Origin of the sequence: Sphingobium indicum BiD32 (assembly GCF_000382885.1) — a bacterium.
GTDB classification, from domain to species: domain Bacteria; phylum Pseudomonadota; class Alphaproteobacteria; order Sphingomonadales; family Sphingomonadaceae; genus Sphingobium; species Sphingobium japonicum_C.
The window spans coordinates 1-49,971 of sequence record NZ_CAVK010000171.1 but is presented as its reverse complement, the minus strand read 5'-3'; the positions used below and the strand labels follow the sequence as shown (position 1 = coordinate 49,971).

48 protein-coding genes and 2 tRNA genes are annotated in these 49,971 nt (G+C 63.3%); 23 read left to right on the top strand and 27 right to left on the bottom strand.

What is annotated here, in order from left to right; genetic code table 11:
• Positions 1-110: 110 nt before the first annotated feature.
• Positions 111-1,250, bottom strand: a complete 1,140-nt coding sequence (gene cyoA, locus EBBID32_RS17105; RefSeq protein WP_006961784.1) for a ubiquinol oxidase subunit II — start codon at positions 1,248-1,250, stop codon at positions 111-113.
• A 164-nt stretch (positions 1,251-1,414) separates the two neighbouring features.
• Here cyoA and EBBID32_RS17100 point away from each other — a divergent pair, with 164 nt between their 5' ends.
• Positions 1,415-2,749 carry an MFS transporter gene (locus EBBID32_RS17100; protein ID WP_006961783.1) on the top strand — a complete coding sequence of 445 codons (1,335 nt, stop codon included), beginning with the start codon at positions 1,415-1,417 and terminating at the stop codon, positions 2,747-2,749.
• Positions 2,750-2,819: 70 nt separating this feature from the next.
• On the opposite strand, the gene EBBID32_RS17095 is transcribed toward EBBID32_RS17100, so the two are convergent.
• Together EBBID32_RS17095 and EBBID32_RS17090 are read right to left on the bottom strand one after the other, a co-directional pair.
• Positions 2,820-3,665 (bottom strand): glycosyltransferase, encoded by an 846-nt coding sequence (locus EBBID32_RS17095; RefSeq protein WP_006961782.1) that lies wholly within the window; start codon positions 3,663-3,665, stop codon positions 2,820-2,822.
• A 6-nt stretch (positions 3,666-3,671) separates the two neighbouring features.
• Complete coding sequence (locus EBBID32_RS17090; protein ID WP_037491453.1) at positions 3,672-4,943, bottom strand: ammonium transporter; 1,272 nt, start codon at positions 4,941-4,943, stop codon at positions 3,672-3,674.
• Positions 4,944-5,052: 109 nt separating this feature from the next.
• Here EBBID32_RS17090 and EBBID32_RS17085 point away from each other — a divergent pair, with 109 nt between their 5' ends.
• Entirely contained in the window at positions 5,053-5,754 is a 702-nt protein-coding gene (locus EBBID32_RS17085) for an NAD-dependent deacylase (protein WP_006961780.1), read from the top strand.
• A 183-nt stretch (positions 5,755-5,937) separates the two neighbouring features.
• Here the strand turns inward: EBBID32_RS17085 and EBBID32_RS17080 are convergent, their stop codons facing one another.
• The 3 genes from EBBID32_RS17080 to EBBID32_RS17070 form a co-directional block, all read right to left on the bottom strand.
• A complete protein-coding gene (locus tag EBBID32_RS17080) occupies positions 5,938-6,966 on the bottom strand; it encodes a FecR family protein (RefSeq protein ID WP_037491450.1) in 1,029 nt (342 codons plus the stop codon).
• Complete coding sequence (locus tag EBBID32_RS17075; RefSeq protein WP_006961778.1) at positions 6,884-7,489, bottom strand: RNA polymerase sigma factor; 606 nt, start codon at positions 7,487-7,489, stop codon at positions 6,884-6,886. The genes EBBID32_RS17080 and EBBID32_RS17075 overlap by 83 nt, the downstream gene beginning before the upstream one ends.
• A 177-nt stretch (positions 7,490-7,666) precedes the next feature.
• Positions 7,667-7,861 (bottom strand): hypothetical protein, encoded by a 195-nt coding sequence (locus EBBID32_RS17070; RefSeq protein ID WP_006961777.1) that lies wholly within the window; start codon positions 7,859-7,861, stop codon positions 7,667-7,669.
• Between the two features lie 126 nt (positions 7,862-7,987).
• Here EBBID32_RS17070 and EBBID32_RS17065 point away from each other — a divergent pair.
• From EBBID32_RS17065 to EBBID32_RS17040, 6 genes are all read left to right on the top strand, one after another.
• Positions 7,988-8,072 (top strand) — tRNA-Leu (locus tag EBBID32_RS17065).
• 59 nt (positions 8,073-8,131) lie between these two features.
• The gene (gene tig, locus EBBID32_RS17060) at positions 8,132-9,733 is read left to right on the top strand and encodes a trigger factor (RefSeq protein WP_006961776.1); all 1,602 of its coding nucleotides are present in this window, start codon (positions 8,132-8,134) and stop codon (positions 9,731-9,733) included.
• 143 nt (positions 9,734-9,876) lie between these two features.
• Positions 9,877-10,854: a glycosyltransferase family 2 protein gene (locus EBBID32_RS17055; protein ID WP_006961774.1), complete on the top strand. Its 978-nt coding sequence runs from the start codon at positions 9,877-9,879 to the stop codon at positions 10,852-10,854.
• 89 nt (positions 10,855-10,943) lie between these two features.
• Positions 10,944-11,579 (top strand): ATP-dependent Clp endopeptidase proteolytic subunit ClpP, encoded by a 636-nt coding sequence (gene clpP / locus EBBID32_RS17050; RefSeq protein WP_006961771.1) that lies wholly within the window; start codon positions 10,944-10,946, stop codon positions 11,577-11,579.
• A gap of 140 nt (positions 11,580-11,719) precedes the next feature.
• Positions 11,720-12,988: an ATP-dependent Clp protease ATP-binding subunit ClpX gene (gene clpX / locus EBBID32_RS17045; RefSeq protein ID WP_037491445.1), complete on the top strand. Its 1,269-nt coding sequence runs from the start codon at positions 11,720-11,722 to the stop codon at positions 12,986-12,988.
• Positions 12,989-13,353: 365 nt separating this feature from the next.
• Positions 13,354-15,909 carry a TonB-dependent receptor gene (locus EBBID32_RS17040; protein WP_006961767.1) on the top strand — a complete coding sequence of 852 codons (2,556 nt, stop codon included), beginning with the start codon at positions 13,354-13,356 and terminating at the stop codon, positions 15,907-15,909.
• A 53-nt stretch (positions 15,910-15,962) separates the two neighbouring features.
• Here EBBID32_RS17040 and mtgA read toward each other — a convergent pair whose 3' ends face one another.
• The 3 genes from mtgA to EBBID32_RS17025 all read right to left on the bottom strand — a co-directional run bounded on the left by mtgA (position 15,963) and on the right by EBBID32_RS17025 (position 18,709).
• Entirely contained in the window at positions 15,963-16,658 is a 696-nt protein-coding gene (gene mtgA / locus EBBID32_RS17035; protein WP_006961765.1) for a monofunctional biosynthetic peptidoglycan transglycosylase, read from the bottom strand.
• 102 nt (positions 16,659-16,760) lie between these two features.
• Positions 16,761-17,675, bottom strand: coding sequence for an RNA polymerase sigma factor RpoH (gene rpoH / locus EBBID32_RS17030; RefSeq protein ID WP_006961763.1), 915 nt, complete (start codon positions 17,673-17,675; stop codon positions 16,761-16,763).
• A 77-nt stretch (positions 17,676-17,752) separates the two neighbouring features.
• A complete protein-coding gene (locus EBBID32_RS17025; RefSeq protein WP_006961761.1) occupies positions 17,753-18,709 on the bottom strand; it encodes an RluA family pseudouridine synthase in 957 nt (318 codons plus the stop codon).
• A gap of 17 nt (positions 18,710-18,726) precedes the next feature.
• Here EBBID32_RS17025 and EBBID32_RS17020 point away from each other — a divergent pair, with 17 nt between their 5' ends.
• Both EBBID32_RS17020 and EBBID32_RS17015 read left to right on the top strand, forming a co-directional pair.
• On the top strand, positions 18,727-19,128 hold the full coding sequence (locus EBBID32_RS17020) for a M67 family metallopeptidase (RefSeq protein ID WP_006961760.1): 402 nt from the start codon (positions 18,727-18,729) through the stop codon (positions 19,126-19,128).
• Between the two features lie 101 nt (positions 19,129-19,229).
• Positions 19,230-19,877, top strand: a complete 648-nt coding sequence (locus EBBID32_RS17015; RefSeq protein WP_037491442.1) for a histidine phosphotransferase family protein — start codon at positions 19,230-19,232, stop codon at positions 19,875-19,877.
• Between the two features lie 253 nt (positions 19,878-20,130).
• Here the strand turns inward: EBBID32_RS17015 and EBBID32_RS17010 are convergent, their stop codons facing one another.
• The 10 genes from EBBID32_RS17010 to EBBID32_RS16965 all read right to left on the bottom strand — a co-directional run bounded on the left by EBBID32_RS17010 (position 20,131) and on the right by EBBID32_RS16965 (position 27,741).
• Positions 20,131-21,075: a hemolysin family protein gene (locus EBBID32_RS17010; RefSeq protein WP_006961758.1), complete on the bottom strand. Its 945-nt coding sequence runs from the start codon at positions 21,073-21,075 to the stop codon at positions 20,131-20,133.
• Between the two features lie 8 nt (positions 21,076-21,083).
• Entirely contained in the window at positions 21,084-21,599 is a 516-nt protein-coding gene (ybeY, locus tag EBBID32_RS17005; RefSeq protein WP_006961751.1) for an rRNA maturation RNase YbeY, read from the bottom strand.
• Positions 21,600-21,644: 45 nt separating this feature from the next.
• A complete protein-coding gene (locus EBBID32_RS17000; RefSeq protein WP_006961750.1) occupies positions 21,645-22,646 on the bottom strand; it encodes a PhoH family protein in 1,002 nt (333 codons plus the stop codon).
• Between the two features lie 101 nt (positions 22,647-22,747).
• A complete protein-coding gene (gene miaB, locus EBBID32_RS16995; RefSeq protein WP_037491438.1) occupies positions 22,748-24,097 on the bottom strand; it encodes a tRNA (N6-isopentenyl adenosine(37)-C2)-methylthiotransferase MiaB in 1,350 nt (449 codons plus the stop codon).
• A 7-nt stretch (positions 24,098-24,104) separates the two neighbouring features.
• Positions 24,105-24,887 carry a lysophospholipid acyltransferase family protein gene (locus tag EBBID32_RS16990; protein ID WP_037491467.1) on the bottom strand — a complete coding sequence of 261 codons (783 nt, stop codon included), beginning with the start codon at positions 24,885-24,887 and terminating at the stop codon, positions 24,105-24,107.
• 4 nt (positions 24,888-24,891) lie between these two features.
• Positions 24,892-25,314 (bottom strand): Fur family transcriptional regulator, encoded by a 423-nt coding sequence (locus tag EBBID32_RS16985; RefSeq protein ID WP_006961747.1) that lies wholly within the window; start codon positions 25,312-25,314, stop codon positions 24,892-24,894.
• Positions 25,315-25,437: 123 nt separating this feature from the next.
• Entirely contained in the window at positions 25,438-25,866 is a 429-nt protein-coding gene (locus tag EBBID32_RS16980) for a MucR family transcriptional regulator (RefSeq protein WP_006961746.1), read from the bottom strand.
• A gap of 111 nt (positions 25,867-25,977) precedes the next feature.
• Entirely contained in the window at positions 25,978-26,457 is a 480-nt protein-coding gene (gene rimI, locus EBBID32_RS16975; protein WP_006961745.1) for a ribosomal protein S18-alanine N-acetyltransferase, read from the bottom strand.
• Positions 26,454-27,083, bottom strand: a complete 630-nt coding sequence (gene tsaB, locus EBBID32_RS16970) for a tRNA (adenosine(37)-N6)-threonylcarbamoyltransferase complex dimerization subunit type 1 TsaB (RefSeq protein ID WP_006961744.1) — start codon at positions 27,081-27,083, stop codon at positions 26,454-26,456. Before tsaB ends, rimI begins: the two co-directional genes overlap by 4 nt.
• Positions 27,084-27,165: 82 nt before the next feature.
• The gene (locus EBBID32_RS16965; RefSeq protein ID WP_037491464.1) at positions 27,166-27,741 is read right to left on the bottom strand and encodes a NifU family protein; all 576 of its coding nucleotides are present in this window, start codon (positions 27,739-27,741) and stop codon (positions 27,166-27,168) included.
• 97 nt (positions 27,742-27,838) lie between these two features.
• On the opposite strand from EBBID32_RS16965, the gene EBBID32_RS16960 reads away from it, so the two are divergent.
• From EBBID32_RS16960 to EBBID32_RS16950, 3 genes are all read left to right on the top strand, one after another.
• Entirely contained in the window at positions 27,839-28,309 is a 471-nt protein-coding gene (locus tag EBBID32_RS16960; protein ID WP_006961742.1) for a pyridoxamine 5'-phosphate oxidase family protein, read from the top strand.
• Between the two features lie 297 nt (positions 28,310-28,606).
• Positions 28,607-29,989 (top strand): DEAD/DEAH box helicase, encoded by a 1,383-nt coding sequence (locus EBBID32_RS16955; protein ID WP_037491435.1) that lies wholly within the window; start codon positions 28,607-28,609, stop codon positions 29,987-29,989.
• Between the two features lie 135 nt (positions 29,990-30,124).
• Positions 30,125-33,013 (top strand): M16 family metallopeptidase, encoded by a 2,889-nt coding sequence (locus EBBID32_RS16950; RefSeq protein WP_006961740.1) that lies wholly within the window; start codon positions 30,125-30,127, stop codon positions 33,011-33,013.
• A 34-nt stretch (positions 33,014-33,047) separates the two neighbouring features.
• On the opposite strand, the gene EBBID32_RS16945 is transcribed toward EBBID32_RS16950, so the two are convergent.
• The gene (locus tag EBBID32_RS16945; RefSeq protein ID WP_006961739.1) at positions 33,048-33,593 is read right to left on the bottom strand and encodes a TetR/AcrR family transcriptional regulator; all 546 of its coding nucleotides are present in this window, start codon (positions 33,591-33,593) and stop codon (positions 33,048-33,050) included.
• Between the two features lie 173 nt (positions 33,594-33,766).
• On the opposite strand from EBBID32_RS16945, the gene EBBID32_RS16940 reads away from it, so the two are divergent.
• The 7 genes from EBBID32_RS16940 to modB all read left to right on the top strand — a co-directional run bounded on the left by EBBID32_RS16940 (position 33,767) and on the right by modB (position 42,486).
• The gene (locus EBBID32_RS16940; RefSeq protein ID WP_006961738.1) at positions 33,767-34,915 is read left to right on the top strand and encodes an efflux RND transporter periplasmic adaptor subunit; all 1,149 of its coding nucleotides are present in this window, start codon (positions 33,767-33,769) and stop codon (positions 34,913-34,915) included.
• 3 nt (positions 34,916-34,918) lie between these two features.
• Positions 34,919-38,071, top strand: coding sequence for an efflux RND transporter permease subunit (locus tag EBBID32_RS16935; protein ID WP_006961736.1), 3,153 nt, complete (start codon positions 34,919-34,921; stop codon positions 38,069-38,071).
• 3 nt (positions 38,072-38,074) lie between these two features.
• Positions 38,075-39,475 carry an efflux transporter outer membrane subunit gene (locus EBBID32_RS16930; protein ID WP_006961735.1) on the top strand — a complete coding sequence of 467 codons (1,401 nt, stop codon included), beginning with the start codon at positions 38,075-38,077 and terminating at the stop codon, positions 39,473-39,475.
• 81 nt (positions 39,476-39,556) lie between these two features.
• Complete coding sequence (locus EBBID32_RS16925) at positions 39,557-40,057, top strand: methylated-DNA--[protein]-cysteine S-methyltransferase (RefSeq protein ID WP_006961734.1); 501 nt, start codon at positions 39,557-39,559, stop codon at positions 40,055-40,057.
• Positions 40,058-40,193: 136 nt separating this feature from the next.
• Positions 40,194-40,973 carry an SDR family oxidoreductase gene (locus tag EBBID32_RS16920; protein WP_006961733.1) on the top strand — a complete coding sequence of 260 codons (780 nt, stop codon included), beginning with the start codon at positions 40,194-40,196 and terminating at the stop codon, positions 40,971-40,973.
• A 90-nt stretch (positions 40,974-41,063) separates the two neighbouring features.
• A complete protein-coding gene (locus EBBID32_RS16915) occupies positions 41,064-41,747 on the top strand; it encodes an ATP-binding cassette domain-containing protein (protein WP_006961732.1) in 684 nt (227 codons plus the stop codon).
• Positions 41,748-41,784: 37 nt separating this feature from the next.
• The gene (gene modB / locus EBBID32_RS16910) at positions 41,785-42,486 is read left to right on the top strand and encodes a molybdate ABC transporter permease subunit (protein ID WP_037491461.1); all 702 of its coding nucleotides are present in this window, start codon (positions 41,785-41,787) and stop codon (positions 42,484-42,486) included.
• Between the two features lie 39 nt (positions 42,487-42,525).
• Here the strand turns inward: modB and EBBID32_RS16905 are convergent.
• The 6 genes from EBBID32_RS16905 to EBBID32_RS16880 form a co-directional block, all read right to left on the bottom strand.
• Positions 42,526-42,602: transfer RNA gene (locus tag EBBID32_RS16905), tRNA-Arg, on the bottom strand.
• 87 nt (positions 42,603-42,689) lie between these two features.
• Positions 42,690-43,067: a hypothetical protein gene (locus EBBID32_RS16900; RefSeq protein WP_006961730.1), complete on the bottom strand. Its 378-nt coding sequence runs from the start codon at positions 43,065-43,067 to the stop codon at positions 42,690-42,692.
• A gap of 100 nt (positions 43,068-43,167) precedes the next feature.
• A complete protein-coding gene (gene nth, locus EBBID32_RS16895) occupies positions 43,168-43,809 on the bottom strand; it encodes an endonuclease III (RefSeq protein WP_006961729.1) in 642 nt (213 codons plus the stop codon).
• 5 nt (positions 43,810-43,814) lie between these two features.
• Entirely contained in the window at positions 43,815-44,579 is a 765-nt protein-coding gene (gene dapB / locus EBBID32_RS16890; protein WP_037491459.1) for a 4-hydroxy-tetrahydrodipicolinate reductase, read from the bottom strand.
• Positions 44,580-44,644: 65 nt separating this feature from the next.
• Entirely contained in the window at positions 44,645-45,367 is a 723-nt protein-coding gene (locus EBBID32_RS16885) for a GIN domain-containing protein (RefSeq protein ID WP_006961727.1), read from the bottom strand.
• Positions 45,319-46,068 carry a head GIN domain-containing protein gene (locus tag EBBID32_RS16880; RefSeq protein ID WP_231382233.1) on the bottom strand — a complete coding sequence of 250 codons (750 nt, stop codon included), beginning with the start codon at positions 46,066-46,068 and terminating at the stop codon, positions 45,319-45,321. Before EBBID32_RS16880 ends, EBBID32_RS16885 begins: the two co-directional genes overlap by 49 nt.
• Before the next feature lie 120 nt (positions 46,069-46,188).
• Between EBBID32_RS16880 and EBBID32_RS16875 the strand changes: the two genes are divergently transcribed.
• Positions 46,189-47,778, top strand: coding sequence for a M28 family metallopeptidase (locus EBBID32_RS16875; protein ID WP_037491456.1), 1,590 nt, complete (start codon positions 46,189-46,191; stop codon positions 47,776-47,778).
• A 6-nt stretch (positions 47,779-47,784) separates the two neighbouring features.
• Here the strand turns inward: EBBID32_RS16875 and gloA2 are convergent, their stop codons facing one another.
• Positions 47,785-48,171, bottom strand: a complete 387-nt coding sequence (gloA2, locus tag EBBID32_RS16870) for an SMU1112c/YaeR family gloxylase I-like metalloprotein (RefSeq protein ID WP_006961724.1) — start codon at positions 48,169-48,171, stop codon at positions 47,785-47,787.
• A gap of 141 nt (positions 48,172-48,312) precedes the next feature.
• Here gloA2 and hemB point away from each other — a divergent pair, with 141 nt between their 5' ends.
• Positions 48,313-49,308: a porphobilinogen synthase gene (hemB, locus tag EBBID32_RS16865; protein ID WP_037491431.1), complete on the top strand. Its 996-nt coding sequence runs from the start codon at positions 48,313-48,315 to the stop codon at positions 49,306-49,308.
• A gap of 1 nt (position 49,309) precedes the next feature.
• Positions 49,310-49,879, top strand: a complete 570-nt coding sequence (locus EBBID32_RS16860; RefSeq protein ID WP_006961722.1) for a gamma carbonic anhydrase family protein — start codon at positions 49,310-49,312, stop codon at positions 49,877-49,879.
• The last annotated feature ends 92 nt before the right edge of the window (positions 49,880-49,971 follow it).

Here is a 49,971-nt window from a genome sequence, read left to right as displayed (position 1 = left end):
CCAGACGGAGGGGTGTCCCGCTATCGATGGGGCGGCACCCCTCCGACAGGGCTACGCCCGGCCACCTCCCCTGCAAGGGGAGGATTGGGTGTCGGCGGGCGGAATGAACATCACATGCCATGACCACCCCCATGTCCCTCATGATCCTGCTGCCCCGGTGCCTGTTTGCCCCGCTCGGCGGGCGTGCGCTCTGCCGCTGGGGTCATGCCCGCAGGCTGGGCGATCTCGCCCTTCTTGCCGGGTTCGACCGGGTGATATCCGCCCACGTCGATGGTGCCGTCATGGCGCAGGCCAGCGGTGTCGCGGGCCGATTCCTTGCCCGCGCCGCCTTGGCTGTCGGTCATCATGATCGCGTCCATGCACCGCTTGCCCGGTTGCACGCACATGTTCAGCGCGGCGTGGAACAGGCGGGGTTCGACACTGGCATAATAGGTCGGCTTCACCTTTTCGCTCGGCTGTTCCAACTTCACATAGGTGGCGCGGTCGAGCGTCGTGCCGCTGGCCTTCACGCGGGCGACCCACTGGTCAAAGCCGCGCTGGTCCATCGCGTGGAATTTGAAGCGCATGTTGGAAAAGCCCGCGCCCGAATAGTTGGCGGAAAAGCCGTCGAACCTGCCCGGCTTGTTGGCGACCGCGTGCAGGCTGGTCTGCATCCCCGGCATGGCATAGATCTGCCCCGCCAGCGCCGGCACGAAAAAGCTGTTCATGATCGAGGCGGAGGTGATCTTGAATTCGATCGGCTGGTCGACCGGTGCGGCCAGCTCATTGACCGTGGCGATGCCAAGCTCCGGGTAGATGAACAGCCATTTCCAGTCGAGCGCCACCACCTCGACCTGCAAGCGTTTCGCCGCAGGATCGACCTTGCGCTGCGCGTCCAGTCGCTCGATCGGGCGATAGGGGTCGAGCAGATGGGTGCTGGTCCAGGTGACCGCGCCCAGCGCGATGATGATCAGCAGCGGCGCGGACCAGATCAGCAGTTCCAGGCTGGTCGAATGGTCCCAGTCGGGATCATAGTCCGCCGCCTGCGCCTTGGCCCGATATTTCCACGCGAACCAGGCGATGGTGGCCATCACCGGCAGCACGATCAGCAGCATCAGGACGGTGGCGATCAGGATGAGATCGCGCTGCTGCATCGCAACATCGCCGGACGGGGCCATCACCACCCAGTTGCACGCACCCAGCGGCAGTAGCAGCAGGGGCGTGAATCGGCGCAGAAATGCGCGGCTTTTGGCGGGCTGACGAGCGATCATGGCCTCCGTCTAGTCAGGAAGTTACCGGGGCGACATTGGACCTTTTGTCCTATCCCTGCGCGGCTGCGAAATAGGGCATGGCTCTATTTGACCAAGGGGTGATTCGCCGTGCAACGAAGTGCGGCGGACAATCGTTCCCGCAGCATGAAGGCCCGTTCCACGCCATGACATCCGCGACGACTACGCCCAACGAAACGCAGGCGGAACATGACGTGCGCAATCTTCATGCACATGGTGGCAAGAAGATCGCGCCCGGCGAGATTGCCATCGGCGTCATCATCGGGCGGACGTCGGAGTTTTTCGACTTTTTCGTCTATGCTATCGCATCCTGCATCGTCTTTCCCGCCCATGTCTTTCCCTATCTGTCGCCGCTCATGGGCACGCTCTGGTCCTTCGCCATTTTCGCGCTGGCCTTTGTCACCCGGCCGATCGGGTCGTTCATCTTCATGGCGGTGGACCGGGCCTATGGCCGGGGGGTGAAGCTCACCATCGCCTTGTTCCTGCTGGGCGGATCGACCGCGGCGATCGCCTTCCTGCCCGGCTATGCGACGATTGGTCACGGCTCGGCGCTGCTGCTGGCGCTGTTCCGCGCGGGGCAGGGGGTGGCGCTGGGCGGCACATGGGATGGGCTGGCGTCCCTGCTCTCGCTCAACGCGCCACAAGGCAAGCGCGGCTGGTATGCGATGATGCCGCAACTGGGCGCGCCGCTGGCGCTGATCGTGGCGGCGGGACTGTTCGCCTTCTTCCTGTCCACCCTGTCGTCCGCCGATTTCCTGAGCTGGGGCTGGCGCTATCCCTTCTTCGTGGCGTTCGCGATCAATGTGGTCGCGCTGTTCGCCCGGCTGCGGATCGTCGTGACGGAGGAATTTTCGCGGCTGTACGAGACGCGCGAACTCCAGCCTTCGCCGGTCATCCCGACCATCCGCAGCGAGGGGCGCAATATCGTTATCGGCGCTTTTGCCCCGCTCGCCAGCTTCGCGCTGTTCCACATGGTCACCGTGTTCCCGCTGTCATGGATCGCGCTTTACACCGACCAGCCGCTGGAGCGCTTTCTGGTGATCGAGGCGATCGGCGCCTGCGTCGGCCTGCTGGCGATCATCGTGTCGGGCTTCGTCGCCGACATGATCGGGCGCCGCCGGTTGCTGGGCTATTCGGCGGTCGGCATCGGCTTCTTTGCCGTCGCTGCGCCGCTGCTGCTCAATGGCGGCGATCTGGGCGAGGTTGCCTTCATGGTGCTGGGCTTCATCCTGCTGGGCCTCAGCTTTGGCCAGTCATCGGGCGTGGTTGCCTCCAACTTCCGCACCGCCACCCGCTATACCGGGTCGGCGCTGACGTCGGACCTCGCCTGGCTGGTGGGTGCGGGTTTCGCGCCGCTGGTCGCGCTGGCGATTTCGGCGGAGTTCGGACTGGCCGCGTCGGGCGCCTATCTGCTGTCGGGCGCGGTGGTCACCGGCTTCGCGCTGTTCGTGAACAAGGAATTGGCGGGCAAGGACCGCTAGATTCTGATGACTTCAGGGTAAAATCCCAACTTCGCTCGAAACGAACGGATCAGGGGTTAGTCATCGCGTTCTAAACCGCGTTCCGCATCCGGGCCAGTGCCTTGCGGTCGAACCAGGCGCTGATGCCGCCGCGCGGGCGGAAGCGGGGGAGCCAGTCGGGATAGAGGCTGGCGAGGCGCGGGGGCAGGCCGTTGGGTCCCTCCCGCGTCATGATGTCCGACACGATGCGGTTCTGGAAGAAGCGCACCGAATAGTTGATCAGCCTCTTATACTGCATCCGCCAGGTCGAGGGGCGGAAGAAACTGACCTGTTCGCAGACGAAACCCGCGCCTTCGCAGGCGACCACGCGGGAAACGTCCCAGCCGCTATCCTTCTGCAAATCATTATGCGCCCAGGCCGCGACCAGCCCGTCGTCGCCGATCAGATCGTCGGGCAGGCGCAGGTTTCGCGCGCGGATCGCGGCGACAAAGCCGCCCGACAGCGCATAGAGATCGCCGAACAATCCGCCCTGCGTGCGCAAATCGCGGCGATAGGTCTCCGCCATACGGCCATTGACCGGCATCCCGGCAGCGGCATTGGCATGGGGGTGGGCGGCAAGGTCCGCGACCAGCGCGTCGATCGACCCGGCCTGTATCTCCGCATCGCCATCCATGAAGATGACCGCCTGCTCATCGCCGGTCAGCAGGTCGTGGACCAGATGGTTCCACGTCCGCGACTTGCCGCCCGCTATGATGTCATGAACGATGACATTGGCGCGTCCGCCCGCCGCTGCGGTCGCGCGCGACACGGTGGCGTCGGTCGTGCCGTTGACCAGCACATGAAACATCGTGTCCGCCCGGTCGAGCGGCAGCGACCCAAGGCAGGCGGCGATGCGCTTTTCTTCCTGATGGGCGAAGATGGCGACTGCGACGGGCATGGCGTTTTAGCGGAAATCCCAGCCCTGCTGGCCATGCTGGGCGGTGTCGAGGCCATCGGCTTCCTCCTGCGCGCTGACGCGCAGCGGCACGACCATCGACACGATCAGCGCGGCGATGGCGGTGCCGATCATTGCCCACAGCGCGACCACGACAAGGCCGATGCCCTGGCTGAGCAGCGCGGCGCTGAGGCTGACCGGCGTTTCATAGCCGACCCCGCCGAGCAGCGGCAGGACAAAGACGGGGAGCAGCAGGATGCCGGTCAGCCCGCCCAGCCCATGGACGACGAATATGCCCGCCGGATCGTCGATCCAGCGACCGGCCAGCCCATTGCCAAGACGGCAGACCAGTGCCGCGATGACACCGATCATCATCGCGCCGCCGGTGCCGACCAGCGCGGCGCTGGCGGAGATGGCGGCGATGCCAGCCAGAGCGCCGCTCAGAACGCCGGTGGCGCTGGTGCGCGCGCCCAGCAGCCGGTCGAGCAAGGCCCAGACCAGGGCAGCGGCGCAGGCGGCGAAATGATGGTTCAGGATAGCGGTCGCGGCGTCATCGGTCGCGCCCAATGCCCAGCCGCCGACCACGCCCGACAGGCCGATCCACAGCAAGGCACCGCCTGCCAGACTCAGCACCGGCGAGTGACCGGGATCGGATGCTTCGCGCCGCCGCCCGGCGATCAGCGCCAGCGTCAGCGCGGAAAAACCGGCGACGCCATGCACCACCAGCCCGCCGGCAAAATCCAGCACACCCATGTCCGCCAGCCATCCACCGCCCCAGACCGCATGGGCCACAGGCGCAAAGACCAGCAACAGCCAGAGCGGCGCAAAGCCGATCAGCCAGCCCAGCCGCGCCCGTTCCGCCACCGCGCCGGTCAGCAGGCAGGCGGCGAGTAGCGCCAGCGCCATCTGGAACAGGACGAAGGCGGATTCAGGCACCGTCATCCCCTCCCGCAACTGCCCCAGATTGGCGAGCAACAGGTTCGCGCCGCCGCCCAGCCAGGCGCTGCCCGGTGCATAGGCGATGGAATAACCCGCAATCGCCCAGACCAGCGACACGACCGCCGCCACCGCCGCGCCCTGCGTCATCACCGACAAAGCGTTGCGGACATTGACCAGCCCCGCATGGCGCAGCATCAGCCCCGGCAGCGCGGCCAGCAACACCAGCAGCGCGCACAGGATCATCCAGCCGGTATCGCCACTATCGGCGACGGCCACTTGCGCCAAGGCGGGCTGCGGCAGCGCGATGGCGGCAAACAGGGGCAGGGTCAGGGCAAAACGCATGGGATCATGTTCCGGCTTTACTAGGACGCTGGGGTTTATCGCGGGCGGGGTAAAGACTTCGATAAGCAGGACCATGGCGTTGGCGGCGGGCTTTGGCTAGGCTGGCGACATGAAGCTGGACATAGACAATATCGTCATCCTGACTGGCGCTGGCATTTCCGCCGAAAGCGGGCTTGCCACCTTTCGCGGGCCGGACGGATTGTGGGAGGGGCATCGGGTCGAGGATGTCTGCACGCCAGAGGCGATCGCACGCAATCCGGCGCTGGTGCATCGCTTCTATGATGAGCGGCGGGCGAAGCTGGGCGAGGTCGCACCCAATGCCGCGCATGAGGCGCTGGCAGCGCTCGACCGGGCGTGGCCGGGAGAATTGCTGATCGTCACGCAAAATGTCGATGACCTGCATGAACGGGCCGGGGCGAAGCGGCTGATCCATATGCATGGCGCGCTGCGGTCCGCCCTGTGCGTGGGATGCGGCAAGGCGGTGGCGTGGAGCGGACCGCTACCGCCCGGATCGATCTGCGATGGCTGCGGGCGAGCCAAGCTGCGGCCCGACATCGTGTTTTTTGGCGAAATGCCCTATGAGATGGACGCGATCGATGCTGCGCTGCGCCGCGCGGACCTGTTCGTGTCGATCGGGACATCAGGCGCGGTCTATCCCGCGGCAGGATTCGTCCAGACCGCCCGCCATGTCGGCGCGCGGACGCTGGAGCTGAATCTCGATCCGTCGGCGGGCAGTTACTATTTCGAGGAAACGCGGCTTGGCCCGGCCAGTGTGCTGGTGCCGGACATGGTGCGGGATTTGCTGGGGTAGGGGCGATTGGCGCTCACCCACCACATCCTCCCTTTTAAGGGGAGGTGGCAGGGCGCAGCCCTGACGGAGGGGTGTCGCGCTATCGAGAGGGCGACACCCCTCCACCACCAGCTACGCTGGTTGAATGGAGTCACGTGCCTCCATTCAACCCCCTCCCCTTGCAGGGGAGGATTTTGCCAACCCTCACAACCCGACCTCATTCTCCACCATGTCCGGCTCATCGTCGCGATAGAGGAGCATGACCGATCCGTCCTCGCCAGTCACCGCGCGGATGGGGAGGCTCAGCTGCAGGGCGGAGAGGAACTCGCGGCTGTCGCTGATGCGGAAGCGGCCGCCGATGCGCAGCGCCGATACGCGGGTGTCGCCGATCAGGATCGGGGCGGTGCGGTAGCGGTTGAATTCGCCGGTCGCCTGCTCGATCGTTTCGCCGTCCAGCTCGACCATCTGTTCGCGCCAGGCGGTGCGCTGGCCGACCAGTCGGGGGTCCAGCCGGGTGAGGGCGATGGTGCGCGGCTGGATCACCGCGCCGCTGCCTGCGCTGACCCGCTTCTGGACATTATCGCCCGAATGGACGGTGACGGTGCCATGGGTAACGGTCAGTTCGACGATCGACGGGCGCATCCGCACGTTGAAGGCGGTGCCGACCGCGCGGATGACGGCCGACCGCGCTTCGACGTCGAACGGGCGTTCGGCGTCGCGGGCGACGTCGAAGGATGCCTCGCCTTTCAGGATGCGGACCTTGCGGCCATTGTCGGTGAAACGGACTTCGGCTTCGCTGTCGCTGTTGAGGTGGAGGGTCGATCCATCCTCCAGCGCGATGTCGCGAATCTGGCCGATGCCGGTCTGGAATCGTTCGACTCCGCTGAAAGTGCGGACGGTGACGATGGCGGCGACGATGAAGAGCATGACCGCGACGGCGGCGGCGACCATGATGTTGCGCGACAGGCGGCGCTGCTGTTCTTCGCTGACGATCTGCGCCATTGGGGGCAGGGTGACGTCGGCGGCGGCGCTTTTCAGCCGCTCTGCCGCTTCCCAGGCGGCTTCGGCGCGGGCGAAGGCAACGGCGTGGCTTGGGTCAGCCTCGACCCATTCGCAAATGTCGGCTTCGTCCTGCGGGCTGGGGTCGCTGTTAAGCCTGGCCAGCAGGCGCGCTGCTTCCGCTTCGATCGCGGCCCTGGTCCCGCAGCTTGATTCTGGCCCCGACCCCTGCACGCTCGAAATCCGTTTCCTCACGTTCTGCCCAGGCCCGCATAACTATCGCGATGGCTTTGGCCAGATGTTTTTCAACAGTAGAAACGGATAGCGACATCTCCTCCGCTATTTCCAGCATCGATTTTTCGTGGATGCGGCGAAGAATAAAGACCCGGCGACATTGGACGGGCAGCGACTCGACGATGACCTGCACCTGACGAAGGGCTTCGCGGGCGTGCAATTGTGCCTCGATCGTGTTTTCGCCGCCCAATAGTTCCAGGTCAGCCATGGTTTCAAAGCTGACCACCTTGTTACGGCGGGCCGTGTCGATGACGAGATTGCGGGCGATGGTGAAGAGATAGGCCCGGCCCGTCGTCACATTTTCCCAGTTTTCCGTGGCATAGGCGCGGGCCAGGACTTCAGCGACCATGTCGTCCAGTTCATGGGTGGACGGCAATATGCGTCGCAAGCGGCCACGCAGCGCGGCTTCCTGTGGCAGGATGACGGTTTTGAACCATTCCAGTTTCGCGCGAACCCGATGCACGTTGACCCCCTATTTTGTCAGCCGCGCCTCTCCATGTTTTCTATCTGTCACAATTCAATCATGCTTGCAGGGGTCTGTCCAGCGGCGGAGTGGCCATATTTTAACGATCAAACAAAAAGGTTCCGCCACCGGGCATATAAGTTGTGGATATATCGCGTCCGGCGACACATTCGTCGGTCAGTCCGGCGGCACTTCCGCAGGCGCGCTGTCGGGCTGGTCATAATCGGGGCCGACCGGCGTGATCTCGTCCGGTTCGCTTACCGGCAATTCCTGCGGAGTCGCGGGCGCGGGGGTTTCATCCGGCGACTGTGGGTCAATGATGTCGGGCGGGGGTACGCCGTCGGGGCTGTTGGGGTCGGGCTGGGTGGCCATGTCTGCCTCTCTCTGCTAGGGAATGAACAGGTTACGCATAGGCCATCGCGCCGGTTCCGTCGCCCGACTCACTATCCCTTGCCCTTGCTCACGCTTTTCTCTATGCCGCGCCGACCGGCGACCGATGCGGGCGTGGCGAAACTGGTAGACGCGCCAGATTTAGGTTCTGGTATCGCAAGATGTGGGGGTTCGAGTCCCTTCGCCCGCACCAGTATGCCGCCCGCGGCAGCGCCATCGAAATTCAGCTGAAGAAAGCGTTTGAGAGAAGAGATGCAGACTGTCGAGACGTTGAACGAGGGCCTTAAGCGCGCCTACACTGTCACCATCACGTCGAAGGATATCGACGCGCGAGTGGAAAAGGAAGTGAAGGCCATGGCCCCGCAGGTGCGGATGCCCGGCTTCCGCCCTGGCAAGGTGCCCGCCAATCTCGTCAAGAAAATGCATGGCGAAGCGCTCCAGCGCGACGCGCTCAACAACAGCATTCAGGAAAGCATCCAGAAACTGATCGCCGACCAGAAGCTGCGTCCCGCGATGCAGCCCTCGGTCGAGCTGGACGAAGGCTTTGAATTCGGCAAGGACGCCGAAATCAAGGTCGCGCTGGAAGTGCTGCCCGAAATCGCGGCACCCAGTGTCGATGGCATCAAGCTGGAACGGCTGACCGTCGAAGTCGCCGACGCACAGGTGGATGAGGCCGCTGGCCGCATCGCCACGCAGCAGGGCGCGCTGGAAGAAAAGGGCGACGATCATGTCGCGCAGGACGGTGACACGCTGGTCATCGATTTCCTGGGCAAGGTCGACGGCGAAGCCTTTGAGGGCGGCGCGGCCGAGGACGTTAAGCTCAAGCTCGGCGCAGGCCAGTTCATCCCCGGTTTCGAGGAGCAGCTGGGCGGCGTGAAGAAGGGCGAAGAGAAGATCATCGAAGTGACCTTCCCCGAAGATTATGGCGCGGAGCATCTGGCCGGCAAGCTCGCCACCTTCGACATCAAGGTGAAGTCGATTCTGGACGGCGACAAGCCCAAGCTGGACGATGACTTCGCTAAGTTGCTGGGCCTGGAAGGTCTCGACCAGCTCAAGGATCTGCTCAAGGGCCAGATCGAGCAGGAACATAACGGCCTGACCCGCACCCACATGAAGCGCAAGCTGCTCGACCAGCTGGCCGCCGCCCATGATTTCGACGTGCCGCCGAGCATGGTCGAAGCCGAGTTCGAGCAGATCTGGCAGCAGCTTCAGCATGAAGCGACGCATGAGGAAGATCCGGCTGCGGCGATCGCCGAAATGGAAGCCGAGAAGGAGGATTATCGCGCCATCGCGGTGCGTCGCGTTCGCCTGGGCCTGCTGCTCTCCGAAATCGGCCAGGCCAACGGCGTGACCGTCAGCGACCAGGAAATGAACCGCCTGATCATGCAGGCCGCGCAGCAATATGGTCCGCAGGACCGTGAACGCTTCGTGCAATATGTCCGTCAGGACCCGATGGCCGCAGCCCAGCTGCGCGCGCCGCTGTACGAGGACAAGGTCGTCGACTTCCTGTTCGACAAGGCCGAAGTCACCGACCGCGCCGTGACCAAGGAAGAGCTGGAAGCGGCGATCGAAGCCGAAGATGGCGACATCAAGCCCCATGTCCATGGTCCAGGCTGCGGCCATGACCATGACGAAAAGCCCAAGAAGAAGGCCGCAGCGAAGAAGGCGGCTGCTGAACCCGCCGCCGAAGCCGAAGCGGTAGCCGAGGAAGCCCCCGCCAAGCCGAAGAAGGCCGCCGCCAAGAAGGCTGCCCCTGCCGAGGCGGAAGCCGAAGCGCCCGCCGCCGAAGCCGCTGCCGAGGAAAAGCCCAAGAAGAAGGCCGCTCCCAAAAAGGCCGCTGCCAAGGCTGAATAAGTCCGGCTGACAAGCTATGAAAAGCGCCCGGCTTCCGACAGGAGGCACGGGCGCTTTTCATTTCACAGGCGGCATGGCAGAGGAAATATTAACCCTGTCGGTCCATGCCGTTCGGCACGGAAAGCAGCAGGATCGTAAGGCCGATGAAGGAATTTCCCGCCATGACCAGCGACAGCGGGCTGGCAGTCCCGCGGATTGCGGTGATCCTGCCCTGCTATAATGAAGCAGGCGCGATCGTGCAGACGGTGGAGGATTTCCGCCGCGCGCTGCCCCATGCCGACATTTATGTGTTCGACAATAACAGCAGCGACGGCAGCCGGGATCTGGCGCGGGGGGCTGGCGCGATCGTCCGCCGCGTGACCCAGCAGGGCAAGGGCCATGTCGTGCGCCGCATGTTCGCCGATGTCGACGCCGACATCTATATCATGGCCGATGGCGACGCGACCTATGAGGCCGCCGCCGCCCCTGCGATGGTTGCCGCCATGCTGGAGGATAATCTGGACATGGTGGTGGGGTGCCGCAAGTCGCAGGCCGAGGAAGCCTATCGCCCCGGCCATCGCCTGGGCAACTGGGCGCTGACCAGCCTGCTCAAGCAATTGTTCGGGCGCAGTTTCACCGACATATTGTCGGGCTATCGCGTCTTTTCCCGCCGCTTCGTCAAAAGCTTCCCGGTGCTGTCGGCGGGCTTCGAGATCGAGACCGAGATCAGCGTCCACGCGCTCGAACTCGCCATGCCCGTGGCCGAAGTCGTCACCGCCTATGGCGCGCGGCCCGAAGGGTCGGTCAGCAAGCTTTCCACCTATCGCGACGGTTTCCGCATCCTGCGCACCATCTTCACCCTCTACCGCATCGAGCGGCCGATCCTGTTCTTCGGCGTTATTGCAGCCTTTCTGGCGGCGCTGGCGCTGGGCCTCGCCGCGCCGCTGATCGTCACCTATATGGATACGGGACTTGTGCCGCGCTTCCCGACTGCGATCCTTGTCACCGGCCTCATGATCCTGGCGACCCTTTCGGGCATGTGCGGCCTTATCCTCGATACCGTGGTGCGCGGACGGCGGGAGGTGCGGCGGCTGTCCTATCTCGGCTTTCGCGCGCCATCCGACTTCGCCCGGCGCGACTGATCCGGCTTCCTTCCCACACGCCCCCTTGAACCATTTGCCGTTTGTACCGATGTAGGGGGCGGGCAAAAGCACCTGACTGAAAGAGCAAAATGACCAACATCATGCATGATCCCATGGCCGCGCTGGTTCCTATCGTTATCGAGCAGTCGAACCGTGGCGAGCGCAGCTTCGACATTTTCTCGCGCCTGTTGCGTGAACGGATCATCTTCGTGACCGGCCAGGTGGAAGATCACATGGCCTCGCTGATCGTCGCCCAGCTGCTGTTCCTCGAATCGGAAAATCCGAAGAAGGACATCTGGATGTACATCAACTCGCCCGGTGGCGTGGTGACGGCGGGCATGGCGATCCACGACACGATGAAATATATCCGGCCCCAGGTCGGCACCGTGTGCATCGGCCAGGCCGCGTCGATGGGCAGCTTCCTGCTCGCCGCCGGTGAGCCGGGCAAGCGCATTGCGCTCGGCAATGCCCGGATCATGATCCACCAGCCATCGGGCGGCGCGCAGGGCATGGCGAGCGATATCGAGATCCAGGCCAAGGAAATCCTGCGTATCCGCCGTCGCCTGAACGACCTCTATGTCGAATATACCGGCAAGCCGCTTGAAGAGATTGAGCGGGCGATGGACCGCGATACCTTCCTGGAGGCCGATGAGGCCAAGGCCTTTGGTCTGGTCGATGAGGTGTTCAGCAAGCGTCCTGCGCTGCCCGAAGCCAGCGACACTTAAAGCCCATCTTTACCGGGGCGCGCTATTTTCACCCCTTGTGAAACCGGCGCGCCACGGTCTAGGATGAATATGGACCAGAATACCCGCGCCGGAATGCGGTTTTGGTGATTGTTGAACCGGCAGGGAAGAAAGATTGGCGAATGACTAAGCTTACCGGCTCCGATTCCAAGAGCACGCTCTATTGCTCCTTCTGCGGCAAGTCGCAGCATGAAGTGCGCAAGCTGATCGCTGGGCCGACCGTGTTCATCTGTGATGAGTGCGTCGAGCTGTGCAACGACATCATCCGCGAGGAGACCAAGGGCGGTCTCGTCGGCAAGAAGGATGGCGGCGTGCCGACCCCGCAGGAAATCTGCGATGTTCTGGACGATTATGTCATCGGCCAGAACCGGGCGAAGCGTGTCCTGTCGGTTGCGGTCCATAACCATTACAAGCGTCTGAACCATGGCAGCAAGCCGGGCGAGGTCGAACTGGCCAAGTCCAACATCCTGCTGGTCGGTCCCACTGGTTGCGGCAAGACTTTGCTGGCGCAGACGCTGGCCAAGACGTTCGACGTGCCCTTCACCATGGCCGACGCGACGACGCTGACCGAAGCGGGCTATGTCGGCGAGGATGTGGAGAACATCATCCTCAAGCTGCTCCAGGCGTCCGACTATAATGTCGAGAAGGCGCAGCGCGGAATCGTCTATATCGACGAAATCGACAAGATCAGCCGCAAGGCGGAAAATCCCTCCATCACCCGCGACGTGTCGGGTGAGGGCGTGCAGCAGGCGCTGCTCAAGCTGATGGAGGGCACGACCGCCTCCGTCCCGCCCCAGGGCGGGCGCAAGCATCCGCAGCAGGAATTTTTGCAGGTCGACACGACCAACATATTGTTCATCTGCGGCGGCGCCTTTGCTGGTCTGGAAAAGATCATCGGTGACCGTCTGGAAGCCAAGTCGATCGGTTTCGGTGCCTATGTAGCCGCGCCCGAAGAACGCAAGACCGGCGAGTTGCTGCGGTCGAGCGAGCCGGAAGATCTGCTGAAATTCGGTCTGATCCCCGAATTTGTCGGCCGCCTGCCGGTCATCGCGACGCTGGAAGATCTGGACGTGTCGGCGCTGGTCAAGATTTTGGGCGAGCCAAAGAACGCGCTGGTCAAGCAATATGGCAAGCTGTTCGAGATGGAGAATGTCGACCTCAGCTTCACCGACGAAGCGCTGGTCGCGATCGCCAAGAAGGCGATCGAGCGCAAGACCGGCGCACGCGGGCTGCGTTCCATCCTCGAAGCGATCCTGCTCGACACGATGTTCGACCTGCCCTCCATGCAGGGGGTGGGCGAAGTCGTGGTCGACAAGGATGTGGTCGCCGGCAAGAAGGAACCGATTCGCGTGTTCAGCGAAAGCGCGAAGCGAGCCGAGGACGCCGCCTGATTTCAGGCACGGCACTAGGCTGAAAAAGGGGCTGACGGGCAACCGTCGGCCCTTTTTCTTTAGCCATTTTCGCGATGGCACAAATATTCCTGCTGCGTTGCAAAATTGCACCACCGTTAAATAGCCACTCAAATTTGCCATAAAATATATATAAAACAATGATATAGTCTTGTATTACCCCTCGTCCGGCATGCCAAACTGCCGCTTTGTTCGCACCTGTGACATGGCCTGTTGTACATTGTAACAAAAGTGCAGCCATAGCATCACAGGGCCGTCGCCAGAGGCCGTCACAGGCGGCTCCGGCTTGCAAGAGCATAACAGCAGGGCGCGCCAGCGCCGCTCCTGAACAAGGGACAAAGGGTCATATGAAACAGTTTCTGATGTGCAGCGCCGCGATGATCGCCGTAGCCGCTCCCACCGCCGCCTTCGCCCAGTCGACCGGCTCGTCGGACTTTGAAGATAGCATCATCGTCACCGGTGCGCGCATCGACCAAGGTGTTGGTGGGATCAAGATCCCTGACTCACCCAAAGCAAAGGTGGTTTTGGGCCAGGAGATCATCCAGGCACAGCGCCCTGGCCAGTCGGTCAACGAAATCATCAACCTCGTACCGGGCGTCAGCTTCACCAACAACGATCCCTGGGGTTCCAGCGGCGGTAACTTCACCATCCGTGGTTTCGGCTCCGATCGTATCTCGCAGACGTTTGATGGCATCCCGCTCAACGATTCTGGCAACTATGCTGTTTACACTAATCAGCAAGTCGATCCCGAATTGATCGAAACCGTCAACGTCAATCTCGGTTCTACCGATGTGGACAGCCCGACCGCCGCGGCGGTCGGTGGCACTGTCAACATCAACACGCTCGAACCCAGCGATGATTATGGCGTCCTCGCGAGCGTCAGCTATGGCAACATCGTTGCCAATGGTTCGGGCGATCGTCCTTATTTCCGTATGTTTGGGGTCGTCAATACGGGCGATTTGACCGGTCATGGCACCAAGGCGTGGTTCTCTGCCTCGCGCGCGAAAAACGTCGCTGCCTATGCGAACTATGGCGATGTCTATAAGCAGCAATATAATGCCAAGATCTGGCAGGATATCGGCGACGATGGCGATTTCGTGTCGATCGCTGGTCACTACAACCAGAACCGTAACAATTTCGGCGGTTCCCCTTTCCGCGCCAACGCCTTCACGGGGGACAAGTCCGGCCGCTTCTACAATATCTCTGGCGGCTACCCCTGCACGGTCAGCCAGACCAGCGTGCCCAATTCCTGCGGCACTGATTTTGAACGGCGCTTCAACCCGTCCAATACTGGCAATGTTCGTTTGAACTCGAAGTTTACCCTCACCGAACGTTTGACCTTCTCGGTTGATGGTGCCTATCAGTATGTCAAGGCGAATGGCGGAGGCACGACCAGCGCTAACGAAGGCTTTTTCACTTCTGGTGGTCAGCTGTTCACTGGCAACTATAATGGCCAGTTCTATTTCGGCCGTGACTTGAACGGGGATAACGCGATTGGCCGGGTAACTGTGCTCCAGCCCAGCCAGACTAACACGCGTCGCTGGATTGGCATTGCCAACCTTGCCTATGAAATCGACGATAGCAATCGCGTACGTTTATCGTACAGCTACGACCGTGCGCGTCATCGTCAGACGGGTGCAGCGGGCGCTCTGGACGCCGGTGGTACGCCGCTGGATGTGTTCTCGATCAACGATCCCCTGACCGACGCGGCTGGCAATGTGCTGCAAAAGCGTGATCGTCTGTCCTATGCGACGCTGCACCAGATCGCGGGTGAATATCGCGGCCAGTTTTTTGACGATAATCTGACCGTTCTTATCGGTGGCCGCATTCCTTATTTCACGCGCGACCTGAACCAAAATTGTTTCACGACGAGCACTGGCGGTTTCGTCAACTGCGTGCCGAGCGATCAGATTGCGGCCTATACCGCCGCCAATCCGTATAGCTTTAACAGCACGACCGGCCGGGCCAGCGGATCGGCATTGCCGCAGGCGCGCAAGCTGAAATATGACAAGTTCCTGCCTAATCTTGGTGCAACCCTCAAGATTACGCCGGAAATCAGCCTCGCAGGCAGCTATGCCAAGAATATTTCGGTTCCCAGCACCGACGCGCTCTACAATGCCTTCTCCTTCCCGGCGGGCAGCGAAGAGGCAAAGCGTGTCGCCGAAACGTCCGACAGCTTTGACGCCGGCGTACGTTATACCAGCGCCAAGGTGCAGGCCGCTGTCACCGGTTGGTATTCGGAATATAAGAACCGTCTGATCACCGCTTATGACATTGACGGCAATGCCACGACCGCGAACCTTGGTCCGGTGAAGAAATATGGCGTCGATGCCAGCATTTCCTACAGCCCGATCGAACAGTTCACGGCCTATGTGTTTGGTTCCTACATCAAGTCGGAAATCCAGAACGACGCCATCACGTCCAGTTGTGCTGCGACCAGCGACATTGCGTTGGCGGGGCTGTGTTATGTGCAGGATGGGACCGCCTATCTGCGCACATCGGGCAAGCGCGAGCGTGAAGCGCCGAAATATCTGTTTGGTGGCCGTATGCAGGCCAATCTGGGCGACCTCACCATGGGCGTTCAGGCCAAGCGGACCAGTTCGCGCTATCTCAACGACATCAATGGCGAGATTCAGAGCGTCACCACTGGTACGACCACAAGGCTGATCTTCCCCGGTGCCAAGTTCGCGGCCTACACAATCGTCGATCTCGACATTCGCTACTCGCTCGCCAGCCTCGGCATGGAAAAGGGCGCGATCCAGCTGAACGTCAGCAACCTGTTCGACAAATTCTATGTCGGCTCGTTCAGCGGCGGTCTGGACACGCTGGCCAGTTCGTCGTCGGCATTTGTGAACTTCGGTTCGCCACGTGCGATCAGTGCTTCGCTGATCGTGGGCTTCTGATCCGACCGATCAACCGATAAATGAAAAGGGCGGGGAGCAATTCCCGCCCTTTTTCATTTGAGGCACCCATCCAGCCCGTCGCGCTGGACCGCGCCGATCCGGGCGGCGATGGTGTTGCCATAGCGGCGGGTAAAGCCGCTGGGGGCTACGGCGGCGCGGCGTTTGGGGAGGGGCAGGATCGCGGCGATGCGGGCGGCCTCGCCGCGGGTCAGGCGTCCGGCGCCATGTTTGAAATAGCGGATCGCGCCCGCCTGAACCCCATAGGTACCGATGCCGGTCTCCGCGACGTTCAGATAGACTTCCATGATCCGCCGCTTGCCCCAGATCGCCTCGATCAACATGGTGAACCAGGCTTCAAACCCCTTGCGGACGAAACCGCCGCCCTGCCACAGGAACACGTTTTTGGCCGTCTGCTGGCTGATCGTCGATCCGCCGCGCACCCGGCCGCCACTGGCGTTATGGATCGCTGCCTTGGCGATGGCGTCGACATCGAAACCATGATGGGTGCAGAATTTGCCATCCTCCGCCGCAATTGCCGCCCGCGCCATGTCGGGGTCGATCTCGTCCAGGCTCATCCAGTCCTTGGTAATGCCATTGGGGTCGAGCAACATGGTCATCGTCACCGGCGGGGGCACGAAACGGTAGAGTGTCACCATCAGCAACGAGAGGATGATGAAGCCGATCAGGATTTTGAACGGAATGCTGATCCAGCGTGAACGGCGGCGGGGGGAGGCGGGTTTGGCGGTCATGCCGCCAGCGTAACGCGCCCGGTGGCTTCCGCTCAAGCGGGGAAGCCACAAAAAAAGACGCCGGAATCGCTCCCGACGTCCTTTCAATTTCTTTCCGACCGATCAGGCGGCGGCGAAGCGGGCCATCTGGCTGAGCTTGTCGCCTGCAATCCGCATCATCGCCTTTTGCAGCTTCTCGAAAGCGCGCACCTCGATCTGGCGGACGCGCTCACGCGACACGCCATAGACCTGGCTCAGTTCCTCCAGCGTCTTGGGCTCTTCGGCCAGACGCCGTTCGGCCAAGATGTGCTTTTCCCGGTCGTTGAGGTCGGTCATCGCTTCGACCAGCATTTCATGGCGCTGGGTGCGTTCCTGTTCGTCAGCGACGCGCTCGTCCTGCAACGGATCAGTGTCCTGCAACCAATCCTGCCACTGACCGTCGCCATCCTCGCGCATCGGGACGTTGAGCGACGTGTCGCCGCCCATCGCCATGCGACGGTTCATCGACACGACATCCTGTTCGGATACGCCAAGGTCAGTCGCGATCTTGGTGACGTCCTCCGGCTTGAGGTCGCCATCCTCGAACGCTTCGATATTGTTCTTCATCCGGCGCAGGTTGAAGAACAGCTTCTTCTGCGACGCGGTGGTGCCCATCTTGACCAGCGACCAGCTGCGCAGGATGAATTCCTGGATCGAGGCGCGAATCCACCACATGGCATAGGTCGCCAGGCGGAAGCCACGATCAGCCTCGAACTTCTTGACGCCCTGCATCAGGCCGATATTGCCTTCGGAGATCAGTTCGCTGACCGGCAGGCCATAGCCGCGATAGCCCATCGCAATCTTTGCCACCAAACGCAGATGCGAGGTTACCAGCTGGGCTGCGGCCTCAGGATACTGATGCTCCTCATACCGCTTGGCGAGCATATATTCCTGCTCTGGGGTCAGAAGCGGAAATTTGCGGATTTCCGACAGATAGCGGTTGAGGCTGGCTTCACCGCCCAGCGCTGGAACCGCGGGGACATTGCTCGTCTTGGCCATGTCGCTTCACCTTTCCCTTTCATGCGCGGCGGGACCCAGAAGAGGCGTCCGAACCACCGTCGCAAACTTGTTCATGTCTATACGTGGAGCTGGCTTAACAGTTCCTGCATATCGGCAGGGAGTGCACTTTGGAACATAAGCCGTTCGTCCGTTACCGGATGTATGAACCCCAGGCTTTTGGCGTGCAATGCCTGCCTTTTGAAACCCAGTGTTTCCAGTATTGATTTGAAACCTTTTCTTTCTCTACCGTAAACCGGATCACCGATCAAGGGGTGCCCGATATGGTGCATATGGACGCGGACCTGATGGGTGCGGCCGGTTTCCAGCCGACATTCCACCATGGCCGCGTCGCGCAGTCGTTCGATCGTGCGATAATGGGTGATCGCATGTTTGCCGCGTCCTTCGCGATGAACCGCCATCTTCTTTCGATCAGCGTCGGATCGGCCGAGCCAGGCATCGATCGTGCCGGAGCCGGGCAGGGGGTGGCCATAGACGATAGCGGCATAGAGTCGTTCTATACTGTGATCCTTGAACTGGCGCGCCAGCCCGTCATGGGCCTTGTCCGATTTGGCGACGACGAGCAGGCCGGACGTGTCCTTGTCGATGCGGTGGACGATGCCGGGGCGGGCGACACCGCCAATGCCCGACAACTGCCCGTGGCAATGATGCAGCAGGGCGTTGACCAATGTGCCGTCCAGATTGCCCGCGGCGGGATGGACCACCAGCCCGGCGGGCTTGTCCACCACGATCAGGTCGGCATCCTCATGCACGATGGCGAGCGGAATATCCTGCGCCACATTGTCCAGCGCTACGGGGGCGGGCAGGGTGATGGCGAAGCTCTGGCCGGTCGCGACCTTGATGGTCGTGCCGATCTTGATCGACTGGCCGGTCGATCGGACATGGCCATCGTTGATCAGCGCCTTCAATCGCTCCCGCGACAGGTCGGGCAGCAGGTCGGCCAGCGCCCGGTCGAGCCGCATCCCGTCCTGCGCCTGCGCGATTGTCGCTTCGATGATGGAAACCCCCGGACCCATTGGTTAGGGATGTAGGGATGTCGGTCACAATATCAAGGATGCTGCTGGACCAGATCCAGGCGATTGCGGCCGCGGATCGGGCGGAGGTGTGCGGATTGTTGCTGGGCGCGGCGGGGCGAATCGACGCCATCGCGCCTGCCGCCAATGTCGCGCCTGACCCGGCGCGCCATTTCGAGCTGGACCCGGTGGCGCTGATCGCGGCGCACCGGGTGGCGCGGGCGGGCGGGGCGCAGATTATCGGCCATTATCACTCGCATCCGTCGGGGGTGGCAGTGCCATCGGCCACTGATGCTGCCTGCGCCGCGCCGGACGGGAGCCTGTGGCTGATCGTAGCGGGGGCAGATGCGCGGCTGTGGGTGGCGCAGGGGGATGGTGCGGCAGGCGTGCGCTTCGCTCCGGCGACGCTGCGGGTCGAGTGAACGAAAGGCGGCGCGACGGGGTTGCATCGCCCGGCGTGGCAGCGCATTAGCCAGTCAGGCCATCCTTGATATTCACAAAAATTGGCGGCGCAGACCCTGACATGACCCACCCCATCGACAGCATCGAATTTGCCAGCCTTCTCTGTTCGCGCCTGTGCCACGACCTTTTGAGTCCGGTCGGCGCGCTCAACAACGGCCTGGAACTGATGGCGGACGAGACCGATCCGGACATGCGCCAGCGCTGTCTGGACCTGCTGGCCGACAGCGCGCGGACGTCCGCCAACAAGCTTAAATATTTCCGCCTCGCCTTCGGCTCTGCCGGGGGGTTTGGCGACGCGGTGCCACCGCATGAGGCGCGCGTCGCGATCGAAGGGATGTTCGCCGGGACTGGCCGGGTCAAGGTCGGCTGGATGGTCGAGGAACAGATGCTGGGCAAGTTGCCGGTCAAGGTGCTGCTCAACCTGGCGCTGATCGTGGGCGACGCACTGGTGCGTGGTGGACAGCTGGATATTGGCGCGGAGAAGCGGCCGGGCGTGACCGAAATCGTCGTGCGCGGCGAAGGACCGAAGGTGGTACTGGACCCCGATCTGCGCGCGGCGCTGGCGGGGACGCTGCCGCCTGAAGGGCTGGCGTCGCGTACTGCGGCGGCATGGATGGTGCGGCAGCTGGTGACCGGCGCGGGCGGCGAGATTGCGCTGTCGCCACCGGGTGAGCCGGTGCTGCTGTTCGGGGCGTCTATTCCCGGTTGAGGGATGGGCGGGCCGAGACGACCAAACCTCCGTTCACCCTGAGCCTGTCGAAGGGCTGTACTTCTTAGAGCGCGATGACCTCAAATTGCCTCTCTCAGCCTCCGTTCGTTTCGAGCGAAGTCGAGAAACGGTAGCGCGCGGTTTCTCGACTTCGCTCGAAACGAACGGATCGAGGCAAAGTTATCGCACTTCAAGTAGAAGGGTGAGGCATCGTCAGGCTCAGCCCAAACGGGTGTAAGGGGTCAGACGAATATCAATCCTCTTCGTCCAGAACCTTCTCGACCGGCGGATGAAGCCGCAACCGCGTTACGCGGCGGCCATCGCTGGCCAGGATTTCCAGTTTCCAGCCGCTTTGTTCATGGTCGAGTATCTCGCCTGGTTCCGGTACGCGGCCCGCGATGATGAAGGCCAGGCCGCCCAGCGTGTCGACATCTTCGTCGATGTCGCCCAGCTTCTCGTCAATTTCCTCGGCCACATCGTCCAGTTCGGCGCGGGCGTCGGCTTCCCACAGGCCGCCTTCAAGCGGCACCAGCATCGCTTCGGGCGCGTCGTCATGCTCATCCTCGACGTCGCCGACGATTTCCTCGACCAGATCCTCGAAGGTCAACAGGCCTTCGGTGCCCGAATATTCGTCCAGCACGATGGCCAGATGGGTGCGCTTGGCGCGCATTTCGGCGAGCAGGTCGAGCGCGCCCATGCTTTCAGGCACATAGAGCGGCTGGCGGATCAGAGGGGCCAGCGTATCGGGCACCGGTGACTTGCCCGCCAGGATCGCGAAAGCATCGCGGATATGGACCATGCCGACGATGGTATCGAGCGTATCGCGATAGACAGGGATTCGGCTGTGGCCCGCTTCGGCGAACAGGGCGGCGAGATCGGCGAAGCTCGCTTTCTCCTCAATCGCTATGATATCGGCGCGGGGAACCGCGACATCATCGACCGTATGTTCGGAAAAATGGAGCAGGTTGCGGACCATCTGGCGCTCGATCGCCGACAGGTCTCCCTTGGCGGGCGGGGATGCGCCCTCGTCCTGCTCCTCCTCGTCATATTCGTCGAGCGCTTCTTCCAGTTCCTGCCGCAGGGTCGTGGATTCGCCATCGCCGAACAGGAGCGCCTTTATACCGCTCCATAAACCGCCTTCATTACTACTGTCCGATTCCTTGGAACCGTTGCCGTCCTTCGGGCTGCCCTCAGCCATAGTTAGTCCTATACCCCTGATATAATTCTATCCCCGTAGGGATCGGAAAGGCCAAGGCTGGCCAGCGCCGCAATTTCCAGCGCTTCCATCGCCTCGGCCTCATTGTCGTCCATATGATCATATCCAAGCAAATGAAAAGTCCCGTGGATAATCAAATGCGCGGCATGATCGGCGATCGAGATGCCCTTGTCGGTCGCTTCGGCGGCGCAGACCCCCTCCGCCAGCACGATGTCGCCCAGCAACACCTCGCCATCGTCGGTGTTCGACGTGCCTTGCAACAGGTCGGCCTGCACCATCGGGAAGGACAGGACGTTGGTGGGCTTGTCCTTGTCCCGATAGGCGCGGTTCAGTTCATGCACTTCCTCATCGCTGGTCAGTTTGACCGCGACTTCATACAGCGCCTCGTCCGTGGCGAAGGCGGCATAGGGGCTGTGGGTGATGGCGGCGAACACCGCGCGCTGGGCGAGCAGTTCCCAGTCGGTGCCGGGCCAGCCGGTGTCATGGAGAACGGCGACGTCAATCATTGAACGAACTTTCCTCCGTTCAGTGCGAACGGATAATTTTTTGGCCTAAGCATCCGGCCCCTCATAAGCCTGCACGATCCGGCCGACGACCGGATGGCGCACGACGTCGCCGATGCCGAACGGCACCATCGCGATGCCCTCCACCCCGTCCAGCCGCGCGACTGCGTCAGCCAGACCCGACGCGCCCGGTTGCGGCAGATCGACCTGCTTGGGATCGCCGCAAATGACCATGCGGCTGCCTTCGCCAAAGCGGGTGAGGAACATCTTCATCTGGGCGATGGTGGTGTTCTGCGCCTCGTCCAGCACGATGAAGGCATTGGCCAGCGTCCGCCCGCGCATGAAGGCGAGCGGGGCGATCTCGATCTCGCCGGATGCGATCCGCCGCTCGACCTGCTCGGCGGGCAGCGTGTCGTAGAGCGCATCGTAGATCGGGCGGAGATAGGGATCGACCTTCTCCTTCATGTCGCCGGGCAGGAAGCCCAACCGCTCGCCTGCCTCGACAGCAGGGCGCGAGAGGATCAGCCTGTCGACCGATCCGGTGATGAGCTGGCTGACGGCTTGCGCTACCGCCAGATAAGTCTTGCCCGTGCCTGCCGGACCCAGCGCGAAAATGATGTCGTTCCGGTTCAGCGCCTCCATATAGGTGACCTGGGTAGCGGAGCGGGGGACGATCGTTTTCTTGCGGGTGCGGATCATCACCGTAGGTGGTTCGGCCACGTCATGGCGGATGATGCCGTCCAGCGTCGGTTCGGACGACATGGCGATCACTGCCTCGACCGCGCCGGCGTCAATCTGTTGTCCCGCGACGATGCGGTTATAGAGACCGGTCATGACGTCGCGGGCGCGGGCGGCGGCTTCCGCCTCGCCCTCGATCTGCAACTTGTTGCCGCGCGCGGCGATATAGACGCCCAGCCGGTTTTCGATCGCGACCAGATTCTGGTCATATTGGCCGAACAACGTGCCCAGCAGATGCGGCTTTTCAAAAGTGACTTCGAGCCGCGCGCGTTCGGCAATGTCGGTACGGGGGTGGTGCGGTTTCTTGCCCATTTAAAAGCCTCCCTTGCTCGTCATGCATCTCGTGAGGATCGGCCGGAGCCGTAAATCGGGGAGATGGCGTCCCACGGGTGCGGGAATGACGAGGCTTTGGTTCAAGCGGCTTTCCTCCTGCTATATTCGCCGGCCAGACTATTGGGACCGGCGCTGATGATGTCGACGTCTATCATGTCACCGATCGCATTGTCGGGCGCGGTGACGTGAACCGATTGCAGCCAGGGCGTCTTGCCGATCAGCTGGCCGGGGAAGCGGCCCTTGCGTTCCAGCAAAATGGCGGTGCGGCGACCGACCGTGGCGGCGTTGAAATCGACCTGATGCCGGTTGATCGCAGCCTGAAGCCGGGCAAGGCGATCGTCCATGACATCGGCGGCCACCTGACCGTCCATGTCGGCGGCAGGGGTGCCGGGGCGGGGGCTATATTTGAACGAATAGCATTGGGCATAGCCCACGGCATCGACGATCCGCAGCGTATCGGCAAATTCTTCTTCCGTCTCACCGGGAAAGCCGACGATGAAGTCGCCCGATACCGCAATGTCCGGGCGGACCATGCGCACCCGTTCGATCAGGCGCAGATAGCTCTCGACGCTGTGGCTGCGGTTCATGGCTTTCAGGATGCGGTCATTGCCCGACTGCACGGGCAGATGGAGGAAGGGCATCAGCTTGTCGATTTCGCCATGGGCGGCGATCAGGCCGTCGCTCATGTCGTTGGGATGGCTGGTGGTGTAGCGGATACGCTGGAGCGCCCCGATCTTCGCCAGTTCGCGGACCAGCCCGTCCATGCCCTGCGCGCGGCCCTTGTCGTCCTCCCCGGTCCAGGCGTTCACATTCTGGCCCAGCAGCGTGATTTCCTTGACCCCGCCATCGACCAGCGCTTTCGCCTCGTCAATGATCGCGTCCCAGGAGCGGCTGATTTCCGCGCCGCGCGTGTAGGGGACGACGCAATAGGTGCAGAATTTGTCGCACCCTTCCATGATCGTCAGGAAGGCGGTGGGCCGCGCCTGCTTGGTGCGGGCGGGCAGGGCGCCGAATTTGGAGGCGGCGGGCATGTCGGTATCGACCGCCGCTTCGCCGCGACCGGCCTTTTCGATCAGGTCGGGCAGGCGGTGATACGCCTGCGGGCCGACGACGATGTCCACGGTCTTGGCGCGGCGGCTGATCTCGCTTCCCTCCGCCTGCGCGACGCAGCCAGCGACCGCGATCATCGGGCGGCTGCCATCTTCGCGAGTCATCCGGCCAATGTCCGAATAGACTTTGTCCACCGCCTTTTCGCGGATGTGGCAGGTGTTGAGAATCACCAGATCGGCGTCATTTCCGTCCGTAGCGGCAGTCATGCCACGCTCGCCCAGCATCTCGGCCATGCGTTCGCCATCATAGACGTTCATCTGGCAGCCGAAGGATTTGACGTGGAAGGTGGCCGGAGTCTTGGGCGGTAGGGGACGATTCATGGCCCAGCTATACAGGCGGCAGGGGGGTAGCGGAAGGCCGATGCTGCGTTGCGGCGCTATCGGGCGCATTTTGCGCGATGCTGGCCGCTATCGCGTCGCGCGCGGTGGCGGCGATGACCTTGCGGTCGGCGCAGTCGGCCGGATCGAACGGCGCCAGGAAACGCAGCATGACGTCCAGTCGCCCCTTGCGTCCCAACACACGCCAGGCGTTGGTCCCGGCCGGTTCGTCGCCATGCCAGGCGATGGCGGCAGTCGTCACGCCATAGTCGATATGCACCGGCTGGATCAGCACCGCGCGCGGCGGCGGCAGCAGCACGGCGAGCAGCGACGGCTTGAATGGCAGTAGTCCGCTGCCGTCGCTGGTCGTGCCTTCGGGAAACAGTGCGACCGGTTGATGACCCAGCATCGCGGCACGCAGCGCGTCAATTTGCCCAGACAGGGCGCCGCGCCGTTCGCGGGCGACGAACAATGTGTTGTTCTGGGCTGCCAGCCAGCCGACGATAGGCCAGCGGGCAATGCCGTCATGCGCGACAAAGGCTGCGCCGGTTGCGCCGCCCATGACGAGGATATCGATCCAGCTGACATGGTTGGCGAGCAGGAACATGTCGCCGCCATGCGGCTGCCCCGCGATCTGCACCCGCACGCCCACAGCGCGCGCGGCCAGTGCCAGAAAGCGGCGCGGCCAGGGCGATCGGCGACGCAGGGCGCGCCAGAACAAATGGGGAAGCAGGCACGCCAGCAGGCTGGCAATCAGCGCTGCGATGCGCGTCCAGCGGCGGAGGGGTGCCAGCGCGTCAGTTCTTCCGATCGAGGGCGACGCCGTACAGTTCCATGCGATGATCGACCAGCCGGAAGCCCAGCTTTTCGGCGATCTGCTTCTGCAACTGTTCCAGTTCGGGGTCGACAAATTCGATGACATTGCCGGTTTCGACGTCAATCAGATGGTCGTGATGCGATTCGGGCGCGGCTTCATAACGGGCGCGGCCATCGCCAAAATCATGACGCTCCAGAATGCCGGCCTCCTCGAACAGGCGCACCGTGCGATAGACGGTGGCGATCGAAATGCCGGGGTCGATGGCGGCGGATCGCTTGTGCAGTTCCTCGACATCGGGATGGTCGGAAGCATCGCTCAGCACCTGGGCGATCACCCGGCGCTGTTCGGTGATGCGCAGCCCCTTTTCATGGCACAGGGCTTCGACGTCGATCTTGCGGTTCATGGAGTCTCGCTGGCTTTAGAGGTGCGGACAGTCAAGCAAAGCCTAACGGCTTTTCCCGTCGCGTAAAGGGGCACATGGCGTCATGTGCCCCCCGACGCAAGACTGTTCCGTCAGCCGGGCGGATTACTTCGCGGCGCTGCCCGTGCGGCGACGCTTGGTGCCCAGGCCAATCTTCTTGGCCAGCGTGCGACGCTGTTCGGCATAGTTGGGAGCGACCATCGGATAGTCGAGGGGCAGACCCCACTTGGCGCGGTAGTCGTCGGGCGTCATCTGATAATGGGTCATCAGGTGGCGTTTGAGCATCTTGAGCTTCTTGCCATCTTCCAGGCAGATGATGAAATCCGGCTTGATCGACGAACGAACCGAAACAGCGGGTTCGGGTTTTACGTCTGGCACGGTGATCGGTTCGCTCAGCCCTGACAATGCGGCATGGACATTCTGGATCAGAGCGGCGACATCAGAGACTGACACGCTGTTATTGGAGACATGAGCGGCGACAATGTCGGACGTCAAAGTAATGAGCAGTTCGCTCTGGGCGGATTCGATTTCCATTGTCCTGTATCCTGTAAGGCTATTGTTGTGCGACCCGTCCTACGAGATTCATTTCAGGAACGGTACATATGCGCTAGACCTTGCCAGACATTTTCGCAAGAGCATATGGGGTCAAGCCAGCATGTCGATGCGAAAACTCAGAGCATCATATAGTTGTCCATCATTGCCGCGATAGTAACCGGGGCGACGATGTACATATTCAAAGCCTGTTTTCTCATAGAGATGGATGGCATTGTTGCTAGCGCGCACTTCCAAATTCATGGACGTGATGCCCCTGCGGCGGGCCGTCCGCAAACTATCGCGTAGCAACGCTTCGCCAATGCCACGTCCGCGCCAGGCCGGGTCGACCGCCAGCAGCAGCAATTCACATTCGTCCAGCACGGATCGCACCAGCGCAAAGCCCAGGGGCGCCGCGTCCACGCGCGCGATCGTCAGCCAGGTGCCGGGCATCATCATGACGCCCGCGAGTTGCGGCAATGTCCATGCCTCGCCAAAAACCGGATCGAAGGCGGGCTCCATCACCGTCATTGCATCGGCCATCGCGTTGCGCTCGCTCTGGTCATAGGTGTCGAGGACGAGGCCAGGCATCATGACGCCGCGCGCTCCGCCATTGTCTGCGCATCCGCGCCACGACCATATATCGGCGTTGCGGGCAGGGCGGGCAGGGCGGCGATCAGCCCATAGTCCGCCGCATCGGGATAGAGATTGGCTGCTGCACCGTGGCCGCGCGCGGTCACCAGTGCTTCCGCACCGGTGCCATAAAGGGTGGCGATCTCAAGCTCAGTCGCCAGAGAGGCGATGGCAGTCGATGCGATCGGCGTTGTAGCCTTCAAGCCATCGGGGGTGAAGCATTGCCAGAAGAGTTCGCCATGGCCGCCGGTGATGGTGACGGCGATCGGTTCGTTGCCGGCATGGATTTGCGCGGCTTGCGCCGCGATCAGCGACGGGGCACTATATCCCCGGAGCGGCAACCCCCAGGCCAGCGCCAGAGCGCGCGCGGCGGCGATGCCGATGCGCACGCCGGTGAAGCTGCCGGGGCCGACATTGACGGCAATGGCGTCCGCGCGACCGCCATCGGGCAGAGCGGCAATAGCGGGTAGCAGCGCTTCGGCATGACCGCGCCCGACAATCTCATGGAAGCGCGCGACTGGCACTCCATCTTCCAGCAGCGCCACGGACAAAGCCTGTGTCGCGGTGTCAATCACCAGCAGGCGCAAACGATACTCCCCTCAAGATTCCTCTTGCGGTTAGTCGATCCGTCGCGATTTGCCAAATGGTGGAACGGACAGGGGCAGACGATCAGACCGCGCGCACTTCCGTGACTTCGGGAACATAATGTTTGAGCAGTTGCTCGATCCCGTTCTTCAGCGTCGCGCTGGAAGATGGGCAGCCCGCACAGGCGCCCTGCATCTTGAGGAAAACGGTGCCCTTGTCGAAGCCGCGATAGATGATGTCGCCGCCGTCATTGGCGACGGCGGGGCGGACGCGGGTGTCGATCAGATCGCGGATTTGCGCGACGATCTCGGCATCCTGGGGGTCATCGCCAAAACTGTCATCGTCCAGAGGCACGCTGATGTCGGCAGCTGACCCCGGCGCGAACAGCGGCATGTTGGCGGAAAAATGCTCCAGCAGAATCGACAGCACGTCAGGCTTGACGTCGCGCCATTCCGATCCGGGCGCGATCGTCACCGAAATGAAGTCACCGCCAAAGAACACGCCGGTGACATCGCCCAGTCCGAACAGCGCATCGGCGAGCGGAGACGCTTCGGCCTCTTCAGGCGTCGCAAAGTCGCGCGTTCCATTGCCCATGACCGCCTGGCCGGGGAGGAATTTGATGGTCGCCGGATTGGGCGTGAGTTCGGTCTCGATCAGCATGGCCGCTATGTGGAGATTTGCGGGGGCAAGATCAAGCGTTTCGGGAACTTCGCTGGCGGCCATCGATTATTCGGGATGACCCAGCAGGAGAGATAAAATGGCAACGGAAAAAGATATTCGCGAACATTTCTGGAGCGATATGACGAAAAGCCCCTATTTGATGGTGGGGTTGAACAATAGTCACGAACATAGTCTGCCGATGACGGCGCAGCTTGATCCTGACGCTGATCATTGCTTCTGGTTCTATACGTCGCGCGACAATCGCCTGGCCCCTGGCGGCCCGGCCATGGCCCAGTTCGCGGCCAAGGATCACGGCCTGTTCGCCTGCATCAACGGCACGCTGGTCGAGGAAAGCGATCCGGCGGTGATTGATCGCTACTGGTCCAAACAGGTCGAGGCCTGGTATGAGGGTGGCCGCAACGATCCCAATTTGCTGATGCTGCGCTTTGACCTGGGCACGGCGGAAATCTGGCTGGCTGACCTGTCGCTGACCGGGGTGTTCAAGATGCTGTTCGGCGGTGACGTCGCCAAGGAAATGGAATCCAAGCACGCCGAAATTTCGCTGTAAATGCCCCATCATTCTCGCGGCCGTGCCATCCCGCACGGCCGCTTGCTATTTGCCTGCATCTTCGCCATATGCGTTGCAGCGCAGCAGAGGGACCATGACGGTCCCACAGCGATTGGCAGCGTGATCGTCCGCAACCTGGGTGGCTGAAACAGCCGCACAAGGACCACGGACCGGCCAATGAGAGTCTGCGCCAAGCTTGAGGCTTCCCTTTTCACGCGGGTCGTTTCGTAACCCGCCTCGCGCCCTTCCTGCATCCGCAGAGCAAGTTGGCGCCAAGGCCCACTTGTGAGTTTTTCAATGCAATTCAATGACTTTGGTCTGGCTGAGCCGATCATGAAGGCGCTCGCCTCCAAAAATTACGTTACCCCCACGCCAATCCAGGAAAAGGCGATCCCCGTCCTGCTGGAAGGCAAGGATCTGTGCGGCATCGCCCAGACCGGCACCGGCAAGACCGCAGCCTTTGCGCTGCCCAGTCTGGATTATTTCGCGCGTAACCCCAGGGCGACGCCGATCAAGGGCTGCCGGATGCTGGTGCTGGCCCCGACCCGCGAACTCGCCGCGCAGATCGCGCAGAGCTTTCGCGATTATGGCCGTTTCCTGAAATTGTCGGTGGAAACCGTGTTCGGCGGTGTGCCGATCGGCAAGCAGATCCGTGCGCTGGCGGGCGGCGTCGATGTCGTCGTTGCGACGCCCGGCCGCTTGCTCGACCTGATCGAGCAGCGCGCGCTGACCATCAAGGACACCGAAATCTTCGTACTCGACGAAGCGGACCAGATGATGGACATGGGCTTCATCCAGCCCCTGAAGCGCATCGCCAAGATGCTGCCGGCTGATCGCCAGAACCTGTTTTTCTCGGCCACCATGCCCAAGGAAATCGAGGCGCTCGCCGCCCAGTTCCTGAACAATCCGGTCAAGGTCAGCGTCGCGCCGCAATCGACCACCGCCGAGCGTGTCCATCAGCGCGCTACCTTCGTCAATCAGGGTGAGAAGCAGGCGCTGCTCCACCTGATCCTCAAGAGCGAGGACATCGACCGCGCGCTGATCTTCACCCGCACCAAGCATGGCGCCGACCGCGTCGTGCGTTTCCTGGAAGGGGCGGGGATCGAGGCATTCGCGATCCATGGCAACAAGAGCCAGGGCCAGCGCACCACCGCGCTCCAGGCTTTCCGCCAGGGCAAGGTGAAGCTGCTGGTCGCGACCGACATCGCCGCGCGTGGCATCGACGTGTCGGGCGTGTCCCACGTCATCAACTTTGAAATCCCCAATGTGGCCGAACAATATGTTCACCGCATCGGCCGCACCGCGCGCGCTGGCGCCGAAGGCATCGCGATCAGCTTCGTGGCGGACGATGAGCGGCCCTATCTCAAGGCCATCGAGAGGGCCACGCGGGTCAAGCTGGAAATGGAGCCGCTGCCGGAGAATTTCATGGAAGCGGTGCGCAACCTGCCCAAGCCTGCCGCCCCCAAGAAGGGACCCAGCCAAACGCCCCAGCAGCAGGCGCGTCGTGCCGATGGCCAGCGCAAATATCAGGACGGCCAGAAGCAGCAGCGCGGCACCCCTGACCGCGCCCATCGCCCCGACGCAGAGGGTGGCGAAAAGCGCCCCTTCCGCCGTCGCCGCAGTGGCGGTGCGGTCGGCGCGCACAAGGGCGCCGTCCAGCGCACGGGTGCGCCGCGCTAAATCAATCGGCCGTTCGTTTCGAGCGAGTCGAGAAACGCTTCTCGACTCGCTCGAAGCGAGCGGGCGCTTTACCCCCTTCCCATGACCGTCATTGTCAGTAGCCATTCAGGAAAATCCCGTTAGGCTTGCGCGCCTATGAGATTTTTCCCACGGCGCACCGCCGCTTCGCTGACTGTCCTTGCCCTGCTGCTGACGGGCTCGCCCGCGCCGCTGGCTGCCCGGACCGATCCTGTTCCTGCCGTCGCGGGCAGCGCGCTTGCGCCGCAGGTGCGGCCGTGGCTCTACGAAAATAGCGATGTCCCCATCGACGCGGCGTGGCGTTTTGGCACGCTGTCCAACGGCCTGCGCTATGCGATCCGTCGCAACGGCGTGCCGCCGGGGCAGGTGTCGGTGCGGCTGCGGATTGACGCGGGATCGCTGATGGAGCGGTCCGACGAGCAGGGCTATGCCCATTTCATGGAGCATCTGACCTTTCGCGGGTCCCGCCATGTTCCCGATGGCGAATCCAAGCGCATCTGGCAGCGGCTGGGTGTGACCTTTGGCAGTGACAGCAATGCGCAGACGACTCCGACCGGCACCAGCTATGCGCTCGACCTGCCGCAGGCGACGCAGCAGACCCTTGGCGAGAGCCTGAAAATCCTGTCCGGCATGATGGCCGATCCCAATATCATCGACAGCGCGGTCAATGCCGAGCGGGCCGTCGTGCTGGCCGAACGGCGCGAGGGTGACGGGCCGCAGATGCGGATTTCCGACATCAGCCGCCTACATTTTTTCGCCGGGCAGCCGCTGGCCGATCATGCGCCGATCGGCACGGTGGCGACGCTCAATGCGGCGACGGCGGCGAAGATGACGGCGTTTCACCAGCGCTGGTATCGCCCGGAAAATGCGGTGATCGCGATTGCGGGGGATATCGACCCGGCGCTGGCCGAACAGTTGATAAAGGAGCAGTTTGGCGGCTGGTCGGTGCCTGGCAAGGGCGCGCCGCTGCCCGATTTCGGCACGCCCGATCCCAAATTCCCTGCCACCCGCGTCGCGGTGGAGCCGGGCGTGCCGCTGGGCATGACGCTGGCGTGGCTGCGCCCTTGGAAACCGCGCGCCGACACTATCCTGTACAATCAGGACAAGCTGACCGACATGCTGGCGTTGCAGATCATCAGTCGGCGGCTGGAACAGGCGGCGCGCAGCGGCGGCAGCTTCCTGCAATCGAGCGTCGAGCAGCAGGATGTCAGCCGGTCGGTCGATGGCACCTTCATGACGATCATCCCGACAGGCGATAATTGGGAAAAGGCGCTGGCCGATGTGCGCGCTATTGTGGAGGACGCCAAGACCACACCGCCCAGCCAGATCGAGATCGACCGTGAATATGCCCAGATGGACACAGCGCTGGCGATCCAGGTCGAAAATGCCGATACCGAGGCCGGGGCCAAACAGGCGAGCGACCTGATCAGCGCGGTCGATATTCGCGAAACCACCGTCAGTCCCGATGCGGCACTCAGCATCTTCCGGTCGGGCAAGGCGAACATGACACCGGCCAAGATTGTGGAATCCACCAACCGGTTGTTTTCCGCGGGCGTGTTCCGCACCCTGCTGGTGACAGGCAAGGCGCAGCCGGGGCTGGACGCGAAGCTGGCCGCCGCCGTCGCAGCGCCGGTCAAGGCCGCGACCAACGCGCGGCTGGCCGACAAGCTGGTGACGATGGCCGACCTGCCCAAATTGGGCGCGCCGGCCACCGTCGTGTCCCGCACGCCGATCGGCCTGCCGGGGATGGAGAGCATCAGCTTTTCCAACGGGGTCAAGCTGACCCTGTTCGCCAATGATGCCGAGACCGAGAAGGTGCGGATCAACGTGCGTTTCGGCCATGGGCAGCAGGCTTTCTCGCCCACCAAGCCGGTGGCGAGCTGGGCGGGCGACTATGCACTGGTGGCCAGCGGCATCGGTACGCTGGGCCAGCGCGAACTGGATGACCTGACCAATGGTCGCCGCATGGGCATGGACTTTGCGACGGACGAGGATGCGTTCGAGTTGCAGGCGGTGACGCGCCCGGCGGACTATAAGGATCAATTGCGCCTGTTCGCGACCAAGCTGGGTGCGCCCGGCTGGGATCCGGCCCCGATCGCGCGGGTCAAGACCGGCGCGACCGTCGCCTATGACGCCATGACCCGATCCCCCGATGCAGTGCTGAGCCGGGATTTAAGCTGGTTGCTGCATGACAAGGATGTGCGGTTTCGCACGCCGTCACTGGCCGAAATCAACGCGCTGACGCCGCAGGCCTTCCGCGCGACATGGGAACCGGTGCTGGCGTCGGGACCGATCGAGGTGCAGATTTTCGGACAGGTGAAGGCCGACGATGCCATTGCGGCGGTGGCTGCGACGCTGGGGGCGCTGCCCCCCCGTCCCGACACGCCCGTTCCTGCCGCCAACCGCGCGATGCGCTTCCCGGCCCATGTCGAAACCCCGGTGGTATTGCGGCACAAGGGGGACAAGGAACAGGCCGCCGCCGTCATGGCATGGCCGACGTCTGGCGGCTTCGCCCTGCAAAAGGAAGCGCGCCAACTGGAAATATTGACGCAGATATTCAACGATCGGCTGTTCGACCGGCTGCGATCGACCGAGGGCGCGGCCTATTCACCCAGTGTCCAGAATAGCTGGCCTTTTTCCTATGAGAGCGGCGGCTATATCCTCGTGACCAGCCAGGTGCGGCCAGACCGGATCGGCTATTTCTACGATGTGGTGAAATCGACTGCGGCTGATCTGGCCAAGACGCCGGTCAGCGACGATGAATTGCAGCGCGCGGTTGCGCCGATGCGGCAGATGCTGATGCGGGCGGGGACGGGCAATGCCTTCTGGATGAACCAGATGGAAGGCGCTACCCATGATGCGCGCTATGTCGCGGCGATGCAGGCCATGGCGCAGGATATGCTGACCGTCACCCCGGCGCAGTTGCAGGCGCTGGCGGCCCGCTATCTGACCCCGGCAAAAAGCTGGTCGGCGATGGTCCTGCCCGAAGGGGTGGCCGCGAAATAGCGGGCGCGGGGCGCGCGCCGCACCAACAGCTGGGTTAGCGAATGGCGCGCAGGGCTGCGACGATCATGCGGGCGGACAGGCGGGCGGTGTCGGTCGCGCTCAGGCAGGGGCGCGACAGGCTGCGGTGGCCAAGGCCAAAGAGGCAGGCGAGCACGACCTCCTCCGCGCCGTCCAGCGCTTCGCCTGAGAGGTCAGGATTGGCGGCGCAGGCAAAGTCGCGAATATAGCGGCGAAAGCGCACGCACATCGCGGCGATCGTGTCCCCCACCGGCCGGTTACGGAAACTTTCGGCCATGATGTCGAACGACAAGGCCTCATCCTTTTCATCGACGATGTGCAGCAGCAATTGCTCGAACGTCTGTTCGATCGTCAGTTCGCCTGCATCCAGCCGGTTGCGCAGTGCATCCATGTGCAGGCAGCGTTCGTCTGCATCGGCCTGTACAATGGCGGAGATGATATCCTCCTTGCCCTTGAACAGGCGATAAATCTGGCCGACCGAAACTTTTGCCGCCGTTGCGAGTTCCGCCATCGACGATTGGTGGAAACCATGATTGTCGAACAGGTCGCGGGCAGCAGCCATGATCCGCTCCTTACCCGTCCTTTCCGAAGCTGGCTGATCTTGCTGCACTGCGGTCATTTTTACCCTCTCAACCTTTTTCTATCTTGAATTCCTTTTGGCATGATCCTACCTGCGGCGCAAGTGGAATGAACGTTCATTCCTATCAGTATCCTATCAAAACGGAAATATGCACGATGCAAAAGGGGAAGTTCATCGGATTGCTGGCGTGCGCGTCGGCGCTGGCGCTGAGTGCCTGCGGCGATAGCCCGCCGCCTGCACCGCCGCCGCCCGCCGTCGGCGTGGTGACGCTCTCGACCGGCTCAGCGCCGCTGCTCAACGAGCTGCCGGGGCGGATCGTAGCGGTCGAAACCGCTGAAGTCCGGCCGCAAATCAGCGGCGTCATTCGCCGTCGCCTGTTTGCCGAGGGCAGCGTCGTGCGGGCCGGGCAATTGCTGTACGAGATTGAGGATGCCCCCTACCGCGCCGCCGTGGCGCAGGCGCAGGGATCGCTGGCGCGGGCCAATGCCGCGATCCGGTCGACCAGTTTGCAGGCGCAACGCTACAAGGAACTGGTTGGCATCAACGCAGTGAGCCGCCAGGAATATGACAATGCAGATGCGGCCGCGCAGCAGGCGCGCGCCGATGTTGCAGCGCAGCGTGGCGCTCTGCAATCGGCGCAGGTGAACCAGAATTTCACCCGCATCCGCGCGCCCATTTCGGGTCGTATCGGCCGATCGCTGTTCACCCCCGGCGCGCTGGTGCAGGCAGGCCAGGCGGACCCGCTGGCAACGATCCAGCGTACCGACACTGTCTATGTTGATGTCACCCAGTCCGCCGCGCAGATCATCGACCTGAAACAGTCGATGAAAAGTGGCGGGGTGAGCGAAGCCGATGGCGCACGTATCCAGTTGCTGCTGCCCAATGGCAGCGCCTATCCGATCGAGGGTCGCCTGCAATTTTCCGAAGTGTCGGTCGATCCGACGTCGGGCGCGGTGACGTTGCGCGCATCCTTTGCCAATCCCGACGGTCTGTTGTTGCCCGGCATGTATGTCCGCGCCAAAATGATCGAGGGTCAGCGGACCCAGGCCATCCTCGCGCCCCAGCAGGGCATCACCCGCGATGCACGCGGTCGCGCGACGGCGATGGTCGTTGGCAAGGATAACAAGGCGGAAATGCGCCAGGTGACCGTCGATCGCGCGGTTGGTGACAAGTGGATCGTGACCGGAGGGCTGAAGGCTGGCGACCGGCTGATCGTCGAGGGGCTGGTCAACCTGCGCCCCGGCACGCTGGTCAAACCCGGCGCGCCGCAGCAGGTGACGGCTTCCAAGGGCGGGGCACAATAAATCATGGCCCGTTATTTTATCGACCGGCCCATCTTCGCATGGGTCATCGCCATCGTCATCATGCTGGCTGGCCTGCTCGCCATGCGATCGCTGCCCGTCGCGCAATTCCCTGAAATCGCGCCGCCCACGGTCAGCATCGGCACCAGCTATCCGGGCGCCAACGCCCAGACGCTGGAAAGCACGACCACCCAGATCATCGAGCAGCAGCTCAAGGGCATCGACAATCTGCGCTATTTCTCGTCCACGAGTGACAGTGCGGGCAACCTGACCATCACCCTGACATTCGAGCAGGGCACCGACGCGGACATCGCGCAGGTGCAGGTGCAGAACAAGCTGGCGCAGGCGACCCCGCTGTTGCCGCAGGAAGTGCAGCAACAGGGGCTGCGCGTCACCAAATCGACCGCCAGCTTCCTGATGGTGATGGCGGTCTATGCCGATGATGGCATCCACGACCAGCAGGATGCGGGCGACTTCATCGCTTCGTCGCTGCAAGACCCGATCAGCCGCGTCACCGGCGTTGGCGACACCCAGTTGCTGGGTGCGCAATATGCGATGCGGGTGTGGCTGGACCCCTATAAGATGGCCAATCTGGGCGTCACCACCGGCGATGTGAAGGCCGCGATCCAGGCGCAAAATGCGCAGGTGTCGGCGGGCCAGATCGGCGGTACGCCATCGCCCAAGGGGCAGGCACTCAACGCCACCGTCACCGCCCAGTCGCGGTTGCGCACGCCAGAGGAATTTCGCGCTATCCGCCTGCGCAGCAACAGCGACGGCGCGGTCGTCCTGCTGTCAGACGTCGCGCGGGTCGAGCTGGGATCGGAAAATTACAGTTTCGGCGCCAAGTTCAACGGCCATCCGGCGGCAGGTTTCGGCATCAAGCTGGCACCCGGCGCCAATGCACTTGATACCGTTGAGGACGTGAAGGCGCAGATTGACGCGCTGTCCAAGAATTTCCCGGTATGGGTGAAATATGACTTCCCGGTCGACAATTCGACCTTCGTGAAACTGTCGGTCGAACAGGTCATCCACACGCTGGTCGAAGCGGTGCTGCTGGTGTTCGTCGTGATGTTCCTGTTCCTCCAGAACTGGCGCGCGACCCTCATCCCCACCATTGCCGTGCCGGTCGTGCTGCTGGGATCGCTGGCGATCCTTCAGGTGGCAGGTTTCACCATCAACACGCTGACATTGTTCGGCATGGTGCTGGCGATCGGCCTGCTGGTCGATGACGCCATCGTCGTCGTCGAAAATGTCGAGCGGCTGATTCAGGACGAAGGCCTCAGTCCCAAGGAAGCGGCGAAAAAGTCGATGGACGAGATTAGCGGCGCGCTGATCGGCATCGGGCTTGTCCTGTCGGCAGTGTTTCTGCCGATGGCCTTCTTCGGTGGCTCGACCGGCGTTATCTTCCGCCAGTTTTCGATCACCATCGTCTCCTCGATGATCCTGTCGGTGCTGGTCGCGCTGATCCTGACGCCAGCCCTGTGCGCCACGATCCTGAAACCCGCCAAGCATGACCATGCGACGCAGAAGGGCTTTTTCGGCTGGTTCAACCGGACGTTCGACAAGGGCGTGGTGCGCTATGGACAGGGCGTGGAGAAGGTCGAGCGGCGCTGGGGCCGGACCATGCTGGTCTTTGGCCTCATTACGGTCGGTATGGCGGTCATCTTCCTGCGCCTGCCCAGCGGCTTCCTGCCCGAAGAGGATCAGGGGCGCATCATCAACCAGGTGTCGCTGCCGTCAGGCGCGACGATCGAGGAAACCGAACGGACGCTGGACCGGGTGCGCAACTATTATCTCAAGGATGAAGCGAAGAATGTCGCGGCGGTCTTTACCATTTCCGGCTTCGGCTTCGTCGGACAGGGACAGAATGTCGGCATCGCCTTTGTGCGGATGAAGGACTGGTCCGAGCGCAACGGGGACGCCAACAGCGTCATGGCCGTGGCGCAACGCGCCAACGCCGCCATGCGCAAGATTTCGTCCGCTATGGTCATCGCCTTCGTGCCGCCTGCGGTACAGGAACTGGGCAATGCGTCGGGTTTCGATTTCCAGCTGCTGGACCAGGGCAATCTGGGCCATGAAAAGCTGCTGGCGGCGCGCAACCAGTTGCTGGGCATGGCAATGGGCGACAAGCGGCTGGCGCAGGTGCGGCCCAATGGGCTGGAGGACAGCGCGCAGCTGAAGCTGGCTGTCGATCAGGCAGCGGCAGGTGCGCTGGGCATAGCCCAGGCGGACGTCAACGACACGATCAGTACCAATCTGGGCAGCAGCTACGTCAATGACTTCATTGATCGCGACCGGGTGAAGCGCGTGTTCGTGCAGGCGGACGCACCGTTCCGTACCACCCCCGATTCCATCGGCGCGCTGCATGTCCGGGGCAGCAGCGGCGTGATGGCACCCCTGTCGGCCTTTGCCACCACCGAATGGACGCAGGGACCGGCGCGGCTGGAGCGGTTCAACGGCGTGCCGTCGATGAATATCCAGGGCGCGCCCGCGCCGGGGGTTTCCAGCGGTGACGCGATGCAGGCGATGGAGGAATATGCCGCAAAATTGCCCGCTGGCATCGGCTATAGCTGGAACGGCATTTCCTATGAGGAGCGCACGTCCGGCGGGCAGGCACCCTATGTCTATGCATTGTCGATGCTGATCGTGTTCCTGTGCCTTGCCGCGCTGTATGAAAGCTGGTCGGTGCCGATCGCGGTGCTGCTGGTGGTGCCGCTGGGCGTGCTGGGTGCGGTGATTGCCGCGACACTGGCGGGGCTGAACAACGACATCTACCTTCAGGTCGGCCTGATCACCACCATCGGCGTGTCTGCGAAAAATGCGATCCTGATCGTGGAATTTGCCGAGGAGAAGATGCGCGAGGGCATGTCGCCGGGGGCGGCTGCGCTGGAAGCGGGCAAGCTGCGTCTGCGGCCGATCCTGATGACCAGCTTCGCCTTCATATTCGGCGTGCTGCCGCTGGCGGTATCGTCCGGGGCAGGGGCGGGTGGCCAGAACGCGATTGGCTGGGCCGTGGTCGGCGGGATGCTGTCGGCAACCGTGCTGGCGATCTTCTTCGTGCCGGTATTCTTCACCGTGGTGAAGCGGCTGTTCCGTGAACACAAGACTCATGATGTGGCCGATGGGCAGGCGACGCCTGCCGCGCCGCAGGAGGCATAAGAGATGCGTAACATCAAGGCGCTGGGCGCCATCACCCTGTCGCTGGCGCTGGCCGCCTGCGACATGGCGCCCAAATATGTGCGGCCCGTCCTGCCGGTGCCGGCGACCAGTCCGCAGGGGCCAGCCTATGGCGCAGCGGACGGGGCGGCGATCGTCCCGGCCGATACCGCCTGGCGCGATTTCTTCACCGACGCCCGGCTGGCGCGGGTGATCGAAACCGCGCTCGCCAATAATCGCGACCTGCGCGTGGCGCTGGCCAATGTCGAACAGGCGCGGGCGCAATATAAGGTGCAGCGCGCCGACCTGTTGCCGAGCGTGGCGGCGGGCGGCACCGCGACATATCAGGATTCCCCTTTTTCCCTTGCGGGGTCAGGACGGACCGATATTTATCAGGCGCAGGTCGGCGTCTCCGCGTGGGAAATCGACCTGTTCGGGCGGGTCCGCAATCTGAGCAAGGCGGCGCAGGAGCAATATTTCGCCAGCGTCGAAACCCGCAACGCGGCGCAAACCGCGCTGATTGCGGAGGTTGCCAATGCATGGCTGACGATGGCGGCGGGTCAGGAACGGCTGCGCATAGCGCGTGATCTGGAAAGCGCATTCGGCAAGACGCTGGAACTCAATCGCGCCCGCTTTGCCAGGGGGATCGCGTCCGAACTGGAGGTGCGGCAGGCGCAGACCAGCTATGATTCGGCGCGATCGACGATCGCCGAGACACTGACTTTGGTGGCGCAGGACCAGAATGCGCTCAACCTGCTGGCGGGCACGACGGTCGCGGCCAGCGATCTGCCCGATGCCCTGCCACCGGCAGGAGCGACGATCGACAATCTGCCCGCTGACATCGCGTCGGACGTGCTGTTGCGGCGACCCGACATCGCGGCGGCGGAGCATCAGTTGCGCAGCGCCAACGCCAATATCGGCGCGGCGCGGGCGGCATTCTTTCCCAATATCTCGCTGACGGCGGCATTTGGATCGCTGAGCCTGGGCCTGTCCAACCTGTTCGGGTCGGGTAGCCAATTCTGGTCTGCTGCGCCGTCGGCATCGCTGCCGATCTTCGACTTCGGCAAGAATAAGGGCAATCTGGCCTATGCCAGGGCGACCTATGACGCGATGCTGGCGACGTATGAAAAGAGTGTGCAGACCGGTTTTCGCGAGGTTGCCGATGCGCTGGCGCGGCGCGGGACGATGAGCCAGCAACTGGAAGCCCAGACGTCGCAGCGCGATTCGGCGCGGGTCGCCTATACGCTGTCGGACGCCCGCTTTCGCGCTGGCGTCGATCCCTTCCTGACGACGCTGGATTCGCAGCGGGCGCTGTCGACGGCAGAGCAAAGCTTGCTGGCGACGCGGCTGACCCGTGCGACCAATATGGTGGAGCTTTATCGGGCGATGGGTGGCGGCCTGAAATAAGGGGAGTTTGATGGCAAGGGACGGGAGGCGTGCTGGTCCGACCCTTGCTACAAGCGGCAGGCCATATGTGGAGACTGCCCCATGACCTTTGCCACAACCCTGTTTTCCTCGCCCGTTGGATCATTGACACTGGTGGCCAGCGATGACGGGCTGGTGGCTGTCCTGTGGGAGGATGATGATCCCGCGCGGGTGCGCCTGTCTGCGACACGAACGCAGCCCGACCATGGGGTGCTGTGTCAGGCCACCGTGCAACTGGGCGACTATTTTGCGGGCACGCGCCAGCAGTTCGACCTGCCGCTCGATTTCCGGGGGACGGCGTTCCAGCAGCGGGTCTGGGCCGCGCTGCTGGCGATCCCGTTCGGGGAGATGCGCAGTTATGGCGCGATTGCCCATGCCATCGGTCAGCCGACCGCATCGCGCGCCGTGGGGGCTGCCAATGGTCGCAACCCCCTCTCGATCATCGCGCCCTGTCATCGGGTGGTGGGCAGCAACGGCGCGCTGACCGGTTTTGCGGGCGGGCTGGCGGCCAAGACATGGCTGATCGAGCATGAGCGGCGGGTGATGAGCTATGCCCGGCCATAGGCTGTTGCGCCGATCCGGCGATCAGCCTAGGCTGGATGATGCAAGGAGTCATCGAAATGAACCAGCGTAACCGCTGAAGCGGCACGAGAAATAGTAGCGGAGTAATCCGCCCTTCTGGCTCTGTTTCGAGATCATCATGCACAAACTGAACAAGAAAATTTGCGTCGTTACCGGCGCTGCGCGCGGCATTGGCCATGCGATTGCTGCCCGTTTCCATGACGAAGGCGCGACGGTCATCCTGACCGATATTGATGAGGCGGCGGGCGCTGCGGCGGCGGCCGAAATCGGATGCCGGTTCATTGCGCTCGACGTGCGGGAGGAAGCGGACTGGGCGCGCCTGGCCGAGGCTGTCCCGATGATCGACGTCATGGTCAATAATGCAGGCGTGACGGGGTTCGAGCATGGCAGGGTCGCCCATGATCCTGAACATGCAACACTCGCCGACTGGCAGGCGGTCCACCGGATCAACCTGGACGGCACATTTCTGGGGTGCCGTTATGCGATCGGCGCGATGAAGGCGCGGGGCACCGGGTCGATCATCAATATCTCGTCGCGATCGGGACTGGTGGGTATCCCGCTGGCCGCGGCCTATGCCTCGTCCAAGGCGGCGATCCGCAACCATAGCAAGTCGGTGGCGCTCTATTGCGCGCAACAGGGCTGGCGCATCCGCTGCAACTCGATCCATCCCGCCGCGATCCTGACGCCGATGTGGGAAAGCATGATCGGCGATGGCCCGGACCGGGACACGAAGATGGCCGCGATGGTCGCCGATACGCCGCTCAAGCGGTTCGGAACGCCTGATGAGGTCGCGACGATCGCGATCATGCTGGCGTCCGACGAGGCGACCTATATGACCGGGACGGAAGTGAATATTGACGGCGGCCTGCTGGCCGGTTCGGCCGCCGCGCCCGGCTGATCAGGGTGCCATGTTGACGTCATATTGGATTGTCCTGCGCCATCGTTGCGCGCTTGCATCGCTTGATAGGATCGGGGCACAATGCCAGCAATGTCCGTTTTCCGCCCCGCTGTGACAGCCTGTCCCGATCCAACGCCGCCTTTGAGTGCGTCGACCTTCCGCATCGACATCTGGCGCAGCCTTGGTAATCGGCGCATTGCGTGCCGGGTCGATGCCGGGCCGGGCGTTACCGCGCTGTCCGGCCCGTCGGGGGTGGGCAAGACGACCATCCTCAATATGGTGGCGGGGCTGTTGCGGCCCGATGGCGGGCAAATATATGTTCGTGACGTGCCGCTGTTCGACGGCACGCTGGGCATCAATGTGGCACCCGAACATCGCCGTCTGGGCTATATCTTTCAGGATGCCCGACTTTTCCCGCACCTGCGGGTCCGCGGCAACCTTCTTTACGGGGTGCGCCACTTGCCCGATGCAGCGGATGCGCTGGAGGAGATGGCCCGCTTCCTTGGCATTGCATTCTTGCTCGATCGCTGGCCATCGACCCTGTCCATGGGGGAGGCGCAGCGGGTGGCGATTGGCCGTGCCTTGCTGACGCACCCGTCCTGCCTGTTGATGGACGAGCCGCTGGCGTCGATCGACCGCGCACGGCGCGCTGACATATTGCAGCTTGTCGAACGGATGCGAGACGAAGTGGGCGTGCCGATCCTGTATGTCACCCATGATCTGTCGGAGGCGGAACGCCTTTCCGCGCATATCGTCCAGATGGATTACGAATGATGGATGCCATTCGGACCAAGCGCAGGATCATGCCATGATGCTGGACCTGCCGCCCGATTACTGGCCGATCATCGCCTTGTCGATCAAGGTCAGCGCGGTTGCAGTCGGGGCAATGCTGCCGATTGCTTTTGCACTGGCGTGGATATTGGCGCGATGGCAATTTCCCGGCAGGATGCTGCTCGACGCGCTGGTCTATCTGCCGCTGGTGGTGCCACCGGTCGTCACCGGCTGGCTGCTGCTGCTGCTGTTCGGGGCGAACGGGCCGGTCGGGCGCTGGCTGTCGGACTGGTTTGGGATAACCCTGCTGTTTCGCTGGACCGGCGCGGCGCTGGCCGCCGGAATCATGGCCATGCCGCTGATGGTGCGCGCGATCCGCCTCTCGATCGAGTCAGTGGACCGACGACTGGAAGGCGCTGCACGGACGCTGGGGGCAGGGCCGCTGCGGGTGTTCCTGACCATCTCCCTTCCGCTCTCACTACCCGGCGTGCTGGCGGGCGTGATATTGGGCTTTGCCCGGTCAATCGGCGAATTTGGCGCGACCATTACCTTTGTGTCCGATATTCCGGGTGAAACCCGCACGCTGCCAATTGCCATCTACGCCGCGCTGCAAGCCCCTGGCGCGGAAGCCGTGGTCACGCGGCTGGCGATCGCGTCGATCCTGTTGTCGCTGACCGCCCTGCTATTGTCCGAATTGCTGGCCCGGCGGATGGGGGCGGGGGTCAGAAGCTATCGGGTATGAGGCACCCGCATCAGGGAAAGCGGTTTGATTGTGTGCAAATGGTGCACCCAAGTGGATTCGAACCACTGGCCTTTGCCTTCGGAGGGCAACGCTCTATCCAGCTGAGCTATGGGTGCGTGACGCTGGCCGGTGAGCCGTGTCAGACAGGCCGCTTAGCAAAGGCCGTTCGTCGGCGCCAGCGGCAAAATCGCCGCTGGGCCATCTTATTTGGGTGCTTTCTGCATCGGCTGAAATTTGCCCAGGCCACAGCTGGCCCCCGGTTGCAGGCCGGGGCCATTATTCCACAGCACCGTGATGATATCGACCGAACAGAGTTGCGACAGGCTGGTGCGGTAGGAAAAGCGCCGCTCGAACCCAAGGCTGGGGCAGCTGTTGGGCAGGGTGTTGCGGTAGATTTTATTGCCGTTCATGATGAAATCGATGGTGCGGTCATCGCGCACATTGGTCGATCGGATCGACGTCAGCGGCACGCAGTCGAGCGCCTTCCCGCCGGTCGGGACATAGGGGTCGGGCGTGGTTTTGGCGATGGCGGGGGTGACGGCGCAGGCCAACGCGAGACTCAAAGCGAGACGGACGGACATGGTTTCTCTCCTTCGATTGCGTTTGAACGAATCGACGTCGCAGGACGATGAAACCCGTCTCTAGCGCGCCGGGTCTGAACCGGGGAAGAACGGGGCGGGGTCAGGCGGGCGGCGGGGTCTTGGGCTTGAAGCGGCACAGGTCGGCGACGGGGCAGCGCCAGCATTCGGGTTTGCGCGCCTTGCAGATATAGCGGCCGTGCAGGATCAGCCAGTGATGGGCGTCGCGGCGGAAAGGCTGGGGGACGCGCTTGTCGAGTTTGAGTTCGACAGCCAGCACGGTCTTGCCCGGTGCCAGCCCGGTTCGGTTGCCGACGCGAAAGATGTGGGTGTCGACCGCGAAGGTTTCCTGCCCGAAGGCGGTGTTGACGACGACATTGGCGGTCTTGCGCCCGACGCCGGGCAGGGTGGTCAGCGTGTCGCGATCCTGCGGGACTTCCCCGTTGAAGTCGCGCACCAATATTTCCGACAGGGCGATGACATTCTTCGCCTTGGTGTTGAACAGGCCGATGGTGCGAATATGGGTTTTGAGGCCGTCCTCGCCCAGGTCCACCATCTGTTGTGGCGTGGACACTTGCGCGAACAGGGCGCGGGTCGCCTTGTTGACGCCGATGTCGGTGGCCTGCGCCGACAGCGTCACCGCGACCAGCAACTGATAGGGATTGCCATATTCCAGCTCGGTCACCGGCGCGGGATTGGCTTCGGCCAGGCGGCTGAAAAAGTCGAAAATCTGTGCCTTATTCATGGGCGTCAGAGACCCAGCACGCCCTTCATGTCGTAGCGCCCGACCGGCTGACCGATCAGCCATTGCGCGCCCTTGACCGCGCCGCGCGCGAAGATGGTGCGGTTTTCGGCGCGGTGGCCGATTTCGATGCGCTCGCCTTCGGCCGCGAAAATGACCTGATGGTCGCCCGCGACCGATCCGCCGCGAAGCGCCGCAAAGCCGATCGCGCCTTGTGCCCGCGCGCCGGTGATGCCGTCGCGGCCCCGTTCGCTATGGTCGGCGAGCGCGATGCCGCGTCCGCGCGCGGCGGCCTCGCCCAGCAGCAGCGCGGTGCCGGAGGGGGCGTCGACCTTGTGCCGGTGGTGCATTTCGACAATTTCAATGTCCCAGTCGTCGCCAAGGCCGGCTGCGGCCTGTTCCACCAGAGCGGCGAGCAGATTGACGCCGAGCGAGGTGTTGCCGGTCTGGAGAAGCGGAATCATGGCAGAGGCTTCGTCGATCAGGGCGTGATGGACGGCTTCAAGGCCAGTGGTGCCGATCAGGATCGGCTTGTTCGCCGCAATGCAGACATCGAGATGGACAGAGAGTGCGCCGGGGACGGAGAAGTCGATCAGCACGTCGCTGCGTTCCGCCAGCGCCAAGGGATCGGTGGTGATGGCGATGCCTGCCGCGACCTCGCCAATGCCGTCGCGATCGGTGCCGCCCGCTATGCCAAGGCCCGCATCGGCCGCGACCTGCGCGATGGCGCGGCCCATACGGCCTGCTGCCCCGAAAATCCCGATAGTCGTCATGATCGCCCCGTTCGCATATGGTCGATGTGGCCGATGCCAGAGCGGCGGCGCTTTGTCATTATCGTTCAATAGGTGTCGCCACCGCAGGCGATGCGCCCGGTGCCGCGATTGTCGACCGAGCAGGCGGCCTTGCCGTTGACGGTCACGTCGCCGGAGCCGGTCGCGACGATCTTGGCCGTCACTTCGGCGGTCAGGGCGATGCTGCCCGGCCCGTCATTGGCCAGCGTCGCCTGCCGTGCGCGCAGGGCGTCGCCCGCGACCGCGCCCGGCCCGGAGACATGGATGTTCGCTACGCCCGCCCGTCCGGTGAGGTTCGCGCGCCCACCGCCCGCCAGCGACAGGTCGAGACGGTCGAGATCGACCGCCGCTACGCTCACGTCGCCATTGCCGCCCAGGATGATGTCCCCGCGCAGCCCCTTCATTCGGCTGACCGCGACCGATCCGCCGCCGGTCAGGACGATGCGGGAAAGGTCGCCGGTGGACAGGCGCAATGTCGCCGCGCCGCCGCCTTTTTCGCCCGGTCGCGCACGGTTCATGCTGATGGTCAGCAGGCGGCCGGAGACATTGACGGTCAGCCGGTCGAGCAGCGCCTGGTCGCCCTCCGCCCGCGCCGATGCGCCCGCGCCGGTCGTGACGGTCACACTGACCGGCGCGTCGACGCGGATCGCGTCGAAGCTGGTGATGGTATAGCCGCGCGTCGCCGCCGTTGCGGGCGTCGCGATCAGGATCGCGGTGCCGATCAGGGCGCGCAGCGTGCCTCGCCCGGTCCTGTGCCACTGGTCGTACATTGCGCCTTGCCCTTCACCGTCACGTCGCCCGGCCCCATGATGCTGATAGCGACCGTGCCGTCGGACGCAAAGGCGATGTTACCCGCGCCCAGGATCGACACGTCGGCCTTGCCCAATTTGAGGCCGTCAGCGTCGATATCGCCCGCGCCGGTGATGGCGAGCCTGCCCTCGTCAGCGGTGCCCGCGATCTTGACCGATCCGGCGCCGGTGATGTCGGCCTTGAGGCTGCGCAATTTGACCGCGCCAATATCGAAATCGCCTGCGCCGGTGAGCGACAGGTCGAGCGTGTCGCCCTCCGCCCGGTCGAGGGTGAAGTCGCCCGCGCCGGTAAGCGCGGCGGCGCGGATGGCGGGCATGGTGACGCGGATGGTCGCGCCCTGATTGCCGTCATTGCGGCCCCACGACCAGTTGCTGCCCGACTTGCGGCCGATGACCAGCCGGTCGCCCTTGACCGCGATGGTGAGTTGTTCGATCGCCTTGGGGTCACCTTCGGCACGGACGGCGAAGGTTTCGCCGATCGTCACGGCGACATCATCCGGGCCGGTGGCGTCGATGGCGGTAAAATCCTTGAGCGTCGACCAGTCCTGCGTCGCGGCGGCATTGGACGCGGGCTCTGCATCATTGGCATCACGCGAGCAGGCGGCGGTCGACAGGGCGAGTCCGGCGAGGAGCAGGGCGGACAAAGTCGGCGAATGGGGCATCATCATCTCCATACTGTATTGTCATATTAATACACGCTCGGAGTGGCGGTTCCAAGCCCCCTTGTTCGTCGGACAGGATCGGGCAAGATAGCAACCAGATTTGAGTGGAGTAGCATGACCATGCGCGGCCTTTCCTTCGGCATATCCCTGATCGCATTGATGACTGGTGCCGCCGCGATGGCCGAGGCAGAAGGGGACAAGGGCGCGCGCTGGTGGGCGCATGTCGAGATGTTGGCAAGTGACGCGATGGAAGGGCGCGGCACGGGGACGCCCGGCTATGACAAGGCCGCGGCCTATGTGATCGGCCAGTTTCAGGCGATGGGGCTGAAACCCGCCGGCGCGCAGGGCTATCGCCAGCCGGTCGCCTTTGTCGAGCAGCGGATCGTGTCGGACAAGTCCAGCGCGACGCTGACAGGGCCGCAAGGCGATGTGCCGCTGGCGGTGCCGGGCGATCTGATCTTTGGTGGCGGGGGCGGGCCGGTGCCCGAAAGCATCGACGCGCCGCTGGTTTTCGCGGGCTATGGCCTGCATCTGCCCGAAGCGGGGCATGATGATTTTGCCGGGCTGGACCTGAAGGGCAAGATCGTCGTCGTATTGTCGGGCGGTCCGGCGAGCCTGTCTGGCGCGCTGAAATCCCATGCCCGGTCGGAACGGTCGCACTGGCTGGCGGAGCAGGGCGCGCTGGGGCTGATTAGTTTGGTGACGCCCAAGCAGGTGGAGATTCCATGGGAACGGCGGATCGCCTTGTCGGGCGCGCCCGCGCTTTATTATAGCGATGTCAGCCTGCGCGACACGCAGACGCCGTTTCTGGGGGCGCAGCTTGATCCGGCCAAATCGGCTTTGCTGTTTGCCGGGTCTGGGCAGGATTTTGGCGCGATTGCGGCGGCGGCGGATGCCTCCGCGCCGGTCGCATCCTTTCCGTTGGCGGTGCGGCTGAAGGCGCAGGTGAGCGCGACGCGGGCCGAATTGTCATCGCCCAATCTGGTTGCGGTGCTGCCCGGCAGCGATCCCAGACTGCGGCATGAATATGTCGTGCTGTCGGCGCATCTGGATGGCTATGGCGTCGGCACGCCGATCAAGGGGGACGCCATTTATAATGGCGCGTTCGACAATGCGTCGGGGGTCGCCAGCCTGCTGGAGATTGGCCGCGCCTTGAAGGCCAGCAAGGTGAAGCCCAAACGGTCGATCCTGTTCGCCATCGTCACGGCGGAGGAGAAGGGGCTGCTGGGCGCCCGCTATTTCGCGCGTCGCCCGACCGTGCCGCAGAAGAGCATCGTCGCGGACCTGAATTTCGACATGGCGTTGCCGATCTTCCCGCTGACCAGCGTGACGCCGATCGGCTATGACCAAAGCTCGCTGGGCAAGGATGCCGAGGCGGTGAGCGCGGCGATGAACCTGCCTATCACCCCCGATCCCTTCCCCGACCGCAATGTGTTCATCCGGTCGGACCAATATGCCTTCATCCGCGAGGGCATTCCCGCGCTGTTCTTCAAATATGGGTTCAAGGCCGGGACGCCCGAAGCTGCGACGGAAAAGGCGTGGCGGGCGAATATCTACCATTCGCCCTTCGACGATCTGAACCAGCCGGTGATGCCCGCCGAGAGCGCGAAGCTGAACGACTATGTGACGGCGGTGACGCTAAGGGTCGCCAATGGCGCGGCGCGGCCAACCTGGAATGGGGACAGTTTCTTTCGGCGGTTCGCGAAGTAGCGGCGGTCAGGGCGTCGGCTGCTCATAAAGTTCGAGCGGCAGCCCGTCGGGGTCGGTGAAGAAGGTGAAGCGCTGGCCGGTAAATTCGTCAAGGCGGATCGGCTCGCACGGAACCCCGGCCGCGCCGAGCCGCTCCACTTCCATATCGATATCCGCGACCGTGAAGGCAAGGTGACGCAGGCCGCAGGCTTCGGGGCGGCTCGACCGGGCTGGGGGATCGGGGAAGGAGAAGAGTTCGATCTGTGCATTGCCCGCGTCCAGATCGCACTTCCACGACTGGCGTTCGGCGCGCCACGCTTCGCGGGTCACCGGCAACTGCAATATGTCGCGGTAAAAGGCGCGAGAGCGGGCATAGTCGGAACAGATGATGGCTATGTGATGGACGGTACGCATGGGCGGCTTTTAAAATATCGGCCGGCTGGTGGGAATGGGGAAAGGATTGGATATTCGCCCCTCTTTCAAAGGCGGGAGCAGGACGGCTATGTTTGATCACTCCTGCTTGATCCTCCGCTCTCCCGCGCCTAGACCCGCGCCATGAGCCAATCTTCCTATCCGGCGCTGCGGATGCGGCGCGTGCGGGCTTCGGCGTGGAGCCGGGCAATGTTTGCGGAAAATCGCCTTTGCCCAAGCGATTTCATCTGGCCCTTGTTCGTGACCGAAGGGGATGGGGTGGAGGAGCCGATTGCGGCGCTGCCCGGCGTGTCGCGCTGGTCGGTGGATGGCATTGTCGCGCGGGCAAAAGAGGCGCGGGATGCGGGGATTCCCTGTCTGGCGCTGTTTCCCAATACGCAGCCGGACCGGCGCAGCGACGATGGGGCGGAGGCGCTGAATCCCGATAATCTGATGTGCCGGGCGATCCGGGCGATCAAGGATGCGGTGCCGGACATTGGCGTGCTGACCGACGTGGCGCTGGACCCCTATACGGCGCATGGGCAGGACGGACTGCTGGACGACACGGGCTATGTTCTCAACGATGCGACCGTCGATATACTGATCGGCCAGTCGCTCAATCAGGCGGCGGCGGGGGCGGACATCATTGCGCCCAGCGACATGATGGACGGGCGGGTCGGCGCGATCCGCGCGGCGCTGGAGGCCGAGGGCCATGTCAATGTCCAGATCATGTCCTATGCCGCCAAATATGCGAGCGCCTTTTATGGCCCGTTCCGCGATGCGGTGGGATCGCGCGGGCTGTTGAAGGGCGACAAGAAAAATTACCAGATGGACCCGGCCAATGCGCAAGAGGCTTTGCGCGAGGTTGCGCTGGACCTGGCCGAAGGGGCGGACAGCGTGATGGTGAAGCCCGGCCTGCCCTATCTGGACATCATCCGGCGGGTGAAGGAGCAGTTTGCAGTGCCGGTGTTCGCCTATCAGGTGTCGGGCGAATATGCGATGATCGAACATGCCGCTGCCGCTGGCGCGGGGGACCGCGATGCGCTGGTGCTGGAGACGCTGATGGCGTTCAAGCGGGCGGGTTGTTCGGGGGTTTTGACATATCACGCGCTGCACGCGGCGCGGCTGCTGGGGGCATGAGATGAGCGATTATCCGGGCGTCAGCCTCATTCCGTTCAAGGGCAAGGCGCCGGTCATCCACCCCAGCGCCTTCATCGCGCCGGGATGCCGGATCATCGGCGATGTCGAGATCGGCGAGGACGCCAGCATCTGGTATAATTGCGTCATCCGCGCGGACGTGAACCGGATACGGATCGGCGCACGCAGCAACGTGCAGGACGGCACGGTGATCCATTGCGACAGCCCTGGTGACGGGATCGAGGGACCGGTCGAGGGCTGGCCGACGATCATCGGCGAGGATGTGCTGATCGGCCATATGGCGATGGTGCATGGCTGCAGGCTGGAGGACCGGGCGTTCGTCGGGCTGGGCGCGATCATCATGGATGGCTGCGTCGTAGAGAGCGACGGGATGCTGGCGGCGGGGGCGCTGTTGTCGCCGGGCAAGCGGCTGCCGGGGCGGCAATTATGGGCGGGGCGTCCGGCCAAATTCATGCGCGACCTGTCCGACGAGATGGTGACCAAGCTGGGGAGTGGCGCGGCGCGCTATGTCGATTATGCGCGGGCGCATAAGGCGGCTGTGGACGCGGTTTAGGGTTGGTTCTGCTCGGCTCTTGATCCTCCCCTTTAAGGGGAGGTGTCGGGCCGAAGGCCAGACGGAGGGGTGTCGTCCTCTCGATAGGGCGA

Excerpts from the sequence above, each read along its gene's own strand:
- cyoA (WP_006961784.1), bottom strand. The coding sequence starts at position 1,250 with ATGATCGCTCGTCAGCCCGCCAAAAGCCGCGCATTTCTGCGCCGATTC.
- EBBID32_RS17100 (WP_006961783.1), top strand. The coding sequence starts at position 1,415 with ATGACATCCGCGACGACTACGCCCAACGAAACGCAGGCGGAACATGAC.
- EBBID32_RS17095 (WP_006961782.1), bottom strand. The coding sequence starts at position 3,665 with ATGCCCGTCGCAGTCGCCATCTTCGCCCATCAGGAAGAAAAGCGCATC.
- EBBID32_RS17090 (WP_037491453.1), bottom strand. The coding sequence starts at position 4,943 with ATGCGTTTTGCCCTGACCCTGCCCCTGTTTGCCGCCATCGCGCTGCCG.
- EBBID32_RS17085 (WP_006961780.1), top strand. The coding sequence starts at position 5,053 with ATGAAGCTGGACATAGACAATATCGTCATCCTGACTGGCGCTGGCATT.
- EBBID32_RS17070 (WP_006961777.1), bottom strand. The coding sequence starts at position 7,861 with ATGGCCACCCAGCCCGACCCCAACAGCCCCGACGGCGTACCCCCGCCC.
- tig (WP_006961776.1), top strand. The coding sequence starts at position 8,132 with ATGCAGACTGTCGAGACGTTGAACGAGGGCCTTAAGCGCGCCTACACT.
- EBBID32_RS17055 (WP_006961774.1), top strand. The coding sequence starts at position 9,877 with ATGAAGGAATTTCCCGCCATGACCAGCGACAGCGGGCTGGCAGTCCCG.
- clpP (WP_006961771.1), top strand. The coding sequence starts at position 10,944 with ATGACCAACATCATGCATGATCCCATGGCCGCGCTGGTTCCTATCGTT.
- clpX (WP_037491445.1), top strand. The coding sequence starts at position 11,720 with ATGACTAAGCTTACCGGCTCCGATTCCAAGAGCACGCTCTATTGCTCC.
- EBBID32_RS17040 (WP_006961767.1), top strand. The coding sequence starts at position 13,354 with ATGAAACAGTTTCTGATGTGCAGCGCCGCGATGATCGCCGTAGCCGCT.
- mtgA (WP_006961765.1), bottom strand. The coding sequence starts at position 16,658 with ATGACCGCCAAACCCGCCTCCCCCCGCCGCCGTTCACGCTGGATCAGC.
- rpoH (WP_006961763.1), bottom strand. The coding sequence starts at position 17,675 with ATGGCCAAGACGAGCAATGTCCCCGCGGTTCCAGCGCTGGGCGGTGAA.
- EBBID32_RS17025 (WP_006961761.1), bottom strand. The coding sequence starts at position 18,709 with ATGGGTCCGGGGGTTTCCATCATCGAAGCGACAATCGCGCAGGCGCAG.
- EBBID32_RS17020 (WP_006961760.1), top strand. The coding sequence starts at position 18,727 with ATGTCGGTCACAATATCAAGGATGCTGCTGGACCAGATCCAGGCGATT.
- EBBID32_RS17015 (WP_037491442.1), top strand. The coding sequence starts at position 19,230 with ATGACCCACCCCATCGACAGCATCGAATTTGCCAGCCTTCTCTGTTCG.
- EBBID32_RS17010 (WP_006961758.1), bottom strand. The coding sequence starts at position 21,075 with ATGGCTGAGGGCAGCCCGAAGGACGGCAACGGTTCCAAGGAATCGGAC.
- ybeY (WP_006961751.1), bottom strand. The coding sequence starts at position 21,599 with ATGATTGACGTCGCCGTTCTCCATGACACCGGCTGGCCCGGCACCGAC.
- EBBID32_RS17000 (WP_006961750.1), bottom strand. The coding sequence starts at position 22,646 with ATGGGCAAGAAACCGCACCACCCCCGTACCGACATTGCCGAACGCGCG.
- miaB (WP_037491438.1), bottom strand. The coding sequence starts at position 24,097 with ATGAATCGTCCCCTACCGCCCAAGACTCCGGCCACCTTCCACGTCAAA.
- EBBID32_RS16985 (WP_006961747.1), bottom strand. The coding sequence starts at position 25,314 with ATGAACCGCAAGATCGACGTCGAAGCCCTGTGCCATGAAAAGGGGCTG.
- EBBID32_RS16980 (WP_006961746.1), bottom strand. The coding sequence starts at position 25,866 with ATGGAAATCGAATCCGCCCAGAGCGAACTGCTCATTACTTTGACGTCC.
- rimI (WP_006961745.1), bottom strand. The coding sequence starts at position 26,457 with ATGATGCCTGGCCTCGTCCTCGACACCTATGACCAGAGCGAGCGCAAC.
- EBBID32_RS16965 (WP_037491464.1), bottom strand. The coding sequence starts at position 27,741 with ATGCTGATCGAGACCGAACTCACGCCCAATCCGGCGACCATCAAATTC.
- EBBID32_RS16960 (WP_006961742.1), top strand. The coding sequence starts at position 27,839 with ATGGCAACGGAAAAAGATATTCGCGAACATTTCTGGAGCGATATGACG.
- EBBID32_RS16955 (WP_037491435.1), top strand. The coding sequence starts at position 28,607 with ATGCAATTCAATGACTTTGGTCTGGCTGAGCCGATCATGAAGGCGCTC.
- EBBID32_RS16950 (WP_006961740.1), top strand. The coding sequence starts at position 30,125 with ATGAGATTTTTCCCACGGCGCACCGCCGCTTCGCTGACTGTCCTTGCC.
- EBBID32_RS16945 (WP_006961739.1), bottom strand. The coding sequence starts at position 33,593 with ATGGCTGCTGCCCGCGACCTGTTCGACAATCATGGTTTCCACCAATCG.
- EBBID32_RS16940 (WP_006961738.1), top strand. The coding sequence starts at position 33,767 with ATGCAAAAGGGGAAGTTCATCGGATTGCTGGCGTGCGCGTCGGCGCTG.
- EBBID32_RS16935 (WP_006961736.1), top strand. The coding sequence starts at position 34,919 with ATGGCCCGTTATTTTATCGACCGGCCCATCTTCGCATGGGTCATCGCC.
- EBBID32_RS16930 (WP_006961735.1), top strand. The coding sequence starts at position 38,075 with ATGCGTAACATCAAGGCGCTGGGCGCCATCACCCTGTCGCTGGCGCTG.
- EBBID32_RS16925 (WP_006961734.1), top strand. The coding sequence starts at position 39,557 with ATGACCTTTGCCACAACCCTGTTTTCCTCGCCCGTTGGATCATTGACA.
- EBBID32_RS16920 (WP_006961733.1), top strand. The coding sequence starts at position 40,194 with ATGCACAAACTGAACAAGAAAATTTGCGTCGTTACCGGCGCTGCGCGC.
- EBBID32_RS16915 (WP_006961732.1), top strand. The coding sequence starts at position 41,064 with ATGTCCGTTTTCCGCCCCGCTGTGACAGCCTGTCCCGATCCAACGCCG.
- modB (WP_037491461.1), top strand. The coding sequence starts at position 41,785 with ATGCTGGACCTGCCGCCCGATTACTGGCCGATCATCGCCTTGTCGATC.
- EBBID32_RS16900 (WP_006961730.1), bottom strand. The coding sequence starts at position 43,067 with ATGTCCGTCCGTCTCGCTTTGAGTCTCGCGTTGGCCTGCGCCGTCACC.
- nth (WP_006961729.1), bottom strand. The coding sequence starts at position 43,809 with ATGAATAAGGCACAGATTTTCGACTTTTTCAGCCGCCTGGCCGAAGCC.
- dapB (WP_037491459.1), bottom strand. The coding sequence starts at position 44,579 with ATGACGACTATCGGGATTTTCGGGGCAGCAGGCCGTATGGGCCGCGCC.
- EBBID32_RS16885 (WP_006961727.1), bottom strand. The coding sequence starts at position 45,367 with ATGTACGACCAGTGGCACAGGACCGGGCGAGGCACGCTGCGCGCCCTG.
- EBBID32_RS16880 (WP_231382233.1), bottom strand. The coding sequence starts at position 46,068 with ATGCCCCATTCGCCGACTTTGTCCGCCCTGCTCCTCGCCGGACTCGCC.
- EBBID32_RS16875 (WP_037491456.1), top strand. The coding sequence starts at position 46,189 with ATGCGCGGCCTTTCCTTCGGCATATCCCTGATCGCATTGATGACTGGT.
- gloA2 (WP_006961724.1), bottom strand. The coding sequence starts at position 48,171 with ATGCGTACCGTCCATCACATAGCCATCATCTGTTCCGACTATGCCCGC.
- hemB (WP_037491431.1), top strand. The coding sequence starts at position 48,313 with ATGAGCCAATCTTCCTATCCGGCGCTGCGGATGCGGCGCGTGCGGGCT.
- EBBID32_RS16860 (WP_006961722.1), top strand. The coding sequence starts at position 49,310 with ATGAGCGATTATCCGGGCGTCAGCCTCATTCCGTTCAAGGGCAAGGCG.